The 57,671-nt window shown below is 65.5% G+C and carries 51 protein-coding genes and 3 tRNA genes (2 of these 54 running past the window's edge); 43 read left to right on the top strand and 11 right to left on the bottom strand.

Annotated features, from left to right (window positions below):
• Together ACH82I_RS03095 and ACH82I_RS03090 are read left to right on the top strand one after the other, a co-directional pair.
• A protein-coding gene (locus ACH82I_RS03095; protein WP_230743790.1) for a PDZ domain-containing protein crosses the window boundary here: on the top strand, positions 1-481 show its 3' portion. The gene continues 659 nt to the left of window position 1, outside the view; the window shows 481 of its 1,140 coding nt (coding positions 660-1,140); the start codon falls outside the window, past its left edge; its stop codon occupies positions 479-481.
• Complete coding sequence (locus tag ACH82I_RS03090; RefSeq protein ID WP_230743791.1) at positions 481-3,495, top strand: UPF0182 family protein; 3,015 nt, start codon at positions 481-483, stop codon at positions 3,493-3,495. Before ACH82I_RS03095 ends, ACH82I_RS03090 begins: the two co-directional genes overlap by 1 nt.
• A 443-nt stretch (positions 3,496-3,938) precedes the next feature.
• On the opposite strand, the gene ACH82I_RS03085 is transcribed toward ACH82I_RS03090, so the two are convergent.
• Positions 3,939-4,015, bottom strand: a tRNA-Met gene (locus ACH82I_RS03085).
• A gap of 231 nt (positions 4,016-4,246) precedes the next feature.
• Here ACH82I_RS03085 and ACH82I_RS03080 point away from each other — a divergent pair.
• Complete coding sequence (locus tag ACH82I_RS03080; protein ID WP_230743792.1) at positions 4,247-4,795, top strand: YceI family protein; 549 nt, start codon at positions 4,247-4,249, stop codon at positions 4,793-4,795.
• A gap of 335 nt (positions 4,796-5,130) precedes the next feature.
• Here the strand turns inward: ACH82I_RS03080 and ACH82I_RS03075 are convergent, their stop codons facing one another.
• The 5 genes from ACH82I_RS03075 to ACH82I_RS03055 all read right to left on the bottom strand — a co-directional run bounded on the left by ACH82I_RS03075 (position 5,131) and on the right by ACH82I_RS03055 (position 10,147).
• A complete protein-coding gene (locus tag ACH82I_RS03075; RefSeq protein WP_413335414.1) occupies positions 5,131-6,399 on the bottom strand; it encodes an aminotransferase class I/II-fold pyridoxal phosphate-dependent enzyme in 1,269 nt (422 codons plus the stop codon).
• A gap of 65 nt (positions 6,400-6,464) precedes the next feature.
• Positions 6,465-7,259 (bottom strand): histidinol-phosphatase, encoded by a 795-nt coding sequence (gene hisN, locus ACH82I_RS03070; protein WP_413335412.1) that lies wholly within the window; start codon positions 7,257-7,259, stop codon positions 6,465-6,467.
• 9 nt (positions 7,260-7,268) lie between these two features.
• Positions 7,269-8,318 (bottom strand): ribosome small subunit-dependent GTPase A, encoded by a 1,050-nt coding sequence (gene rsgA, locus ACH82I_RS03065; RefSeq protein WP_413335410.1) that lies wholly within the window; start codon positions 8,316-8,318, stop codon positions 7,269-7,271.
• A gap of 1 nt (position 8,319) precedes the next feature.
• A complete protein-coding gene (gene aroA / locus ACH82I_RS03060; RefSeq protein ID WP_413335408.1) occupies positions 8,320-9,663 on the bottom strand; it encodes a 3-phosphoshikimate 1-carboxyvinyltransferase in 1,344 nt (447 codons plus the stop codon).
• Positions 9,650-10,147 (bottom strand): DoxX family protein, encoded by a 498-nt coding sequence (locus ACH82I_RS03055; RefSeq protein ID WP_230743797.1) that lies wholly within the window; start codon positions 10,145-10,147, stop codon positions 9,650-9,652. The genes aroA and ACH82I_RS03055 overlap by 14 nt, the downstream gene beginning before the upstream one ends.
• A gap of 193 nt (positions 10,148-10,340) precedes the next feature.
• On the opposite strand from ACH82I_RS03055, the gene ACH82I_RS03050 reads away from it, so the two are divergent.
• Together ACH82I_RS03050 and rsrA are read left to right on the top strand one after the other, a co-directional pair.
• Positions 10,341-10,949, top strand: a complete 609-nt coding sequence (locus ACH82I_RS03050; RefSeq protein ID WP_230743798.1) for a sigma-70 family RNA polymerase sigma factor — start codon at positions 10,341-10,343, stop codon at positions 10,947-10,949.
• Positions 10,946-11,221 (top strand): mycothiol system anti-sigma-R factor, encoded by a 276-nt coding sequence (rsrA, locus tag ACH82I_RS03045; RefSeq protein ID WP_413335405.1) that lies wholly within the window; start codon positions 10,946-10,948, stop codon positions 11,219-11,221. Before ACH82I_RS03050 ends, rsrA begins: the two co-directional genes overlap by 4 nt.
• Positions 11,222-11,455: 234 nt before the next feature.
• Here rsrA and ACH82I_RS03040 read toward each other — a convergent pair whose 3' ends face one another.
• The 3 genes from ACH82I_RS03040 to ACH82I_RS03030 all read right to left on the bottom strand — a co-directional run bounded on the left by ACH82I_RS03040 (position 11,456) and on the right by ACH82I_RS03030 (position 15,972).
• Positions 11,456-11,530, bottom strand: a complete 75-nt coding sequence (locus tag ACH82I_RS03040) for a 50S ribosomal protein bL37 (protein WP_369299098.1) — start codon at positions 11,528-11,530, stop codon at positions 11,456-11,458.
• 81 nt (positions 11,531-11,611) lie between these two features.
• Entirely contained in the window at positions 11,612-12,223 is a 612-nt protein-coding gene (locus ACH82I_RS03035) for a GDSL-type esterase/lipase family protein (protein ID WP_413335403.1), read from the bottom strand.
• On the bottom strand, positions 12,220-15,972 hold the full coding sequence (locus ACH82I_RS03030) for a multifunctional oxoglutarate decarboxylase/oxoglutarate dehydrogenase thiamine pyrophosphate-binding subunit/dihydrolipoyllysine-residue succinyltransferase subunit (RefSeq protein WP_413335401.1): 3,753 nt from the start codon (positions 15,970-15,972) through the stop codon (positions 12,220-12,222). The genes ACH82I_RS03035 and ACH82I_RS03030 overlap by 4 nt, the downstream gene beginning before the upstream one ends.
• A gap of 101 nt (positions 15,973-16,073) precedes the next feature.
• Between ACH82I_RS03030 and ACH82I_RS03025 the strand changes: the two genes are divergently transcribed.
• From ACH82I_RS03025 to murA, 29 genes are all read left to right on the top strand, one after another.
• On the top strand, positions 16,074-17,531 hold the full coding sequence (locus ACH82I_RS03025) for a GuaB1 family IMP dehydrogenase-related protein (RefSeq protein ID WP_413335399.1): 1,458 nt from the start codon (positions 16,074-16,076) through the stop codon (positions 17,529-17,531).
• Positions 17,532-17,665: 134 nt separating this feature from the next.
• Positions 17,666-18,997, top strand: a complete 1,332-nt coding sequence (locus tag ACH82I_RS03020) for a hemolysin family protein (protein ID WP_413335397.1) — start codon at positions 17,666-17,668, stop codon at positions 18,995-18,997.
• Positions 18,994-20,049, top strand: coding sequence for a hemolysin family protein (locus tag ACH82I_RS03015; RefSeq protein ID WP_230743804.1), 1,056 nt, complete (start codon positions 18,994-18,996; stop codon positions 20,047-20,049). The genes ACH82I_RS03020 and ACH82I_RS03015 overlap by 4 nt, the downstream gene beginning before the upstream one ends.
• A 343-nt stretch (positions 20,050-20,392) precedes the next feature.
• Positions 20,393-21,448 carry a D-alanyl-D-alanine carboxypeptidase family protein gene (locus ACH82I_RS03010; RefSeq protein ID WP_413335395.1) on the top strand — a complete coding sequence of 352 codons (1,056 nt, stop codon included), beginning with the start codon at positions 20,393-20,395 and terminating at the stop codon, positions 21,446-21,448.
• Positions 21,449-21,548: 100 nt separating this feature from the next.
• A tRNA-Arg gene (locus ACH82I_RS03005) sits at positions 21,549-21,624 on the top strand.
• 176 nt (positions 21,625-21,800) lie between these two features.
• Positions 21,801-22,622, top strand: coding sequence for an ABC transporter ATP-binding protein (locus ACH82I_RS03000; RefSeq protein WP_413335393.1), 822 nt, complete (start codon positions 21,801-21,803; stop codon positions 22,620-22,622).
• The gene (locus ACH82I_RS02995) at positions 22,619-25,168 is read left to right on the top strand and encodes an FtsX-like permease family protein (protein WP_413335391.1); all 2,550 of its coding nucleotides are present in this window, start codon (positions 22,619-22,621) and stop codon (positions 25,166-25,168) included. The genes ACH82I_RS03000 and ACH82I_RS02995 overlap by 4 nt, the downstream gene beginning before the upstream one ends.
• A 50-nt stretch (positions 25,169-25,218) precedes the next feature.
• Positions 25,219-26,394 carry an MFS transporter gene (locus ACH82I_RS02990; RefSeq protein ID WP_230743808.1) on the top strand — a complete coding sequence of 392 codons (1,176 nt, stop codon included), beginning with the start codon at positions 25,219-25,221 and terminating at the stop codon, positions 26,392-26,394.
• A 156-nt stretch (positions 26,395-26,550) separates the two neighbouring features.
• On the top strand, positions 26,551-27,288 hold the full coding sequence (locus ACH82I_RS02985) for a DALR anticodon-binding domain-containing protein (RefSeq protein ID WP_413335389.1): 738 nt from the start codon (positions 26,551-26,553) through the stop codon (positions 27,286-27,288).
• Positions 27,288-28,724: a diaminopimelate decarboxylase gene (lysA, locus tag ACH82I_RS02980; RefSeq protein WP_413335387.1), complete on the top strand. Its 1,437-nt coding sequence runs from the start codon at positions 27,288-27,290 to the stop codon at positions 28,722-28,724. Before ACH82I_RS02985 ends, lysA begins: the two co-directional genes overlap by 1 nt.
• Positions 28,725-28,764: 40 nt before the next feature.
• Positions 28,765-30,072: a homoserine dehydrogenase gene (locus tag ACH82I_RS02975; RefSeq protein WP_413335385.1), complete on the top strand. Its 1,308-nt coding sequence runs from the start codon at positions 28,765-28,767 to the stop codon at positions 30,070-30,072.
• A 2-nt stretch (positions 30,073-30,074) separates the two neighbouring features.
• Positions 30,075-31,160, top strand: a complete 1,086-nt coding sequence (gene thrC, locus ACH82I_RS02970) for a threonine synthase (protein ID WP_413335383.1) — start codon at positions 30,075-30,077, stop codon at positions 31,158-31,160.
• On the top strand, positions 31,157-32,065 hold the full coding sequence (gene thrB / locus ACH82I_RS02965; protein WP_413335381.1) for a homoserine kinase: 909 nt from the start codon (positions 31,157-31,159) through the stop codon (positions 32,063-32,065). The genes thrC and thrB overlap by 4 nt, the downstream gene beginning before the upstream one ends.
• Before the next feature lie 224 nt (positions 32,066-32,289).
• Positions 32,290-34,344, top strand: a complete 2,055-nt coding sequence (gene rho / locus ACH82I_RS02960; protein WP_230743814.1) for a transcription termination factor Rho — start codon at positions 32,290-32,292, stop codon at positions 34,342-34,344.
• Between the two features lies 1 nt (position 34,345).
• Positions 34,346-35,422, top strand: a complete 1,077-nt coding sequence (gene prfA, locus ACH82I_RS02955; protein WP_230743815.1) for a peptide chain release factor 1 — start codon at positions 34,346-34,348, stop codon at positions 35,420-35,422.
• Complete coding sequence (prmC, locus tag ACH82I_RS02950; RefSeq protein WP_413335379.1) at positions 35,382-36,335, top strand: peptide chain release factor N(5)-glutamine methyltransferase; 954 nt, start codon at positions 35,382-35,384, stop codon at positions 36,333-36,335. Before prfA ends, prmC begins: the two co-directional genes overlap by 41 nt.
• A 53-nt stretch (positions 36,336-36,388) precedes the next feature.
• Positions 36,389-37,039 (top strand): L-threonylcarbamoyladenylate synthase, encoded by a 651-nt coding sequence (locus tag ACH82I_RS02945; protein ID WP_230743817.1) that lies wholly within the window; start codon positions 36,389-36,391, stop codon positions 37,037-37,039.
• On the top strand, positions 37,040-38,149 hold the full coding sequence (locus ACH82I_RS02940) for an MraY family glycosyltransferase (protein WP_230743818.1): 1,110 nt from the start codon (positions 37,040-37,042) through the stop codon (positions 38,147-38,149). It abuts the gene before it with no gap.
• The gene (locus tag ACH82I_RS02935) at positions 38,146-38,601 is read left to right on the top strand and encodes a hypothetical protein (RefSeq protein ID WP_230743819.1); all 456 of its coding nucleotides are present in this window, start codon (positions 38,146-38,148) and stop codon (positions 38,599-38,601) included. The genes ACH82I_RS02940 and ACH82I_RS02935 overlap by 4 nt, the downstream gene beginning before the upstream one ends.
• Positions 38,602-38,820: 219 nt before the next feature.
• Entirely contained in the window at positions 38,821-39,633 is an 813-nt protein-coding gene (gene atpB, locus ACH82I_RS02930) for a F0F1 ATP synthase subunit A (protein ID WP_230743820.1), read from the top strand.
• Positions 39,634-39,716: 83 nt separating this feature from the next.
• Complete coding sequence (gene atpE / locus ACH82I_RS02925; RefSeq protein WP_166971395.1) at positions 39,717-39,941, top strand: F0F1 ATP synthase subunit C; 225 nt, start codon at positions 39,717-39,719, stop codon at positions 39,939-39,941.
• Between the two features lie 19 nt (positions 39,942-39,960).
• Positions 39,961-40,521, top strand: coding sequence for a F0F1 ATP synthase subunit B (locus tag ACH82I_RS02920; protein WP_413335376.1), 561 nt, complete (start codon positions 39,961-39,963; stop codon positions 40,519-40,521).
• Entirely contained in the window at positions 40,521-41,327 is an 807-nt protein-coding gene (locus ACH82I_RS02915; RefSeq protein WP_413335374.1) for a F0F1 ATP synthase subunit delta, read from the top strand. The genes ACH82I_RS02920 and ACH82I_RS02915 overlap by 1 nt, the downstream gene beginning before the upstream one ends.
• 86 nt (positions 41,328-41,413) lie before the next feature.
• The gene (gene atpA, locus ACH82I_RS02910) at positions 41,414-43,048 is read left to right on the top strand and encodes a F0F1 ATP synthase subunit alpha (protein ID WP_230743823.1); all 1,635 of its coding nucleotides are present in this window, start codon (positions 41,414-41,416) and stop codon (positions 43,046-43,048) included.
• A gap of 31 nt (positions 43,049-43,079) precedes the next feature.
• Entirely contained in the window at positions 43,080-44,012 is a 933-nt protein-coding gene (locus ACH82I_RS02905) for a F0F1 ATP synthase subunit gamma (protein ID WP_413335372.1), read from the top strand.
• 27 nt (positions 44,013-44,039) lie between these two features.
• Positions 44,040-45,488 carry a F0F1 ATP synthase subunit beta gene (gene atpD, locus ACH82I_RS02900; protein WP_230743825.1) on the top strand — a complete coding sequence of 483 codons (1,449 nt, stop codon included), beginning with the start codon at positions 44,040-44,042 and terminating at the stop codon, positions 45,486-45,488.
• Positions 45,489-45,491: 3 nt separating this feature from the next.
• Positions 45,492-45,752, top strand: coding sequence for a F0F1 ATP synthase subunit epsilon (locus tag ACH82I_RS02895; RefSeq protein ID WP_230743826.1), 261 nt, complete (start codon positions 45,492-45,494; stop codon positions 45,750-45,752).
• A 22-nt stretch (positions 45,753-45,774) separates the two neighbouring features.
• Positions 45,775-46,242: a DUF2550 domain-containing protein gene (locus tag ACH82I_RS02890; protein WP_230743827.1), complete on the top strand. Its 468-nt coding sequence runs from the start codon at positions 45,775-45,777 to the stop codon at positions 46,240-46,242.
• Positions 46,242-47,555 (top strand): UDP-N-acetylglucosamine 1-carboxyvinyltransferase, encoded by a 1,314-nt coding sequence (gene murA, locus ACH82I_RS02885; protein ID WP_413335370.1) that lies wholly within the window; start codon positions 46,242-46,244, stop codon positions 47,553-47,555. The genes ACH82I_RS02890 and murA overlap by 1 nt, the downstream gene beginning before the upstream one ends.
• 15 nt (positions 47,556-47,570) lie before the next feature.
• On the opposite strand, the gene nucS is transcribed toward murA, so the two are convergent.
• Positions 47,571-48,266: an endonuclease NucS gene (nucS, locus tag ACH82I_RS02880; protein WP_230743829.1), complete on the bottom strand. Its 696-nt coding sequence runs from the start codon at positions 48,264-48,266 to the stop codon at positions 47,571-47,573.
• A 30-nt stretch (positions 48,267-48,296) separates the two neighbouring features.
• Between nucS and ACH82I_RS02875 the strand changes: the two genes are divergently transcribed.
• Positions 48,297-48,593: a hypothetical protein gene (locus ACH82I_RS02875; protein ID WP_230743830.1), complete on the top strand. Its 297-nt coding sequence runs from the start codon at positions 48,297-48,299 to the stop codon at positions 48,591-48,593.
• Positions 48,594-48,720: 127 nt separating this feature from the next.
• Here the strand turns inward: ACH82I_RS02875 and ACH82I_RS02870 are convergent, their stop codons facing one another.
• Positions 48,721-50,418: a cell division protein gene (locus ACH82I_RS02870; RefSeq protein WP_413335367.1), complete on the bottom strand. Its 1,698-nt coding sequence runs from the start codon at positions 50,416-50,418 to the stop codon at positions 48,721-48,723.
• A gap of 228 nt (positions 50,419-50,646) precedes the next feature.
• Here ACH82I_RS02870 and ACH82I_RS02865 point away from each other — a divergent pair, with 228 nt between their 5' ends.
• From ACH82I_RS02865 to ACH82I_RS02830, 8 genes are all read left to right on the top strand, one after another.
• Positions 50,647-51,837 carry an acetyl-CoA C-acetyltransferase gene (locus tag ACH82I_RS02865; RefSeq protein ID WP_413335365.1) on the top strand — a complete coding sequence of 397 codons (1,191 nt, stop codon included), beginning with the start codon at positions 50,647-50,649 and terminating at the stop codon, positions 51,835-51,837.
• Positions 51,838-51,945: 108 nt separating this feature from the next.
• Positions 51,946-52,260, top strand: a complete 315-nt coding sequence (locus ACH82I_RS02860) for an MTH1187 family thiamine-binding protein (protein ID WP_413335363.1) — start codon at positions 51,946-51,948, stop codon at positions 52,258-52,260.
• Positions 52,261-52,349: 89 nt separating this feature from the next.
• Complete coding sequence (locus ACH82I_RS02855; RefSeq protein WP_413335361.1) at positions 52,350-52,556, top strand: hypothetical protein; 207 nt, start codon at positions 52,350-52,352, stop codon at positions 52,554-52,556.
• A 106-nt stretch (positions 52,557-52,662) separates the two neighbouring features.
• A tRNA-Arg gene (locus ACH82I_RS02850) sits at positions 52,663-52,736 on the top strand.
• Positions 52,737-52,822: 86 nt separating this feature from the next.
• Positions 52,823-54,523 (top strand): dynamin family protein, encoded by a 1,701-nt coding sequence (locus ACH82I_RS02845; protein WP_413335360.1) that lies wholly within the window; start codon positions 52,823-52,825, stop codon positions 54,521-54,523.
• A complete protein-coding gene (locus ACH82I_RS02840) occupies positions 54,520-56,100 on the top strand; it encodes a GTPase (RefSeq protein ID WP_413335358.1) in 1,581 nt (526 codons plus the stop codon). The genes ACH82I_RS02845 and ACH82I_RS02840 overlap by 4 nt, the downstream gene beginning before the upstream one ends.
• Positions 56,101-56,268: 168 nt before the next feature.
• Positions 56,269-56,919, top strand: a complete 651-nt coding sequence (locus tag ACH82I_RS02835; RefSeq protein WP_413335356.1) for a single-stranded DNA-binding protein — start codon at positions 56,269-56,271, stop codon at positions 56,917-56,919.
• A gap of 63 nt (positions 56,920-56,982) precedes the next feature.
• Positions 56,983-57,671, top strand: the 5' portion of a protein-coding gene (locus tag ACH82I_RS02830; RefSeq protein WP_413335354.1) for a DUF6993 domain-containing protein. Its footprint extends 19 nt past the window's final position; only the first 689 of its 708 coding nucleotides appear in the window; it begins with the start codon at positions 56,983-56,985; its stop codon lies off the right edge, out of view.

Here is a 57,671-nt window from a genome sequence, read left to right as displayed (position 1 = left end):
AGACACCGACGTCTCCCTGACACCTGCGAACATCGAGGGCAGGCAGGCGATCGGGATCAACATGAAACAGGGCTTCGACTTTCCCGTCGACGTGAAGTTCAACGTCGAGGGCATCGGCGGTCCCTCCGCCGGCACCATGTTCGCCCTCGCGATCGTCGACGAACTCACGCCGGGCGCCATGACCGGCGGCAAACACGTGGCCGGAACGGGAGAGATCGATCCTTCCGGCAAAGTCAGCCCCATCGGCGGGGCACGACAGAAGGTGGCGGCCTCGACCGAGCAGGGAGCGACGCTGTTCATGTCGCCCGCAGAGAACTGCGAAGAGGTCATGGCCGCCGCAGACCAGTCCAAAATCACGGTGACGCGCATCGACACCCTCGATGACGCGCAGAACGCCGTGGAGCAGTACGCCGCCGGTCACACTTCGGAGCTTCCGAAGTGCCCGACCGGTGGTGCCGACACCAATGAGAAAGGGCAGTAGTGAGCACTTCGTCCTCACCCACCTCCGCACGCATGCCGGCGAATCGGCCCAGACGTTCGCCGCTGCTGCTCACGCTGGTATCCGTCGCGATCCTGCTGGTCGCATTCATCGCGTTCACCCAGGTCTATACCGAGATCCTGTGGTTCGAGCAGATCGGTGCCTCCCAGGTGTTCCGCACCATGTGGGTCACTCGCGGTCTGACCTTCCTGGCCGGCTTCATTATCATGGCCGTCCCGGTCTGGCTGAGCCTGCACCTGGCGTTCCGCAACCGACCGGTCTACGCGCCGACGACACCGCGGCAGGAGAACCTCGACCGCTACCGTGAGGCGATCGAGCCGCTGCGCAGGGTTGCGACCCTGGCCATCCCGGCCGTGGTCGGCGTGCTCGCCGGCATCACCGCCTCGGCGCACTGGAACACGGTCCTCGAATGGATCAACTCCTCGTCCTTCGGGTCGAAGGATCCGGAATTCGGGATGGATAAGTCGTTCTTCGTCTTCATCCTTCCCGGACTGCGCCTGATCGGCGACCAGCTGGGCATGGCGCTCCTGCTCTCGCTCATCGCCGCGGTCGTCGGTCACTACCTCTTCGGGGGCATCCGTCCCGGAGAGCAGAAGGGCGTGACGCTGACGAAGACCGCCCAGTGGCAGCTGGGCATCACCGTGGCCGTGCTCATCCTCGTCCAGGCCGGCCGTCTCTGGCTCTCCCGCTACGAGCGCCTGACCGCGACCGGCGGCATCGTCCCCGGCGTCACCTACACCGACGACCATGCGGCACTGCCGGCCATGGCGATCGTCGCGATCGCCTCGGTGCTGGTCGCCCTGCTCTTCGTCTACACGGCGTGGAAGGGCAACTGGCGGATCTCGATCATCGCGACCCTCACCCTCATCGTGATGGGCGGAATCTCGATCATCGCCTATCCCGCGCTGATCCAGCAGTTCCAAGTCGGTCCCTCGCAGCAGAGTCTCGAGTCCGAGTACATTCAGCACAACATCGATGCCACGCGTGAGGCTTTCGGCTTCGACGATATCGAGGTCACTCCCTATGAGCCGAGCACGAGCGGTGAGAAGGGAGCCCTGCGTGAGGACGCGGAGACCGCGGCCTCGATCCGACTGCTCGATCCGAACCTCGTCTCGGACACGTTCCGACAGCTGCAGCAGGTGCGGCCCTACTACTCCTTCCCGCAGCAGCTCGACGTCGATCGCTACGACATCGACGGGCAGATGCGCGATACCGTCATCGCCGTGCGTGAGCTTGCTCCGAGTTCGGTGAACAGCCAGAGCTGGTACAACCGGGCGATCGTCTACACCCACGGATTCGGTGTGGTCGCCGCCAACGGCAACCAGCGCAACCCTGACGGCGAGCCGACGTTCATGGAATCGGACATTCCGCCCAAGGGAGACTTCCCGGACTACGAACCGCGGGTGTACTTCGGTGAGAGTTCACCGGACTATTCGATCGTCGGTGCCGAGGACGGTGCGACCCCGCGCGAGCTCGACTACCCCTCTGACGAGGACAGCGGCTCCGGCCAGGTCAACAACACCTTCACCGGCGACGGCGGTCCGTCCATCGGTGGCCTGTTCAACCGACTTGCCTTCGCCCTGAAATACCAGGACGAGCAGATCCTGCTCTCGGACGCGGTCAACGACAATTCGCAGATCCTCTTCGATCGCCACCCGCGTGAGCGCATCGAGAAGCTGGCTCCGTTCCTCAAGATCGACGGCGACCCCTACCCGGCGGTCGTCGACGGCAAGATCAAATGGATCCTCGACGGTTACACCACGGCCGAGGACTACCCGTACTCGACTCCGCAGCCGCTGCAGGAGGCGACGGAGGACTCGACGACCGCCACGGCGCCGAACTCGGTCGCCACACTGCCGGATGACGAGGTCAACTACATCCGGAACTCGGTCAAGATCACCGTCGACGCCTACGATGGCAGTGTCGACATGTACCAGTGGGACAAGGACGATCCGGTTCTCAAGACCTGGATGAAGATCTTCCCCGACCTGATCAAGCCGGCTTCCGAGATGTCCAGTGAACTGATGAGCCACGTGCGCTATCCCGAGGATCTGTTCAAGGTTCAGCGCGATCTGCTCACCCAGTATCACGTGAGCTCCGCCAGTGAGTTCTACACCGGTCAGGACTTCTGGACCCTGCCGACGGATCCGACGAAGAGCGCGAACAGCGGACTGACTCAGCCGCCGTTCTACATGACTCTGCAGATGCCGGGACAGCAGTCGCCGTCGTTCTCACTGACGAGCTCCTATATTCCGGCTCGCTCCTCCGAGGGACAGTCGCGGAACAACCTCACCGGCTTCCTCTCGGCCGATGCGGATGCGGGCGGCACGAAGGGTGAGGTCGCCGAGAACTACGGCAAGCTCAGGCTGCTGCAGCTGCCGCGCAACACGACTGTGCCCGGTCCCGGGCAGGCGCAGAACAACTTCAACACCGCTCCTGACGTCCAGCGCAGCCTCAACCTGCTGCGACAGGGTGAGTCCGAGGTGCAGAACGGCAACCTGCTGACTCTGCCCGTCGGTGGGGGACTGCTCTACGTGCAGCCGGTGTATGTGCGCTCTGCCGGTGAGACCTCCTACCCGCTGCTCCAGCACGTGCTGGTCGCCTTCGGTGAGGACATCGGATTCGCTCCGACCCTCGATGAGGCTCTTGACCAGGTCTTCGGCGGTGACTCCGGTGCCCAGGCCGGTGACGCCGGCACCGAGGACAGCGGAAACGGCGAATCGGGCTCCTCGAGCAGCGGAGACGAGTCCGGTGACTCGGGCGGCGCCTCTGACAACAAGGGCCTCAACGACGCCCTGCAGGAGGCGAAGAAGGCCATGGAGGACTCCGACGCCGCGCTGAAGGACGGTGACTTCGAGGAGTACGGAAAGGCTCAGGAGCGCCTGAAGAACGCGATCGACGATGCGGTGGAAGCCGATCCCTCGATCGCCGAGGATGGGGCTTCGGCTCCGGCCTCCGCGCCTGCCGATGAGGCAGGAGACGGCGGAGGCAACTGAGGCCACGCGACGGCGCGGTCGGCTGAGTCGTTGAGACTACGCCGCCCGTGCCGGTGAGCCATCACCGCAGAACGGCTGACGCTCCCGGGAGATTGTTCCCGGGAGCGTCAGCCGTTTCTCGTGCAGTGTGGGGGAGGGAAGGCGATCACGTGGGCTATCACGTTTGGCGGAGGCTGCTCACCTGCAGGGGCGGCTGCTGACGTGCAGGCGAGGCTTCCGGCGTGCGGTGAGGTTTCTGACGGGCATGGGGCGTAGGAAGCGATGTCCTGGCGATTGTTCGGCTGCTTCCGAGCAGAATCAGAGCGGATTCTGCTCGGAAGCAGCCGAACAATCCCGGGCCAAGGGGTCTTCGCGGGCGGGTCTGCGCGGGTGGGACCGGAATGTAGGCGATGTGAATGAGATGAACCCCCAGCCAGATCAACTGACTGGGGGTTCTGCCACTTTGGTGGCGGGGGGAGGATTTGAACCTCCGACCTCCGGGTTATGAGCCCGGCGAGCTACCGAACTGCTCCACCCCGCGGCGTGTTCTTAACTTTACACGAGCGTAATCAGACATTCCAAACCGGTGACCAGTGACCTTTGCCACACGGTCACCTCGGGTTCACCTGCCGGTTGCAGAGAGGGGAGCAGGATAGGTGCTGAAGGCCAGGGTTCCCGCTCAATCAAGAAAGATCGTCCCGACACTTGCGTGTGGTTGAAAACTAAACTATAGTCGCTTCTGTACTTCAAAGTTCAACCAAAAGGAGAAATCATGTCTGCTCTGCCCAAGGGACTCACCGCCGGAACCTGGAACATCGACCCGGTGCACTCCGAGTTCACCTTCACCGCTCGTCACGCCGGCGTCTCGAAGGTCCGCGGCCAGTTCGAAGAGATCGGCGGAGTGGTCACCGTCGCTGAGAACCTCGAGGACAGCTCGGTCTCCGCCGAGGCTGTGGTCGACTCGATCACGACCCGCAACGAACAGCGCGACGGCCACCTCAAGAGCGGTGACTTCTTCCAGGCAGATCAGCACCCCAAGCTGACCTTCTCCTCGACCACCGTCAAGGCCGAGTCGGCCGATGAGTTCGAGATCGTCGGCGAGCTCACCATGCGCGGTGTGACCAAGGAAGTCGCCTTCGCCACCGAATTCGGCGGAGTCGCCACCGATCCCAACGGAAACCAGGTCGCCGGCATGTCCGCATCGACCACCGTCAACCGCAAGGACTTCGGCATGGAGTTCGAGGCCGTGCTCGGCGGCGGCGAACTGCTCGTCTCGGACAAGGTCAAGATCGACCTCGAACTCGAGCTCGTCAAGGCCTGAATGTCCCAGCCTCATCGAGGCCTCACCTGATCGTTCCGCCGAACTTAGCTCCGGAGCCCTGATCGCTGCGGCGAACTGAACACTCGCCGCGATGCTGGTCGATCCGCACAGGCGCGAACGGCACAGGTGCGATCGGCACAGGCTCGATCGTCAGAAGGGGTGAAACGCTGATCCAGCGTTTCACCCCTTCTGTCTATTCATCGCCAGCTGCCGTCGTGCCCCCAGCTGCCGTCCTCCGCCGCTGGGCCGCCAGCAACTCCTGTCGGCTCCTGCCGGCCCCCGACAGCCGCCGGAAGCCCCCGACAACCGCCGATGGCTGCTGTCACCCACTCAAGTCACCGAGCGGCCCCGCGCAAGGCGTCGGGCCGCTCGCGCAGCCGTGCTGCCAGTGCCAGGAACAGCTGCGCCCCCTGATCCACGTCGGCCACGGATTTGCAGAAGGAATAGCGGATCGAGGTGCGATAGACCTCGTAGGCCGGACTGCCCTCGCGGCACAGGGCCGGCACGGGGATGCCCACGAGGGAGAACTCACGGGCCAAGAGATCATTGAGGGCGAAGGCGTCGAGATCGCTCAGAGCCGAGAAGTCGACGACGGTGAAGTATCCCGCTCCCGGCGTCGAGACATGAGCACCCGGGACCGCTCGGCAGGCCGGTACCAGCACCTCGGCGCGGGCCCGCAGGGAGGCGCGATTCTCCCCGACGAAGCCCGGTGCTTCGGCAAGCATCCGTGCCATACCGATCTGCATCGGTCCACCGGCGGTGAAGGTGAGGAACTGCTTGACTGCCTGGATCGCCTCGCGGACCTCCGTTTCGGCGATCACCCAGCCGATCTTCCATCCCGTGGTGTTCCAGGACTTTCCCGCCGAGGAGACGGTGACCACCCGCGAGGGGTCGGCCACAGCCACTGCCGGCGGCACATGTGAGCGGTCGTCGAGGATGAGCTGCTCGTAGACCTCATCGGTGAGCACCCAGGCATCGACACTTCCAGCCGCTTCGCCGATATGAGCCAGATCGGAGGCGCTGAAGACGAATCCGGTGGGATTGTGCGGGGTGTTGACGAGGATGACCGCAGGTGTGTGATCAGCGACAGTTCTGTCGAAGAGATCCCAGTCAGGTGCGAAGCCTCCGCCGGCAGTGGGCAGGATCGGCACGGTCACCAGTGAGCCGCCGGCTGCGGTGATCGCGGCCGGATACGAGTCGTAGAAGGGTTCGAAGGCCAGCACCGTCCCGCCCCTGGGCAGCAGCGCGAGGATCGCCGCAGTCAGGCCTTCGGTGGCCCCGGCGGTGTAGAGGACCTGTTCGGCCGACACCGACTGTCCGAAGTCACGACGGCGCTGGTCGGCGATGGCGTCGAGCAGCTGCGGAAATCCCTGACCGGGGGCGTACTGGTTGTATCCCTCCCGCATGGCCGCGGTGGTGGCATCGATGAGCGCGGCCGGTGGTTCTGTGCCTGGGGCACCCTGCCCGAGGTTGACGGCACCGACTTCGCTGGCGAACTTGGTCATCTGCCCGTAGATCGTCTCACCGATCGACCCGTCCGGGTTGGTCAGTCCAGCTGCTTCCGCCATGTCGTGCCACAGTGTGGCCTTCCGGACATCAGGCATGTCATCCCTTTCTGCGGTGGGTGGCAGGCGGTCGTGCGGACTCGACTGCGCACGAACCCGCCGAATCAGTCGGCCGTCCCTGCCGGTTCGATGTGTCCTAAGATGTCGAGGGCCGCCTCGTGAAGTCTGGAGTTGCTGGCCACGGCGTTGCCCCCGAACGGTCCGGGCGCTCCGGCCGTGTTCGTGAAGGTTCCGCCGGCCTCGAGCACGATGGGCACCAAGGCGCCCATATCGTAGAGAGCCAGCTCGGGCTCGCAGGCCAGATCGACGGCTCCTTCGGCCAGCAGCATGTAGGAGTAGAAGTCACCATAGCCGCGGGTTCGCCACATCGAGGCGCACAGCGTGAGGAAATCCTCGATGATCCCCAGTTCCTTCCACCCGTCCAATGAGGCATAGGACAGGGAGGCATCGCCGAGATCGTCGACCTCGGAGACGTGAATCCGCCTGGCCGGCTGTCCGAGAGCCTGAGCGAACGCTCCTTGGCCGGTCTGCGCCCACCACCGGCGCCCGAGGGCCGGGGCTGAGACGAGGCCGAGGACCGGCGTCTCACCGTCGTAGAGGGAGATGAGGGTCGCCCAGATCGGGACGCCGCGGACGAAGTTCTTCGTCCCGTCGATGGGGTCGACGATCCACCGCCTCGGCGAGGTTCCGTGCGAGCCGAATTCCTCACCGAGGACGCTGTCGTCGGGACGGGCCTCGCCGAGGCGGTCCATGATGGCCTGCTCCACGGCTCGGTCGCATTCGGTGACGGGGGTGAGATCGGGTTTGGTCTCGACGGTGAAGTCCTGGGCGATGAAGTGCCGGTGGCTGATGGAATCGGCGAGGTCGGCGAGTTCGGTTGCCAGCTCGAGGTCGTTCATGACATCACCTTATCCAGATGCCGGCAGCAACCTGCGCAGCGAATCCAATCGTGAGACACCGCCGGGGCCGCCGTGCCCGTCGGCCACCCAGTCGTCGAGTCGGCAGCCGGGCGAATCCGCCAGATGCGAACATCCACGTGGACAGTCGGCGGTGGCTTCGACGAGTTCGGGGAACGCCGAGAGCAGGGTCTCCCGGTCGACGTGGGCGAGTCCGAAGCTGCGCACACCGGGAGTGTCGACGAGCCAGCCGCCTCCGGTCAGAGACAGACAGACCGCCGAGGATGAGGTGTGGCGGCCGCGCCCGGTGACATCGTTGACGTCTCCGGTGGCGCGTTCTGCGGCTGGGACGAGGGCGTTCATCAGGGTTGACTTGCCGACCCCGGAGTGGCCGACGAGGACGCTGAGGTGGCCGTTGAGCCGCTCGAAGACGGTGGGGTCGGCGACTCCTCCGTCCTCCGTCAGCCCGGAGGCGACAATGTCGACCCCGGTGGCGGCGAAGCGCTCCGTGATCTCAGCGGCCGATTTCAGGTCGGTCTTCGTGACGATGAGCAGGGGAGTGATGTCGGCGTCGTAGGCCGCCACGAGGGCACGGTCGATGAGCCCGTAGGAGGGCTCGGGGTCGGCGGTCGCGGTGACGATGCCCATGCGGTCGACATTGGCGACGATGACGCGTTCGCTGGGGTCGATGTCATCGGCGCTGCGCCGCAGCAGGGTGCGCCTCTCAGTGATCTCGACGAGGCGGGCCAGCGTGCCGTCGGCCCCCGAGGTGTCGCCGACGAGGCGGACGATGTCCCCGGGGACGATGGCCTGCTTGCGCAGATTCGAGGCCCGGACCGCGGTCACCTGGTTCACGTGAGCCGGGTCGGAGCTCTCTGCCGCCCCGGCCGTCGGGAAGCCATCGGCCGAATCGGTGAGGACGACTCGATAGCGACCCCGATCGACGGCGGTGACCAGACCGGTCACCGCCGAGCTGTGCTCAGGGCGGTTCTTCGTCCGCGGTCGTGAACCGCGACGATTCGGGCGCGGGCGATAGTCCTCTTCGCGGTAGATCCGGGTCATCTCAGGCGCCGAGGTCGAGCATGGCTTCCCACAGCTGCGTGAACTCGGGCAGCGTCTTGGCCACGGTGGCGGCATTCTCGATCGTCAGTCCGCGATCGCGCAGGCCGAGGACCGCGCCGGCCATGACCATGCGATGGTCATGATAGGTGTGCCAGATGCCGGGACGCAGATCGTTCGAACCGGTGATCGTCAGCGCGTCAGGATGCTCCTCGACGGCGACTCCGATGGCGCCGAGCTCACGTCGCAGCGCTGCGAGGCGGTCGGTCTCGTGACCGCGCAGGTGTCCGATTCCGCGCAGGTGCGAGGTGCCCCTGGCCAGTGCGGCAAGCGCGGCGACCACGGGAGTGAGCTCCCCGACGGCCGAGAGATCGAGATCGACGGCACGCAGGGTCTGCGGCCCACGTACGCGCAGGCCTTCGCGATCGAGCACCGCGGATCCGCCGAATGCCTCGGCGATGGCGCGGAACCCGTCTCCGGCCTGAGTGGTGTGGGCCGGCCAATCACGGATGGTGACTTCGCCGCCGGTGGCCAGTGCCGCGGCTGCGAAGGCGGCGGCATTCGACAGGTCAGGTTCCACGCGCACATCGAGTCCCCGCGGCAGGCCCGGCTCGACGGTCCAATGCTCGGGCGCGGGTTCGGAGACATCGACGCCGGCATCGGCGAGGACCTCGAGGGTCATGTCGACGTGGGTGCGGCTGGGCACGGCGGAGCCGATATTGGCCAGTTCGATGCCCAGCGGCATGACGGGAGCGGCCAGCAGCAGTCCGGAGACGAACTGACTGGAGGCGCTGGCGTCGATTTCGAGGTGACCGCCGCGCAGCTGCGAGCCGGGGTGGATCCGCAGCGGCAGCCGGTCATCGTCCGAGCAGATCGAAGCGCCGAGGCTGCGAAGGGCCTGGATCGTCACCGACATGGGACGCACGCGAGCCTGCTCGTCGCCGTCGAGGATGACCTCACGGCCTGTGGCTGCGGCCAAGGGCGGAACGAAGCGCATCACAGTTCCGGCCAGACCGCAGTCGATGGTGATCGGGGTGCCGTCGTGATCCGCGCCGGGGGCGGTGTGGGCACCGAAATCGATGGGGTCGATGCGCAGCGTATCGCCGTCCTCCACAATGACAGCACCGAGGGACCGCAGCGCCTCGATCATCAGCAGAGTGTCGCGGCTGCGCAGCCAGCCGCGCAGATCAGAGGCGGATTCGGCCAAGGCAGCCAGAACGAGATAGCGGTTGGTCAGAGATTTGGAACCGGGGACCGTAACTGCTGCAGTGACACCGGAACCGGCGACCGGTGCCAACCAGTCACCGGTTGCCGGTGGTGTGTGCGGGGGAGTGTCAGTCGACGCCAAGAGCGCTCATTGCCTGTTTGGACGTATCCTCGACCGTCGACCACAGATCTTCTGCGGCATGCTGGGTGCGCCACCACAGTCCGGGGCGACCGGCGGTGTCGACGCTGGCCAGGAGTGCGCCGCCGAGCATGGAGGTGCGCAGCAACGTCCGCTCGTTGCGGGCCTTCTTGTCGTCCTTCGAAGTCGCCTTCTCGGCAGAGAGGCGCTCACCGACGGTGTCGAGCAAGTAGGTGCCGACGAGGATCGTGGCACTGATGCGGGGGAACCGGCCGATGGCCAGAAGGGAACCCGCGGCGACCTGAGCGGCCCCGGTGGCACGGGCGATGGTCGGCGCATCGAGGGGGATGTCGACCTGCTTGCGAGCCTGAGTCAGCAGGGGACCGATCGAGGCGGCAGCCGCTTCGGGGCGGCGCAGTCGTTCGACGCCGTTGATGATGTAACCGGCGGCCAGCATGGGCCGAGCGATGAATCTGATGGGAGACACTAGGGTCCTTCCTCCGTGGCGGGCATCTCATTGGCAAGCATAACGGTTGTCACGGGAATAGTGGGACCGCGAGGTGGTGTTGACCGGATGAACATATGCAGCGGGCGATCCCCGCCGCCACGTCGTCAGGCAGAAGGAGATGTCTATGAGCGTCACTGCCGTCTTGGAGAGAACGGGCGTACCATTGAGGACGATGACCGAATCAGTCAAAGAAGTCCCCGAAACCGAGGCCGAGCGTTCGGCCCGGTTCGAGCGCGACGCTCTGGAATACCTCAACCAGCTCTACGCCGCGGCCCTCAGGATGACCCGCAATCCTGCCGATGCCGAGGATCTCGTGCAGGAGGCGTATGCGAAGGCCTATGCTGCCTTCCATCAGTACACTCCGGGCACCAATCTCAAGGCGTGGCTCTATCGGATCCTGACGAACACCTTCATCAACAACTATCGGAAGAAGCAGCGCCAGCCGCAGGAGCACGGCAGCGAGGACATCGAGGACTGGCAGATCGCCCAGGCCGCGAGCCACACCTCGTCCGGAGGACGCTCGGCTGAGCTCGAGGCACTCGACCACCTGCCCGACACCGATGTCAAGGAAGCACTGTCGTCGCTGCCGGAGGATTTCCGGATGGTCGTCTACTATGCGGATGTCGAAGGTCTGCCGTACAAGCAGATCGCCGAGATCATGGACACGCCGATCGGCACCGTGATGTCGCGCCTGCACCGTGGACGTCGTCAGTTGCGCGAGATGCTGGCCGACTATGCCGCCGATCGCGGCTTCGGGAAGCATGAAGGAGGTGCGAAATGAGCGGAGACGAATGCTGCGAGAGCGTCCGAGCCGAATCGCTGACTCGCATCTACCATTATCTCGACGGTGAGCTGACGACGACCGAGATCCGCGAGATCTCGATTCACCTCGATCATTGCCCCTCGTGCCATGACGAGTACGAGATCGAAGCACTCCTCAAGGAACTCGTGCGCAGGTCCTGTTCTCGTGAGCAGGCTCCGATGGGACTCCGGGAGAAGATCCGACAGCGGATCGCCGCGGAGCAGTCCCAGTCCATCTGGCCGAGCAACTGAGCCAGCCGGGCAACTCAACTGCGCCAGTCGAGCAACTGACCCGAGCAGGTGCCTAGCAACTGAGCCAGATGGGCAGCTGAGCCAGCCGGGCAACTGGGCCGCCAGCCGTTGCGAGCCGGCAGCAGACCAGGCGCAGCAGCCTCTGCAGGGCGGCATAGCAGATCAACGAAGACGAGGGCGGGAAGAGTGTGATCACTCTTCCCGCCCTCGTCATGCGCGTGATGATTCAGCGCATCAGCTGTTCGGACGGTTGCCGTGGTTCGCTTTGGAACGGCGGCGGTCGCGACGCTTACGGCCACGCTTGCTCATAGCAGCACTCCTTCAATAGACGGTTAATTCTCTCATGATCACCCGGTGAGGGCAAAGCCTGTCCCGGAGGGTCGCTCCAGGTCAGTCGCCGAGGACGTCCTGGACACCGAGCCACTGGAACCAGCCGCGGTGAAGCACCAGCCACGCCAGGAGTCCATAGCCTTCCTGAGCCGGCAGATGATCACGCGACGAAGCGAGCTCCCGCTGCCAGACCGGGTGGCCCAGCAGGGGAGTGAAGGTGTCGACATAGGCGATGCCGCGCCGTTTGGCGACATCGGAGAAGCTCGCATTGAGTTCGGCGATTCCCCGATTGCGGTCCGAATCGTGTTCGGGAGGCGGTCCGATGACGAAGGCGGAGACCTTTCGGGCCAATGCCTCGTCGAGGACATTTGCCACATCGAGACGGGCCCGAGCCACGGACCGACCCGTGTCGAGGTCTCCCGATCCCAGGGCCAGCACCAGACGATTGTCGCTGTCGGAGCTGAACCGCAGGCTCGCCTCGGCGATAGTGCGGGCATGCAGCCCCGAGGAATCCTCATGGGGGACAGCCAGGGGATAGACCTTGAGCTCGGGCAGGCTGGGCAGGGTTCGCGCGGTGACGCGACCGACCCAGCCGAGCCCGCGGCCGTCGCCGTGACCGGCGACCAAGGGGCCGCCGATCACCGCAACGGTCGTCGAGGTTTCGCTGCTCACCAGCGGAAGGCCCGGTCGACGACCTCTTGCTGCTGCAGCTCATGGAGGTGCTTGAGTCCGGTGGCGGTCGCGGCCGAAGCGGCACGGGCGACCACGGTCAGCTCACGGTCGCCGAGGATCTCGGGCAGGTTGAGCGCCATGAACGGCCATGCTCCCTGGTTCTCCGGCTCCTCCTGAGCCCAGATGAGCTCGGCCGAGGCCGGGTAGCGATCGAGGATGGCGGTGATGGCCTCCGCATCGAGCGGGTAGAGCTGCTCGACCCGGACGAGTGCGGTCTTCGTGTCCTCGGACTTCTCGCGCTGGGCCTTGAGGTCCCAGTAGAGCTTGCCGGAGACGAGGACCACGCGATCGACCTGCTCGGCATCGACGGTGGAATCGTCGATGACCGGCTCGAAGGTGCCCGAGGTGAACTCGTCGGGGGAGTTCGCCGCTGCCTTGAGTCGCAGCATCGACTTCGGCGTGAAGACGATGAGCGGGCGCTTGTTCGTCGTCATCGCATGGCGACGGAGCAGATGGAAGTAGGAGGCTCCGTTCGAGGGCAGCGCGACCGTCATGTTCGACTCCGCGCACAGCTGCAGGTAACGCTCGATGCGGGCCGAGGAGTGATCGGGACCCTGCCCTTCATAGCCATGGGGCAGGAGCATGACCACACCGGAGTTCTGCTGCCACTTCTGTTCGGAAGAGGTGATGAACTCGTCGATGACGGACTGGGCACCCTGGGCGAAGTCGCCGAACTGGGCTTCCCACGCCACCAGGGCATCCTTGCGCTCGACCGAATAGCCGTACTCGAAGCCGACCGCGGCGTACTCGCTCAGCAGCGAGTCGTAGACCCAGAAGCGGGCCTGATCGTCGCTGAGGTTCTGCAGCGGTGTCCACTCGTTGCCGTTGACGGAGTCGATGAGCACCGAATGGCGCTGAACGAAGGTTCCGCGACGCGAATCCTGACCGGCCAGTCGCACCGGGACCCCGTCGATGAGGAGCGACCCGAAGGCGATGAGCTCGGCGAAGCCCCAGTCGATGCCGCCGGAGAGCGACATCTCCTTGCGCTTCTCGAGCAGCGCCCGCAGCTTCTTGTGGATCGTGAAGCCCTCGGGAATCTCAGCGAAGGCCTCACCGATGCGGGTGAGCGTCTCGGGGCTGATCGCCGTCTCGGCGTCGTTGAACGCTTCGATGTCGCTGGGCACATGCGGGTTGTTGAACGCATTGCCGTCGTAGGGACCGGTCTCGGCCTCCTTGGTCTCGGCGAAGGCCGATTCCAGCTTCGACTGGTAGTCCTTGAGCGCCTCGGCGGCCTCGTCGTCGGTGATGCACTTCCTGCCGACCAGCGACTCGGTGTAGACCTTGCGCACCGAGCCCTTCTTCTCGATCAGCGAGTACATCAGCGGCTGGGTCATCGAGGGATCGTCTCCCTCGTTGTGTCCGCGGCGGCGGTAGCACACGAGGTCGATGACGACATCGCGGTTGAATTCCTGCCGGTATTCGAAGGCCAGGCGGGAGGCGTGGACGACAGCCTCGGGATCATCGCCGTTGACGTGGAAGATCGGGGCGTTGATCGACTTGGCCACGTCCGTGCAGTAGAACGAGGACCGCGCCGAGGCGGGCGGCGTTGTGAACCCGACCTGGTTGTTGATGATGACGTGGATGGTGCCGCCGGTGCGGTAGCCGCGCAGCTCCGAGAGGTTGAGCGTCTCGGTCACCACACCCTGTCCGGCGAAGGCGGCATCGCCGTGGACGAGGACCGGCAGGACAGTGAATCCTGCCTCACCCTGGTCGACGACGTCCTGCTTGGCGCGGACGATTCCCTCGAGAATCGGGTCTACCGTCTCGAGGTGGCTGGGGTTCGCCGCGACGTAGACATCGGTCGAGTTGCCGGCGGGGGAGGTGAAGGAGCCCTGAGTGCCGAGGTGGTACTTGACATCTCCGGAGCCCTGCACGCTGTCGGGGGACATGGTGCCGTCGAACTCGCGGAAGATCTGCGCATAGCTCTTTCCGGCGATGTTCGTGAGCACATTGAGCCGACCGCGGTGGGCCATGCCGATGGCGACCTCGTCGAGACCGGAATCGGCCGACTGGTTGAGGATCTCATCGAGGAGGACGATCGCGGACTCGCCACCTTCGAGGCTGAAGCGCTTCTGCCCGATGTACTTCGTCTGCAGGAATGTCTCGAAGGCCTCGGCGGCATTGAGGCGACCGAGGATGTGTCCCTGCTCCGAGCGGGTGAGCTCCTGATGGGGAACCTCGATCTTGGCCTGGAACCAGCGCCGCTGCAGAGGATCGGCGATGTGCATGTACTCGAAGCCGATGGTCCGGCAGTAGCTGTCGCGCAGCAGTCCGAGGATGCTGCGGAAGGGCATCATCGCCTTGGCGCCGAAACCGCCGGTGGGGAACTCGCGTTCGAGGTCCCACAGCGTCAGTCCGTGCTGGTTGATGTCGAGATCCGGGTGGGACCGCTGACGGTAGACCAGGGGGTCGATGTTGGCCATCAGGTGACCGCGGGTGCGGTAGGCGTCGATGAGCTCGATGACGCGCGCGGTCTTGTTGACGTCGTCCTGGTCCTCCGCCGAGACGTCGGGCACCCAGCGCACCGGCTCATAGGGCAGTCGCAGGGACTCGAAGACGTCGTCGTAGAAGCCGTCTTCGCCGAGCAGGTAGCCGTGGACGAGCTTGAGGAACTCACCCGAACCGGCGCCCTGGATCACGCGGTGATCGTAGGTCGAGGTCAGTGTTAGCACCTTCGAGACAGCGAGCTTGTTGATCGTCTGCTGGCTCGCACCCTGGAATTCGGCCGGGTAGTCGAGTGCGCCGACGCCGATGATGCAGCCCTGGCCCTTGGTCAGGCGCGGCACCGAATGCACGGTGCCGATGCCGCCGGGGTTCGTCAGCGACACGGTGGTCCCGGCGAAGTCATCGGCGGTGAGCTTGCCCTGGCGGGCCTTGTCGACGAGGCCGTCGTAGGCATCGACGAACTGGCGGAAGGTCAGGGTCTCGGCCTTCTTCACATTGGGCACCAGAAGGCTGCGCGTGCCGTCCTTCTTCGGGACGTCGATCGCGAGACCGAAGTTGATGTGCGCCGGTGAGACCATCACGGGCTTGCCGTCGCGGACGTCGTAGGAGACGTTCTGCGAGGGGAAGTTCTTCAGCGCGCGGATGACGGCGAAGCCGATCAGGTGGGTGAAGGAGACCTTCCCGCCGCGCGTGCGCTTGAGGTGGGAGTTGATGACGATGCGGTTGTCGATGAGCGCCTTGGCAGGCAGCGCCCGCACCGAGGTGGCCGTGGGCACCTCGATCGAGTCATCCATGTTCTTGGCGATGAGCTTGGCCGGTCCGCGCAGCGGGGTGACGGTCTCCTCGGGCGCCGGCTTGGGCTCGGCATCCTTGACGACGACCTTCGGCACGGACTTCGTCTCGGCCTTCAGCGTCTCGGTCTCGGCAGTCGAGGGAGACACGCCTCGCGACGTCTCCTTCGCTGCGGGCTCAGCGGCCGAGGACTCGGTCGGGCCCTTCGCCGCGGACTTCGCCGCAGGCTTCGTGGGGGCAGCGGACTTCGCCTGTGCACCCGATCCGCCGGTGGGCTTGGTGCCAGCAGAGGCTTTGTCGCCTCCGCTGTTCTTCTCGTACTTGTCGAAGAACGGCCACCAGGACTTGTCGACCGAGTTCTTATCTGACTTGTACTGCTCATACAATTCCTCGACCAACCATTCATTCGACCCGAAGTCGTCGACGGTGCGGTTCGGAGTATTGACGGACACGGCGTTGATCGCCTACTTCCTGATTCAAGAATTGCTGCTTAACGACATGACCAGCCTAACGCGATGTGCCCTCTTATGTGCACATAAGGGACAATAGTGTTATGCGTTTCATCTCAAATGACCCGAACACCGATCTGACCTACTCCGATGTGTTCCTCGTCCCCAACTCGTCCACGTTGACCTCGCGTTTCGACGTCGACCTCACCACGGTCGATCCGACGGCGTCGACGACCCCGATCGTGGCCGCGAACATGACCGCCGTGTCGGGCCGGAGAATGGCCGAGACGATGGCGCGCCGAGGCGGTCTCGCCGTGCTTCCCCAGGACATTCCCCTGACCGCCGCCGTGGACACGATCAAGTGGGTCAAGAGCCGCGATCGGATCTTCGAATCGGCGCTGCGATTCTCCCCGGACGACACCGTGCTCAGCGCCCTGCACGTCCTGGCCAAACGCCCCCACGGCTTCGGCGTCGTCGTCGATGATGCCGGCCGCCTCGAAGGCGTCATCGATGCCGCGAGCCTGGGAGACGTCGATCGCTTCACCTCGGTGTCGGATCTCCTCGAATCCTCGCCCCACGTGCTGCGCGCCTCCGAGATCGACTGGAACGACGAGGCGCAGCTCGAATCGCTCTACGAATCGATGAATGAGTCGCGGGCGGCCTTCGCCGCGGTCGTCGATGAGGAGAACATGGTGCTCGGCTGCCTGACTCCGAAGTCGCTGCTGCGCTCATCGATCTACGGACCCAACGTCGATGACCGGGGCAGACTCAAGATCGCGGTGGCCATCGGCGTCAACGGCAGGGCCGTGGAACGCGCACAGGCCCTTGTCGAGGCAGGGGCAGACGTGCTCGTCGTCGACACCGCCCACGGCCATCAGGTGAAGATGCTCGATGCACTCAGTGCGATCGCCGGTGCCGATCTCGGTGTGCCGATCGTCGCAGGCAACGTCGTCACCGGTGACGGCGTCCGGGACCTCGTCTCCGCGGGCGCGCAGATCATCAAGGTCGGAGTCGGACCGGGCGCCATGTGCACGACCCGGATGATGACGGCCGTGGGACGGCCGCAGTTCTCTGCGCTGCGCGAATGCGCCGAGGCGGCCCGTGAGCTGGGAGCCCATGTCTGGGCCGACGGGGGAGTCCGCTATCCCCGGGACGTGGCCTTGGCACTGGCGGCCGGAGCCTCTCAGGTGATGATCGGCTCATGGTTCGCCGGCACCCACGAATCCCCGGGCGACCTCCTGCTCGACGGAGAGGGACGGAAGTACAAGGAGAGCTTCGGAATGGCCTCGGCGCGTGCGGTGGCGAATCGGACCCGGACGGAATCGGCATTCTCGCGGGCCCGCAAAGGCCTGTTCGAAGAGGGCATTTCTGCGTCCACGATGTACATCGACCCACAATCTCCTGGGGTCGAAGACCTCCTCGACGGCATCACCTCGGGAGTGCGCAGCTCCTTCACCTATGCCGGGGCCCGCAATCTCGAGGAATTCGCCGAACGCGCCACCGTGGGTGTGCAGAGCACGGCCGGTTATGAGGAGGGCCGACCACTCGCCCGGAGTTGGTAGGATTCTTCCATGCACAGTGACAGTCCCGGCCGGCGGGAAGCCGGCGCCCCAGACGATGACCCCTATCCCCTCAAGCGGGTCGATCGATACACACACAGAGATCTCCTGACCGCGAACGGCAGGGATCGTCACTGATGGAATGGCTGTTCCTCGCCCTCGCTCTGATCCTCATTCTCGGCACGGGCGTCTTCGTGGCCGCAGAATTCTCCCTCCTCACCCTCGATCGTCACACCGCCGACAAGGCGGTCGAAGACGGTGTCGTCGGCGCGAAGACCCTGCGCCAGTCGATGACCCACCTGTCCACCCAGCTCTCTGCGGCACAGGTGGGCATCACGATCACGACGCTGCTCACCGGTTATCTCATGGAGCCCTCGCTCGGGAAGCTGCTGGCACCCGTGTTCGAGTCCTGGGGCGTCGGCCCCGGCCTGGCGGCACCGCTGGCGCTGACGATCGCGCTCATCGCCTCGACCATCCTGTCGATGATCTTCGGCGAACTCGTGCCCAAGAACCTCGCGATCGCCGTGCCTCTGGCCACCGGTCGCATCGCGGCACCGATGCAGTACGTCTTCTCGATCGTGTTCAAGCCGATCATCGCCATGCTCAACGGGACCGCGAACAAGATCCTGCTGTCGATGGGCATCGAGCCGCAGGAGGAGGGCTCCGTGGGGCGCTCTCCCGAAGAGCTGACCTCGCTGGTGCGCCACTCTGCGGAGGAGGGCATGCTCGATGAGCAGACCGCGGATCTGCTCGAGCGGACGCTGAGCTTCTCCGAGCGCAGCGCCGAGGACGTGATGACCCCGCGGACGAGAATGTCCTCGGTGGTCAAAGACACCACCGCCCGACAGATCATCGAACAGGCCCGCGAGACCGGCTACTCGCGATTCCCCGTCGCGGGGGAGGACAAAGACCACATCGTCGGCGTCGTCCACGTCAAACAGGCCTTCGCCGTGCCCCTGTCCAATCGCGACGATGCCTACGCCGGAGGGTTGATGACCGAGGTCACCGAGATCCCGGAGACCCTCCGACTCGACCCGCTGCTCATGGAGCTGCGCGCCCAGGGACTGCAGATGGCGGTCGTCGTCGACGAATTCGGCGGCACCGCCGGAGTCGTCACGCTCGAGGACGTCGTCGAGGAGCTCGTGGGCGAGGTCGCCGACGAGCACGATCGGATGCGAGTGGCCGCACGCCCGGCTCGTGACGGCACCTGGATCGTGCCCGGGCAGCTGCGACCCGACGAGATCTCGTCGACGATCGGGATCGACATCCCCGAGGACTCGGACTACGAGACCCTCGCCGGATTCGTCCTCAAGGAACTCGGCCACATTCCCGAACCCGGGGACAGTGTGCGCACCGATGACGCACTGATCCGCGTCGAGCGGATGCACGGACGCCGGATCGAACGACTGCGGGTGGTGCTGCGCGCCACGGATGCCGCGGCCTACGAACAGGGAGGTGAGAGCCGATGAGCGCCGATTGGTTCGGACTCGTCTGGTTGGTCGTCCTGCTGCTGGGCAACTCCTTCTTCGTCGCCGCGGAGTTCGCCGTGGTCGCTGCCAAGCGCTCACAGATCGAACCGCGTGCGGCGGAGGGCTCAGGGGCCGCCAAGACCGCCCTCTATGCCATGGAGCATGTCTCGCTGATGCTGGCGATCTGCCAGCTGGGCATCACCGTCTGCTCTCTGCTGTTGGGAAATGTGGCAGAACCGGCGATCCACCATCTGCTCGCCGGGCCGCTCGAAGGCCTCGGCATTCCCGCGGGCCTGTCCTCGACGATCTCCTTCGTCCTCGCCCTCGGCGTGGTCACCTATCTGCACGTGGTCATCGGTGAGATGGTGCCCAAGAACATCGCCCTGGCGACATCGGCGCAGGCCGTGATGATCCTTGCGACCCCGCTCGTCTTCCTTGCCCGCGTGTTCGGGTTCGTCATCAGGCCGCTCAACGGTCTGGCGAACTGGGTCCTCCACCTGATGAAGGTCGAGGCTCGCGACGAGGTCAACGAGGCCTACACGATCGAACAGGTCGAATCGATCGTGGCCGAATCCAAGCGCGAAGGTCTGCTCTCCGATGACACCGGACTGCTCAAGGGCGCCCTTGAGTTCAGCGACAAGACCGCCGCGGACATCATGGTGCCGATGTCCGAGCTCATCACGATCTCGGACAAGGTGACACCCGACGAGCTCGTTACCCTGGTCGGCAAGACAGGATTCTCCCGCTACTTCGTAGTCTCCGCGGACGGCTACCCGCAGGACTATCTGCACATCAAAGACGTCCTCTACGCCGACAGCGACGTCGAATACGACGCACCGGTGCCGGCCAAGCGCTTCCGGCCGCTGTTCACCGTCACCGCCGGTGATGAGGTGGAGGAGGCGCTGGCGCAGATGCAGAAGGCCGGCATCCACGTCGCCCGTGTCATCGATGCCGAGGCGACGGTGCTGGGACTGCTGTTCCTCGAAGATGTGCTCGAAGAGCTTGTCGGCGAGGTGCAGGACGCGATGCAGCGCGGCCGCTTCGACGGCTGACTGGATACGGCGGCAGGGCTCCGAGGCCCTGGACTCGGCGGCCGTGCTCGGTCCGGCGGGGCCGTGATCTCGCACACGATGCGGGCCTCAGCTGTGATGGGGCCCGCATCGTCGCCCCGGATGTGTAACGATATGTAACGAAAACAGCACTCCGGAGCACCGTCTTTCCCGCATCTGCGTGGTCTGCGACACACCGAAACCGGAATATTCGCTGGTCACGCGCCTAGTATGAACGAAAGGTGACATTTGGTAACGGGGTCGTTATAGTGTTGTGACATAAGCTTTTCGGGCGCCGCCGTTCTTGGGCCCGAGGTACATCCGACAGTCAACAGTATGGAGCACTATGTCGAGTCAGTCCTCGACCGTCGAGGCGCCGCCGGTTCGCCGACGCGATCTGCGCAAGCAGGAAGCCTCCTCCAAGGGTTCAGCGCTCTTCACCCGGAAGCCCGCGACGCAGGAGTCGCGGCCTTCGCACACAGACATCTCCGCTCTCTCGCCTCGCCGTGCCGCCATGGCCGCCGAGGCGCGGGCCCTCCAGGGATCTCCTCGCCGTGCAGCGATGGCTAAGGAGACCGAGCGCTCGCACTACACGTTCGCCGCGGCAGGCCACGGCAGTCCCGCCTCCGTCGCCACCCGATTGGGCAGCCGCGGTTCGGACGGTTCGCTGCTGCGCTCGGTTCGTCGCCGTCGCATCACCACGGCCTCAGCCCTGGCGACCGTGTCGGTGACCGGAACGGCCATCGCCGCGGTCATGATCGCAGGCAACATGAGCGGACAGCAGGAAGTCAGGGTCGACGAGACAGCTGCCCAGTCACAGCCGCAGGCCATCAACGCAGAGTCGGTCTCTGCCGATGTCCAGCTCGATAAGGACGACAAGACCTCGATGGCGATCGGCGCTCCGAGCGCCAAGCAGACGAAGGCCGAGGCGGCCTCGCGCGCCATCACCAAGACCGTGCTTCCCGGTTGCGACGGCAAAGCTCCCACCGGGGACGTCTCCAACGGCGAACTGCCCGACGAATGGCTGTGCAAGATCGGCATCGGCGATCACAAACTGCGCACCGACGCGGCAGTCTCCTTCGCCAAGATGAATGCGGCCTTCAAGAAGGACACCGGCAAGGATCTCGCCGTGACCGATTCCTATCGCTCCCTGGAATCCCAGATCTCCGTGGCCGCCCGCAAACCGGGATTCGCTGCTCGTCCCGGAACCTCGAATCACGGATTGGGCCTCGCCGTCGACCTCGGTGCCGGCACCTCGAGTGGAACCGGCGAACAGTACGACTGGCTCGTTGCCAATGCGAAGAAGTACGGCTGGGAGAATCCCGACTGGGCCCAGCGCAATTCCTACGAACTCTGGCACTGGGAATACGTTCCCGGCCGCAAGGACATGAAGGGCGCCTGAAGCCCCTTCTTGTAAGTTGAGAGCCGCGTGCAGTCGAATTCGACTGCACGCGGTTTCGTTTTGGGAGCGTCCCCGGATCGGTGATAGCATTGCATCCGTTGCCCGCGTAGCTCAGTGGATAGAGCGTCTGCCTCCGGAGCAGAAGGTCGTAGGTTCGAATCCTGTCGCGGGCACCATCCGAACCGCCCACCTCAGTTATCGAGGTGGGCGGTTCTGCTTGTCCTGTCGACCTTGTCCCGGCGGCCTCACCCACTGCCTCGCAGCCTCGGGTGCCGAGTCGGCAGATGAGCGGCCGGGCCGGGCACCGACTAAGGTAGACGGTGACGATGCCGGTCCGCGTGCGAAGGTGAAGATGTCGAATCCTGCAGGAGTGTCCGAAGCCGAAGCGGCCAGCCCCCGGGGCGCCGTGCGCAGTCACGATTCAGGCGCGGATGGACCCGCCGCAGGCGATATCGTGCTGCGGGCCGAGCACCTGCGCAAGGGCTTCGGCCGGGGCGATACCGCGGTCAACGCTCTCGATGACATCAGCGTCGACTTCGAATCGGGTCGGTTCACCGCGATCATGGGTCCCTCGGGTTCCGGGAAATCGACTTTCATGCACGTCCTTGCGGGACTCGACCGTGTCGACGCGGGATCGATCACCATGCGCGGCCAGGAGATCACCTCCCTCGATGACAAGGAGCTCACCCAACTCCGCCGCGACCGGGTCGGGTTCATCTTCCAAGCCTTCAACCTCGTGCCCACACTCAGCGCAGAACAGAACATCGAGCTGCCCGTCGCACTGGCCCGAAAGAGAATCGACCGGGACTGGAAGGCCGAAGTCATCGACCGCCTCGAACTCGGCGACCGCCTCGGCCATCGTCCGCATGAACTCTCCGGAGGACAGCAGCAGCGGGTCGCCGTCGCCCGTGCGCTGCTGACCAGGCCGGACGTCATCTTCGCCGATGAGCCGACCGGCAATCTCGATTCTCACGCGGGCGCGGAGGTGCTCGATCTCCTCGGCAGCGCCACCACTGTCTACGGGCAGACGATCATCATGGTCACCCACGACCCGGTCGCCGCCTCACACGCCGATCGGGTCGTCTTACTCAAGGACGGACGCGCCGGTGGAGAGGTCAGACGGCCGACCCGCGAAACGGTGGTGACGGCGCTGAGCGAACTGAGCGATCTGTGATCGCTGTCGCTCTGGCCCAGATCCGCATCCACTGGGCCAGATTCCTCGCAATCGGACTCGGGATCGCACTTGCGGCCGGCTTCGTGGCCACCACGATCATCATCAGCTCCTCGCTGCAGGCGAGCCTGCGCGAGTCGGTCGGCAACGCCTTCTCGAACGCGGATCTCGTCGTCATCCCCGGACAGGACGTCTTCGTCGACGGACGCGAGATCGCCCCTCTGGTCGAGCCGCTGTCGGCAACGGACGGGGTGGACTCTGTGGCGGTGTCGTCGCGGACCACGACCAGCGGACGCGGCAGCACATTCTCCGAGAGCACCTTCGCCCTCTCGCCGTCCCCGGCTCATCCTGGTCTCGACACCTTCAGCATCGTCGAAGGCAGCCGACCGCTGGCAATCACCGATCTCGTCCTCGATGAGAAGACCGCGCAGGATCTCGGTGTCGGAATCGGCGACGAGGTCCGGTTCTCCGTCGACGTGGTTCCCGTCGAGAACGGCGAGGACGATGTTCCGATCTACCGCGGACCGAGTCAGAGCACGACCACGTTCACGGTGGTCGGCATCGCCGACATGGGCGTCGACCCCAGCGCCCCGGGGGTGAACCGGGCACTGACCACCTCGGCGAGCTATCAGGAGCATTTCGCCTCCCAGGGCGATGTCATCGCCGTCCAGGTCGCCCTGGACGACTCCGCGGACCCGGCCGAGGTGCGTCGCGGTCTGCAGGCCGCGATCGACTCCTCTCAGCTGGACGAGAGACTCGAGGTGATGGACGTCGCGGAAGCCACCGAGGCCAAGGCCGAACGGCTCTCGGGCGGCAATGACGTCATCGCCGCCATGCTGCTCGTCTTCGCAGGGATCTCCGTGATCGTCGCGATCCTCGTGGTCTCGAACACCTTCTCCGTCATCGTCGCCGGTCGCCGTCGTGAATTCGCGCTCCTGCGCTGTCTCGGCGCCTCCAGGACGCAGATCTACGCCTCCGTGGTCGCAGAGGGCGGCGCGGTCGGCCTGATCGGTTCGGTCCTCGGGGTGCTTGGGGGCACGGGGTTCAGCTACGCCCTCTCCGCATTCGCGAAGCGCCTGTGGCCGGAGAACTTCGCCCACAGCATCGTGGAGGTGCCCGTGACCGCGCCGGCCGCGGGCATCGCCGTCGGCGTGCTGTTGACGATCCTCGCCACGATCCGACCGGCCCGCAGCGCCATCGCCGTCACTCCGCTCGAGGCGCTGCAGCCCTTCGACGCCTCGTTCGCCCCGGCCTCGCGGAGCCGGCCCCGGCAGATTTCCGGGTGGTCGGCCATCATCCTCGGGATCGGTCTGCTCACCGTCTCGCTCGCTCTGGCCGCCTCCTCCCAGGGCTGGGTCCTCGGGGGAGCTCTGGGCGGTGCCCTCATCGTCACCGGCCTCGTGATCAGCTCCGCCCAGATCATTCCTCCGATCGTCGCCGGGATCGGGGAGCTCGTACTCAGCCCCTGGGGAGTCCCGGGCCGTCTGGCGACATTGAACACCCTGCGCAATCGCCGGCGCACCGCCACCACCGCCAGCGCACTGATCATCGGCGTGACTCTCGTCTCGACCATCCTCGTCGGAGGACTGTCGACGAAGGCCACACTCGGGCACGGACTCGACGAGCGCTTTCCCGTCGACGTCGCCGTCCCTCTCGACACGGCGGTCGACGAGGACGCCCTCGACAAGCTGCGCTCTCTCGAGCCGGTGTCCGCCGTCGCCGTCGCGCATCGTGCGCAGGCCCTCGACGACATCGACGGCGCCGTCCCCGAACTCTATGTGATCGATCCGGAAGCGACCGCAAGCGTCCTCGGCGAGGGTGCTCCGGAACTCAGCCCCGGTCGCGTCATCGTTCCCGAGGACTACCCCGCTTCGACGGTTCGGGCCAAAGGCCTCAACGAGATGAACGTGCCCGTGGAGAAGCAGGGAAACTCGAATCTTGCCCTCTTCACCACCACCGACGTCGGCAACGATCTCGGAGTCTCCGCGACGACCACCTCGGTGCTGGTCAAGCTCAGCCCCGATGTCGATGTGGCGGGCATCTTCGCAGTCCAGAGTCAGATCGCCGAGATCCTCGACGTCTCCAGCGACGAGGTGACCGGCTCGGCCATCGCTCGCGGGGTCTACTCCGAGTTCATCGACGTCCTGCTCGTGTGCGCAGTGGTCCTCCTCCTCGTCGCCGTCCTCATCGCCCTCCTCGGGGTCTCGAACACCGTGAGCCTCTCGGTGATCGAACGCCGCCGGGAGAACGCTCTGATGCGCGCCCTGGGCCTGAGCATCGCGCAGCTGCGGGCCCTCCTCGCCCTCGAAGCCGTGCTGGTCTCATCGGTGGCCGCACTGATCGGCATCGTCCTCGGCGGGGGACTGGGCATCGTCGGCACGCGCCTGCTCACGATCGACTTCGCAACTGCGCTCATCGTCGACTGGTCGCTGCCGGCATCACTGGGCATCCTCGCGGTGGCGGTGATCGCGGGCCTCCTGTCGGCACTCGCACCGGCCCGGCGGGCGGCCAGACTCTCGCCCGTGGAGGGACTCAAACACGGGCACTGAGCCCACCCCGCCATGCCCGGCCGGGGAGGGGCGATGGTACAAAGAAGACCATGAGATCTGCGTGGACAGGAATTCTGGTCATCCTCGGAATCATCGTCGCCGCATTCAACCTTCGGCCCGGTGTGACAGGTCTGTCCCCTCTGCTCGATCTGATGGGACAGGACATCCGCCTCGGCGCGACCTTCCTCGCCGTCATCGGCATGCTACCCCCGCTGCTCTACGGACTCAGCGGCTTCATCACCCCACGCCTGTACAACAGGTTCTCGGGACTGACGATCACCCTGGCCGCGATGGTGATGATCGCGGTCGGACTCGGTGTGCGCGCGCTCATCGACTCCCCGGTGATCTTCCTCGGCCTCAGCGTGCTCGCGCTGCTGGGCATGGGCATCGGCAACGTCGTGATCCCGCCGATCGTCAAGTCGTACTTCCCCGACCGGGTCGCCCTCATGTCGACCGTCCATGTCGGCCTGCTGCAGCTGGGCACCTTCATACCGCCGCTCGTCGCCGTGCCCTTGGCCACAGGCCTCGCGTGGCGCGGATCGCTGCTCGTCTGGGCGGGCTTCGCCGGACTCGCCGTCCTCGTCTGGGTCCTCATCGTCGTGCTGCGCCCGGCTCCCCGCGCCGAGGTGGCCGCGACCGTCGTCGGCGGCAGCGAGCTCTCCCGCCTGGTCAGGAGCCCTCGCGCCTGGGCACTGATGACGATGACGGGCCTGACCTCATTCAACAACTTCATCCTCTTCACCTGGCTGCCCTCGCTGCTCACCCGGGCCGGATTCGATGCGACCTTCGCCGGGGCCATGCTCGCTCTCGTCACCGCGATTCCCCTCGTCCTCGGGTTCGTGCTGCCCGCACTGGCCCAGAAGATGCGGTCGGCCTATGTCATCGTCGCGGCCTTCTGCCTGAGTCTGGCCCTGGGATACATCGGACTGTGGCTGATTCCGAGCGCGGCCCCCGTGCTGTGGACGGTTCTGCTGGGCGTCGGGATCTCCACGTTCCCCCTGGCACTGACGCTGATCACCCTGCGCTCGGGCAGCGCGGAGTCCTCGGCGGCACTGTCCGGCTTCGTCCAAGGAGGCGGCTATCTCATGGCGGCCGTCGGCCCGCTCGCCTTCGCCTTCCTGCTCCAGAGCTTCGACGCCTCCTGGCCCGCCTATCTGCTCGTCCTCGCCTCGGTCGGGGTCAAGTTCGCGGTCAGCCACGCGGCGTGTAGACCCGGGACGATCTGAGACCTGGAACGATCTGAGACCCGGGACGCGCTGAGACCCTTCCGCTGCGCCGCCGCGACCGCAGCCCCACCGCAGGCCGATGACGGCGGTCTCGCAATGAGAGCGAAGACGACTTCGGATTCGTCCTCGCCAGATGCCGAATAGTACTCTGTCCGAGTGACCCCGGAACTTCTGCATGCCGCACTGGAGCGCGCCTCGGCGACCGCTCGTGCGGCGCAGGGATCCGCTCCGGCTCCACATCCCGACTTCTTCGTCCGCCGACCCGATTCGCACGAACACGGGGACTGGACGACGAACCTCGCCCTGTGCGACGCCACCGGCAACCCCCGACGATACGCCGCGGAGATCGCGGCCCGCATCCGCACCGAGCCGCGCGTGGCCGCCGCCGAGGTCGCCGGGCCGGGCTTCATCAACATCACCCTGACCACGGCCGGCCGGTCCCGGGCAGCCCTCGAGATCGTGGACCTGGGGGAGGGCTTCCTGCCCGGCCAGGCGGTGTCGGATGCAGCCGAGGGAGTGCGGCGCATCCAGCTGGCCCATGCGGCCGCCCACCGCGCGCACCGTCGTGCGACAGCGGCCGGGATCGATCCGACCGACTTCGACGCGGATACGCTCGTCCATGTCACCGAGGTGGTCCTGCTGAATGCGCTCGCGCAGGCTCGCAACGGTCTGCCTCGGGCTCTCGACTCCGGCGATGGGAGTTCTTTCCTCGCCACACTGTCGGCCGTGGTCGAGGCATTCGAGGACTGGATCGCCGTCTGCGTCGTGACTCCGACGATCGACGTGGAGATCGCGAGGGTCCACGCCTCCCGGCTGCTGCTGGTCCGCGCCGCCATCACCGTCCTCGCCGCAGGACTTCGACAACTGGGAGCTTCGGCCCCGGAGAGGATGTAATGCCCGCACATATCGCAGGACCTCTGCACGCGACCCCGGCTCCCGTCTGGCTGCCCTACCCCGAGGATGTCAACGCTCTGCTGCCGAGTCTGTGGTCGGACAATGTCACGAAGACCGCCGAGGGAGTGCTCAGCATCGCCGGACACGAAGTCACGGAGCTCGCGGAGCGGTTCGGAACGCCGACTCTGGTGATGGACGTCGCCGACTTCAAGGCCCGGGCCCAGACCTACCTGTCGACCTACTCCGCCGCCTTCTCCGAGGAGAAGGGGCTGGCCGGCGTCGATGTCTTCTATGCGGGCAAGGCCTTCCTGTGCACCGCAGTCGCCCGCTGGGTGCACGAGGCCGGACTCGGACTCGACACCTGCACTCTCGGCGAGATGATGATCGCTCGGGCCGCCGGCGTGCCCGGTGAGCGGGTCGGCCTGCACGGCAACAACAAGTCCGCGGCCGAACTCGAATACGCCCTCGACTACGGCGTCGGCAGAATCTTCGTCGACAGCCTCGACGAGGTCGCCCTGCTCGAATCGATCGCCGCCGCCAAGGGCGTGCTCGCGCCGGTGATGCTGCGGGTGACCGTCGGCGTCGAAGCTCACACCCACGATTTCATCGCCACCGCGCACGAGGATCAGAAGTTCGGCCTGTCCGTCTCCGATGGGACCGCCGCAGCCGCCGCGGAGGTCGTCGCGAACTCGCAGCATCTGCGCTTCGACGGCCTGCACTCCCACATCGGCTCCCAGATCTTCGACATCTCCGGGTTCCGCGTCGCGGCCGCCCGAGTGCTCGAACTCCGTGCGCAGATCATGGCCGAACACGGCGTCGACCTGCCCGATATCGATCTCGGCGGCGGATTCGGCATCCGCTACACCTCCCAGGACACTCCGATTCCCGTGGCGGAGATGGCGGGAGAACTCGCCGAGGTGGTCGCGAAGGAATGCCGCGGCCTGGGCACGAACGTGCCCCGGATCTCGATCGAACCCGGCCGGGCGATCGTCTCGCCCACGATGTTCACGCTCTATCGGGTCGGCACCGTGAAGCGAGTGGCCACGGACAGTGGCGAACGCACCTACGTCGCGGTCGACGGAGGAATGAGCGACAACATCCGGACCGCGCTCTACGACGCGGACTACTCGTGTACCTTGGCCAACCGGGCCTCTCAGGCAGAGCCCGCCATCGTTCGGGTCGTCGGCAGACACTGCGAATCCGGAGACATCATCGTCCGCGACGAGTACATCGGCGCCGACGTCACCGCCGGCGACCTCGTCGCGGTTCCCAGCACCGGCGCATACTGCCGTTCTCTGGCCAACAACTACAATCATCAGCCCCGCCCCGGAGTCCTGGCGGTGAGTCCGGATACAGTTGAGTGGATCGTGACTCCCGAGGACCACACCCAGATGTTCTCCACGGACCCGGGAATGGCCCAGGTGAGGAACGGATGATTTGCACGAACAGCTTCGATCACAGCGGAAAGGTGAGGATATGCAGTCGCTGAAAGTGGCCATGCTCGGATGCGGCGTCGTCGGCACGGAGGTCGCCTCCCGCATTCAGAACCGGGGAGACGGTCTGGCGGAGCGCATCGGCGCGCCCCTGGAGCTGAGTGCGGTCGTCGTCCGCGATATCGAGAAGGACCGTCCCGGCATCGACCGCTCGCTGCTGACGACAGATGCCGAAGCGGCGATCGCCGGGGCAGACATCGTCATCGAACTCATGGGCGGCATCGAGCCGGCGAAGTCCCTCATCACCGCCGCCCTCGCCCAGGGCTCATCGGTCGTCACCGCGAACAAGGCGCTCCTGGCCGCCCACTACGGCGAACTCATGTCCGCGGCCGATCGCGCCGGGGTCCGCCTCGAGCACGAGGCCGCAGTGGCCGGTGCGATCCCGATCATCCGTCCGGTCGGCGATTCGCTGGCCGGCGACCGGATCGAACGGATCATGGGCATCGTCAACGGCACCACCAACTACATCCTCGACCAGATGGACACCGAGGACTGGGACTTCGACCATGCGCTGGCCACCGCACAGGAGCTGGGCTTCGCCGAGGCGGACCCCACGGCCGATGTCGGCGGACACGATGCCGCGGCCAAGGCCGCGATTCTGTCCTCACTGGCCTTCCACGCCCCCGTCTCGATCGACGACGTCCACGTGGAGGGCATCGAGTCGATCACCGCGGAGATGGTCGAGACCGCCCGGGACCAGGGGTTCGTCATCAAACTCCTCGCCGTCTGCGAACGAGTCGCGGACTCACCGGCCGGAGCCGGTCTCTCGGCGCGCGTCTATCCCGCGCTGCTCGGCCGCAGCCACCCCCTGGCGACCGTGCGCGGAGCCTTCAACGCCGTCTTCATCGAGGCGGAGGCGGCCGGTTCGCTGATGTTCTACGGCCAGGGTGCCGGCGGTGCCCCGACCGCCTCGGCAGTGCTCGGCGACGTGGTCTCCGTGGCCCGCCGGAAGGTGCTCGGCGGGCGCGGACAGTATGAGCGCCCGTTCCACTCCGACTCGCGGATCCTGCCGATCTCGGCCATCACCACCAGGTACCACATCACGCTCGACGTGGTCGATCGTCCCGGTGTCCTGGCCGCCGTGTCGGAGGTCTTCGCCGATGAGGGCGCCTCCATCGAACTCATGCGCCAGACCGTGGGAGAGGTCGACGACCAGGGCATCCAGCATGCCAAACTGGTGCTCGCCACCCACACGAACACCGACGCGACCCTGAGGGGAACGGTCGACCGCCTCGGCGGCCTCCCCGTGGTCCGCGCCGTCAAATCCGTGATCCGTGTAGAAGGACAGTGAGAATGACATTTCCCAGACATCAGTGGCAGGGCGTCGTCGAAGAGTACCGGAGCCTGCTCGACATCTCCGATTCCACCCCCGCGGTCACCCTCGGAGAAGGCGGAACACCACTGATCCGGGCGGAGAAGCTCAGTGAGATTACCGGCGCCGAGGTGTGGGTGAAGTACGAAGGCCTCAACCCGACCGCATCGTTCAAGGACCGCGGCATGACGATGGCGATCACGAAGGCCGTGGCCCACGGTGCCAAGGCCGTGATCTGCGCGTCGACGGGCAACACCTCCGCCTCGGCCGCGGCCTATGCGACCAAGGCCGGACTGACCTGCGCCGTGCTCGTGCCGACGGGCAAGATCGCGCCGGGCAAGATGAGCCAGGCCATCGCCCACGGGGCCACCCTGCTCGAGGTCGACGGCAACTTCGACGACTGCCTGACGCTGTGCCGCAAACTCTCCGAGTCCTATCCGGTCCACCTCGTCAATTCGGTCAATCCCGACCGCATCGAGGGCCAGAAGACCGCTTCCTTCGAGGTCGTCGACGTGCTCGGCGATGCCCCGGACATCCATGTCCTGCCCGTCGGCAACGCCGGCAACATCACCGCGTATTGGAAGGGCTACCGCCAGTACCAGGAGATCGGCGTCTCGACTCGCCTGCCGCAGATGTGGGGATTCCAGGCGGCCGGTGCCGCCCCGATCGTCCTCGGCCACCCCGTGGACGAACCCGACACCATCGCCACGGCGATCCGTATCGGCAATCCCGCCAGCTGGGCGCAGGCCATCGAAGCCCGGGATTCCTCGGGCGGAGTCATCGATTCGGTCAGTGATGAGGAGATCCTCGCCGCTCACAAGATCCTCTCCCGCGACGAGGGCATCTTCGTCGAACCGGGTTCGGCGGCCTCGGTGGCCGGCCTGCTCAAGATGTCCGCGGCCGGAAAGGTTCCGAGCGGGGCGAAGATCGCGGTGACCGTGACGGGACACGGCCTCAAGGATCCCAGTTGGGCGCTGCACACCGCCGACGGCTCGGAGATCGAACCCCTGCGGGTCTCGGTCGACGCGGTCAGCGCCGCACGGGCCCTGGGACTCGAAGACCGGTGAGTGTCCGGATCCGACTCGAGGTCCCGGCCACCTCGGCGAATCTGGGGCCCGGCTACGACGCCTTCGGCCTCGCCCTGGACCTGGTCGACACGCTGACGCTGACCGTCCATGACGAACCGGTCGCCGACGAGTCCTGCGTGAGCGTGACGGGGGAGGGGGCCGAGTCGCTGCCGCGAGATCGCACCCATCTGATCATGCGCATCATCACCGAGGTGCTCGCCGGCGAATTCCCCGAGGCGATCGAGGGACTCGCCGAACGGCTGAGCCTCGACTGCGTCAATCGGATACCGCACTCGCGGGGACTCGGCTCCTCGGCCGCAGCGGTCGTGGCCGGGATCGCACTGGCCGGAGAGGTCGCCGCCGTCTTCGGCGGCGGCGAGCCCGACCGGGCACGCGTGCTCGAACTCGCCACGGAATACGAGGGCCATCCGGACAATGCGGCGCCCGCCGTCTACGGCGGTCTGACGATCTCGCTGTCCCACCCTGCACGGGCCTGGCAGGTCGCGGTCACCACCCTGTCCACGGTCACCGTCCTCGTTCCCGAGCATCGCCTCGACACCGATATCGCCCGCGGCCTCATCCCCGTCTCGATCGAACATGAACGTGCCGGCGAGAATTCGGCGCGGACGGGTCTCCTCGTCCACGGCTTCGCCTCCGACGCCTCGGTGCTCTTCGAAGCGACGCAGGATCAGCTGCATCAGGAATTCCGCCGCGAGGCCTACCCGGAGTCGATGGATCTCGTCGACGCCCTGCGGTCGCGGGGGCTGCCCGCGGTGATCTCAGGGGCCGGTCCGACGGTTCTGGTTCTCGCCGACTCGGTGCCCGCCGATTGTGTGCCGGAGTCGGTGGCGCTGCTGCGCACGCCCATTGACCTCGGGGGATATCGGGTGTTCCGAGAAACTTGAGCAATCGATTCGCAAGATCGTCGATAAGCAAGTAAACTGAGGGTGTTCCTCCAGTGATCGGGTTGTGCGATATACATCGCGAACCCACATTCAATGTCACAGATTCTGGAACGTCTCCTGCTCATCTTCAGCAGGTTTTCTTTCACAATGCACCGTCAACGGTGTTTCCGTCGCCGTGAGTAAACGGCTCTTGCCGCACGGCCGAAAGAGGGAGAAGGACCTTCGTGTCTGAAACCACTACTCAAGATTCCACGCCTCGTACGGGCAGTCTGACCGCCCTGCGTCTGCCCCAGCTCCAGGAAATGGCAGCGGGCCTGGGAATCAAAGGGTACCGTCGACTCCGCAAAAGCGAGCTGATCGACGCCATCAACAACCAGAACGGCTCGGGAGCGGCGAAATCCGCACCGAAGTCCGGCTCCGCCGCACCTGCAGCCTCCGAGAAGTCTGCCGACGACTCCAAGGCCGCCGACTCAGCGAAGAACGACGAAGCGAGGAGCGATGCGCCGAAGGGCCGTAGCTCGCGTCGCTCCGCGGCCTCGGTCACCTCGGATGAGGCACCCGCTCTGATCATCGAGCCGCAGTCCGATTCCGACTCTGCGAACGCACAGGAGTCCGCGCCGGCGCAGTCTTCCGGAGACGAGGATCGTTCACGGTCGCGCCGGGGACGTTCGCGTTCCCGCAGCGGTGACGGGCAGAAGGACGACCGCGCTCAGGACTCCGAGGAGTCGAACGATCGCGGATCACGCGGCGATCGCGGCGGCAACGGACGCAACGATCGGGGCGGCAACGGCGGCAACAACGACCGCAACAACGACCGCAACGGTAGCGACCGCAGCAACGATCGCGATGACCGCAACGACCGCGGCAACGACCGTGACGATCGCGGCAATGATCGTGATGACCGCAGCGACCGGGGCAACGACCGGGGCGGAAATGACCGTCGCAATCGTCAGGGCGGGGACAACGACGACCGTGGAAACCGCAACGACCGCGGCAACAACGATCGTCGGAACAACCGCAACAACAACGACGACGATGACCGCGGCGGACGTCGCGGTCGCGGCCGGGATCGCAAACGTCGCGGACGCGGCAACGACGAGCCCGAGATCCGCAACGACGACGTGCTCATCCCCGTCGGCGGCATCCTCGATGTCCATGACAACTACGCCTTCCTGCGGACATCGGGCTACCTGCCCGGTCCCAATGACGTCTACGTCTCCGCATCGATGGTCCGCAAGAACGGTCTGCGCAAGGGCGATGCCGTCGCCGGTGCCATCCGTCAGCCGCGCGAGAACGAGCAGCGCAACAGCAAGCGCGAGAAGTTCGACGCTCTCGTGCGCCTCGATTCCGTCAACGGTCTGACCGTCGACGATGCGCGCAGCCGGGTCGAATTCTCGAAGCTGACACCGCTCTACCCGCAGGAGCGCATGCGGCTCGAGACCACCTCGAAGCTGCACGCGACGCGCATGATCGATCTCATCACCCCGATCGGCAAGGGCCAGCGCGGCCTCATCGTCGCGCCCCCGAAGGCCGGTAAGACGACGATCATGCAGCAGATCGCCAACGCGATCACCGAGAACAACCCTGAGGTCCACCTCATGGTCGTCCTCGTCGACGAGCGTCCCGAGGAAGTCACGGACATGCAGCGTGCGGTGCAGGGAGAGGTCATCGCCTCGACCTTCGACCGTCCCGCCGACGATCACACGACCATCGCCGAACTCGCCATCGAACGGGCCAAGCGCCTCGTCGAGATGGGATCGGACGTCGTCGTCCTCCTCGACAACATCACCCGACTCGGCCGTGCCTACAACATCGCACAGCCCGCCTCGGGCCGGATCCTCTCCGGCGGTGTCGATGCGAACGCACTGTACCCGCCGAAGAAGTTCTTCGGTGCCGCCCGCAACATCGAGAACGGCGGCTCGCTGACCATTCTCGCCACGGCGCTCGTCGAGACCGGATCCAAGATGGACGAGGTCATCTTCGAGGAGTTCAAGGGCACCGGCAACATGGAGCTGCGCCTGAGCCGTCAGCTCGCCGACAAGCGCATCTTCCCGGCCATCGACGTCAACGCCTCGAGCACACGTCGCGAGGAGATCCTGATGACCGGCGAGGAGACCAAGGTGATGTGGCAGCTGCGCCGTCTGCTCTCGGGTCTCGAGCAGCAGCAGGCCGTCGAACTGCTCATGTCCAAGCTCAAGGAGACCGGCTCGAACGTCGAGTTCCTCATGCAGGTGCAGAAGACCACTCCACTGCCGAAGTCCTCGACCGACAACAGCTGAGATGGCCGATGACACCCTCGCCGCCAACGTCAGCGCACTGCTCGATGAGCATTCGAGACTGCAGGAGGAGCTCTCCGATCCTGCTGTCCACACTGACGCCGGCCGGGCCAAGAAGCTGACGAGGCGCTACGCCGAACTCGAGAAGGTGGCCGTGGCCGCCCGTCGGTTCGCTCGGCTCGAAGAGGATCATGCGGCCGCGGAGGAACTCGCGGACGACGACTCCGAATTCGCCGCCGAGGCGGGGCGCCTGGCCGAGGAGATGAGCGAGGTCGAGACCGCGCTCAAGGATCTCCTCGTGCCCAGCGATCCCGATGACGCCCGAGATGCGATCATCGAGATCAAGGCCGGCGAGGGCGGCGACGAGTCAGCTCTCTTCGCGGGCGACCTGCTGCGGATGTACCAGCGGTGGGTCGACTCGCGGGGCTGGTCAGCACAGATCCTCGACGCCACGCATTCGGACCTCGGCGGCTACAAGGACGTCTCGATGGCCATCAAGGCCAAGGACGAAGGCGCCTACGGGTGGCTCAAGTTCGAAGGCGGTGTCCACCGGGTGCAGAGAGTCCCGGTGACCGAATCGCAGGGGCGCATCCACACCTCGGCCGCAGGCGTGCTCGTCTTCCCCGAGGTCGATGAGCCCGAGGAGATCCACCTCGACGACAACGATCTGCGCATCGATGTCTACCGTTCATCGGGTCCCGGCGGACAGTCGGTGAACACCACGGATTCGGCCGTGCGGATCACGCACCTGCCGACCGGCATCACCGCCAGCTGCCAGAACGAGAAGTCACAGCTGCAGAACAAGGAGGCGGCGATGCGGATGCTGCGTGCCCGCATCCTCGCCAAACAGGCCGATGAGGCCGCGGCCGAGGCCGCCGACATCCGCCGGTCCCAGGTCCGCACCGTCGACCGTTCGGAGCGAATCCGGACCTACAACTTTCCGGAGAATCGGATCACCGATCACCGAACGGGATACAAGGCCTACAACCTCGACCAGGTGCTTGCCGGCGATCTCGATCCGGTGGTCGGCTCCTGCCGTGATGCCGACAAGGCCGCTCGCCTCGACGCCCTGGGAGACTGATCTGGACGCGCACCCCCGGCAGCGCGTGTCGACCCTGCTGCGTGCGGCCGAGGGGCTGCTCGCCGAGGCCGGCATTGCCAATCCCGCGCCGGACGCTTCGTCCCTGCTCGCTCATGCGTGGGGAATCGAGACCCAGACGCTGTCGCGGCGACGCCTCTTCGACGAGGAGGTGCCTGCCGAAGTGGCAGGTGACTTCGCGCGCTTATGCGAACGACGCAGACAGCGTGTCCCACTCCAGCATCTGACCGGCACCGCCCACTTCCGCCATCTCGAACTCAGCGTCGGACCCGGTGTCTTCGTTCCCCGCCCCGAAACCGAACTGCTGGTGACAGAGGTCCTCGAGGAGCTCAAGTCCCGTGCCGAGGGCGCTGCTCCTCTCGTCATCGATCTGTGCTCCGGATCCGGGGCGATCAGCCTGTCCCTGGCCAGTGAACATCCCGGGGTCCGGGTCATCGGCGTCGAACGCGAACGCACCGCCCTCGAATGGTCGCGGATCAACCTCGAGCGGACCCACCTCGGCGAGTCCTCGGTCGACTTCGTCGAGGGCGACGCGACGACCTTCGCCGACGACACGCCTGCACTCCACGGCAGCGCCGATGTCGTGGTGACCAACCCTCCCTATGTCCCCGATGCGGCTGTCCCACGTGATGCCGAAGTGCGCGAGCACGATCCCGCTGCCGCACTCTACGGCGGATCGACCGGTCTCGAGATCCCCGCGCAGATCATCCTGCAGGCCGAATCGCTGCTGCGCCCCGGTGGATTCTTCATCATGGAACACAGTGAGGAACAGGGGGCGGGGGCGCGCGAACTCATCGCCTCCACGGCCAGTCTGAGACAGGCCGCGACCTTCCCGGACTACACTGGACGCGACCGCTACACGGTGGCTCGGCGCATGACAGAGACGAGCCGGTGACCACGGGGATCCCTCCGTCGCCACTGCCACCCGAGATTCGAAACGGAGAACGCGTGTCGAGACGATTCGACGTCAGCCAAGCCGACATTCGCGAGCTGGTCCTCGACGAGTGCGCCCGAGTCAGCGAAGCGGGCAATCTGCTCGTCATCCCCACCGACACGGTCTACGGGGTCGCCGCCGACGCATTCAGCGCCTCGGCCGTCGCCTCGCTGCTCGCCGCGAAGGGGCGCGGACGCAATATGCCGCCGCCGGTGCTCGTGCCCCGTGCGGAGACGATCTTCGGACTCGTCGACGGCGTCGATGACCGCGTGCTGGCACTGACCTCACGGTTCTGGCCTGGTCCGCTGACGATCATCGCCAACGCCCAACCCTCCCTCGACTGGGACCTCGGCGACACCCACGGAACGGTCGCCGTGCGGATGCCCGACGATGAGTACGCCCTCGCCCTCCTCGGCCGCACCGGTCCGCTCGCGGTCTCGAGTGCGAACACCAGCGGCTCTCCCGCAGCCACCTCGGTGGACGAGGCGCAGGAGATGCTCGGCGAAGACATCGACATCTACGTCGACGGCGGTGCGCGCGAATCCGGCCTGGCCTCGACGATCATCGACCTCAGCGGGCAGACCCCGCGCATCGTCCGCGAGGGACCCATCACCGCGGCCGAGCTGCGGGAGGTCATCCCCGAGCTGATCGACCTGGACGGCTGAGTGCGCGCCTACCTCTTCATCCTCATCGTCTCCGCCCTCGTGGCGTACCTGCTGACCCCCATGGTCAAGAGGGTCGCCGAACGCGGGCTGATCTTCTCGCCCCTGCGCGAGCGGGACGTGCATTCCGTCCCCACGCCGAGGCTGGGGGGAGTGGCGATGTTCGGTGCGGTGATCGTCGGGCTGGTCTTCGCCTCACAGACGCCGTTCCTGCAGCGGATCTTCGTCGACACCGGTCCGATCATCGGCATCGCCGGGGCCGCGGCCGTCCTCTGCGTTCTCGGCATCATCGATGACATCTGGGATCTGCACTGGATCACGAAACTCGCCGGCCAGGCGCTGGCGGCCGGGTTCATGGCGATCAACGGCGTCGCACTGCTCTCGATTCCCTTCGGGGGAGTGATCATCGGCTCGCCGCGGATGTCGATCATCATCACCATCCTCGTCGTCCTCGTCACCATCAATGCCGTGAACTTCGTCGACGGCCTCGACGGACTCGCCGCCGGAGTTGTGGCCATCGGCGGCAGCGCCTTCTTCATCTACTCCTACTGGCTGGCCCGGGATGCCTCACCCGATTCCTATGCGAACCTGGCCTCGCTCATCATCGCCATCCTCGTCGGCGCCTGCGTCGGCTTCCTGCCCCACAACTTCAATCCCGCGCGCATCTTCATGGGCGATTCCGGTTCGATGCTCATCGGGCTGCTGCTCGCCGCCTCGACGATCCGGGTCACCGGCCAGGTCGATCCCGCTCTCATCGGGCAGGAACGCGTGTTCGCGACATTCATGCCGATCATCCTGCCGATCGCCGTGATGTTTCTGCCGCTGCTCGACCTGGGCCTCGCCGTGGTGCGCCGGCTGATGGCCGGACAGTCCCCCTTCTCCGCCGATGCGAAGCATCTCCATCACCGAATGCTCCGCCTGGGTCACTCCCATGCCCGCGCAGTCCTCATCCTCTACACGTGGACCGCGCTCATCGCCTTCGGCTCCGTGCTCCTGCTCTTCCGCAGCTGGGTGTTCGTCGCCTGCCTCGTCGGCGGACTCTTCGCCGTCACTCTGATCTTCACCTTCTACCCCCTGCGTATGCGACAGAAAGCCAGAGAGGAACTCTCGTGACTGCTCAGTCCGACCCGTCCCGTCCCCAGGAGACCGCCGTGCAGGCTGCCTGGACCCGCGTGTGGAAGACGATGCTCGTGCGCGGGATCGTCCTCGTCCTCGCCGTCGCGATCCTCGGCATGGGCATCGGCTGGCTGATCTCCGGCACCGAAGGTCTGCTCGGCGGCGCGGTCGGCGGGGGACTGGCCGCCGTGTTCATCATCATCACGCTGGTCATCATGTACCTCGGTCGGAACATGGGGCTGACGACCATCGCTGGGTTCCTGGGCATGGGCTTTCTGTTCAAGGCCTTCATCTTCATGATCGTGATCTGGCGTCTCAAGGACGCCGCATGGCTCGACGGGACGGTCGCCTTCTTCACCATCGTCGTCGCCGTCATCGGCTCGTCACTGGTGGAGGCGCTGACCGTGGTCAAGGGGCGAGTTCCCTATGTCGATCCGGAAGCGAAATGACTCGAAGGTAACCGTGAGCGGGCGCCGGGAGAACCGAGCTGACAGAAATTGCACAGCAAAGGCTGATGGATTTGTCGGCAGCTCTCTACAATTGGTAGAGTAGACCTGGTGCTGGAGCCATCTGTAGCTCCATGTCGCTCCTGAACCAAAAGCCACGCAGCGTTCGCGTGGCCAAGGCCAGGCCATCAAGGCCCTTGACCATGGGAGAGTAAAACAAACGTGGGAACACTCAACGCCGCGAACACGACGCTCAATGCTGCAGAAGGTGGCTTCCACGCCCCTTCGATGGCCGAATTCTTTCCAGCGGCTTTCCTCTTCGAGGGCACTCCGTTTGAGATGAACCGCGTGATGCTCATCCGCATCCTCGCGACCGCCGCCGTCGTGATTCTGCTGGCCGTGTGGGCGAACAGAATGAAGCTCATCCCCAGCCGCTTCCAGTCGGCCATGGAACTCGCCATGGAGTTCGTCACCGTCGGCATCGCCGAAGACACCATGGGCAAGGAGAAGGCGAAGAAGTTCATGCCGCTGATCGTGGCGATCTTCTTCGGCATCCTGTTCTGGAACGTCACGAAGCTCATTCCGTTCCTGAATATGCCCGGCACCGGCGTCATCGGTCTCCCGATCGTCCTCACACTCGTCGTCTACGTGACGTACCACTGGGCAGGCATCGCCGAGAAGGGCATCGGGCGCTACCTCAAGGATTCGCTCATCCTGCCCGGCGTGCCGTGGCCGATGCACATCCTACTCATCCCGATCGAGTTCATCACGAAGTTCATCACCCAGCCGTTCACGCTGGCGATCCGACTCTTCGCGAACATGATGGTCGGCCACCTGCTGCTCGTGCTCTGCTTCTCCGCAACGAGCTTCTTCCTCTTCGACGCCTCCAACGGCTTCCAGTTCTTCTCGATCCTCACTTTCGCCGGCGGATTCTTCGTCTTCCTGCTCGAGATGCTGGTCGTCTGCCTCCAGGCCTACATCTTCGCCCTTCTGTCCTGCGTCTACATCAATGCCGCGATCTCGGACGACCACTGAGTTACGACCCCACAATCTGTAACCCCCTGGTGTTACAAGGCCGGGCCAACCACCCGGCTGCCATATGAAAGGAAAAGCAATCAATGGATATGCTCGCTGAAGTTTCAGGAAGCGTCTCGACGATTGGCTACGGCCTCGCCGCCATCGGCCCCGGTATCGGTGTCGGTATCGTCATCGGCAAGACCATCGAGGGAACCGCTCGTCAGCCCGAGATGGCCGGCGCCCTGCGCGGAAACATGTTCCTCGGTATCGCTCTGATCGAGGCCCTGGCCCTCATCGGTATCGCCACCCCGTTCTTCCTGCCCTGATCGCGAAGAGGACTAAACGATGACTCCGGTACACATTCTCGCGGCAGCGGAAGCGGGCGGAAACCCGCTTCTCCCCGCGCTGTATGACATCGTCTGGAGTGCCGTCTGTCTGCTGATCGTCTTCCTGGTTGTCTGGAAGTACGTCCTCCCGGCCTTCAACAAGACACTCGATGAGCGCGCCGAGCGCATCCAGGGTGGCATTGAGAAGGCTGAGAAGGTGCAGGCCGAAGCCGATCAGGCTCTGGCCGAGTATCAGAAGCAGCTCGCCGACGGTCGTGCAGAGGCTGCACGACTGCGCGCCGAGGCTCAGGAAGAGGGCGCCCAGATCATCGCCGACATGAAGGCACAGGCTCACTCCGAGTCCGAGCGCATCGTCGCTCAGGCTCAGACGCAGATCGAAGCCGAGCGTCAGGCCGCCATGGTGCAGCTGCGCTCGGAGGTCGGCACCCTGGCCACGGATCTCGCTTCACGGATCGTCGGGGAGTCCCTCACCGATGACCAGCGCTCGGCCAATGTGGTCGACCGTTTCATCTCCGATCTCGAGTCCAAGTCGTCCGCACAGCCGGTCAAGGGGGCGTGATGCTCCAGTCGAGCAGATTGTCCCTGCAGGCCGTTCTTGAAGCCGCCAACACCGAGATCTCCGCGGGCGATGCCCGTGAGATCGGTGAGGGCATGCTGGCCGTCGTGTCGGTTCTGGCCGAGAACGTGCAGCTGCGCAAGGCCTTGGCGGACTCGTCTGAGTCGGCCGAGAAGAAGCAGCAGCTGCTGCGGACTCTGTTCTCGACTCGGACCACCGAAGCCGTTCTGCGGATCAGCGACCAGGCCGTCGGCCTGCGTTGGGCGCGGACCCAGGACCTGGTGACAGGTCTTGAGGTTGCGGGTGTGACTGCGATCGCCGCAGCCGCACAGGTGCAGAGCCGACTCGGGCAGGTAGAAGAAGAGGTCTTCCGCTTCGCACGCCTGTCCGAGAGCGATCACGAACTCGGCCGAGCTCTCGATTCCGAGGCATCCGCTGAGGTCAAGAGTCAGCTGATCACCGATCTGCTGGCCGACAAGGCTCAGCCTGACACCATCACACTGATCACCCAGGCGGCACTGCACTCGCGCGGTCTTCGCGTCGCGACCGCCCTCGATCAGTACAGCGATATACTCGCGGCCAGGCAGCAGCGTTCGGTCGCAGACGTCACCGTCGCCAAACCGCTGAGCGAGACTCAGACCCAGAAGCTGGGAGCCGCGCTCTCGGCCAGCTACGGTCGCGAGCTCGTTCTCAACATCCAGGTCGATCCCGATGTCATCGGGGGAGTCCGGGTGCAGGTCGGCGACGAGATGATGAGCTCGACCGTGGCCGACCGATTGGCCGAAGTGCAGCGCAAGCTCGCAGGTTGACACGAGTGGCCGGCTCCTCCGGCAGCACTGGCGGCCCCACCGGTCGCCGGAGACCAAGATTTGAGTAAAGGAAGCAGGGAAACCAGATGGCGGAACTGACAATTCGCCCGGAAGAGATTCGGGACGCTCTGGGGAAGTTCGTTGAATCGTACAACCCCGAGAGCTCGGTAAAGAGCGAGGTCGGCAAGGTCGTCACCGCCGGTGACGGAATCGCCCACGTATCCGGTCTGCCCGGAACCATGGCCAACGAACTCCTCCGGTTCGAAGACGGCACCTTGGGACTGGCACAGAACCTCGACGAGCGCGAGATCGGCGTCGTCGTCCTCGGCGAGTTCTCCGGCATCGCCGAAGAGCAGAACGTCTACCGCACCGGTGAGGTCCTCTCGATCCCCGTCGGCGACGGCTACCTCGGTCGCGTCGTCGACCCGCTGGGTCGTGCCGTCGACGGACTCGGCGAAATCGAGACCGTCGGCCGCCGTGAGCTCGAGCTCCAGGCCGCAGGCGTGATGGATCGCCAGGAAGTCCGCGAGCCGATGCAGACGGGCTACAAGAGCATCGACGCAATGATCCCGGTCGGACGCGGACAGCGTCAGCTGATCATCGGCGACCGCAAGACCGGCAAGACCGCTCTGGCGATCGACACGATCATCAATCAGAAGGCCAACTGGGAGACCGGCGACCCGAAGAAGCAGGTCCGCTGCATCTACGTCGCCGTCGGCCAGAAGGGCTCCACGATCGCCGGTGTCCGCCGCTCCCTCGAAGAGGCCGGCGCGCTCGAATACACGACCATCGTGTCCTCGCCCGCTTCCGACCCCGCCGGCTACAAGTACCTGGCGCCCTATGCCGGTTCGGCCATCGGTCAGCACTGGATGTACGACGGCAAACACGTCCTCATCGTCTTCGACGACCTGTCGAAGCAGGCCGAGGCCTACCGTGCAGTGTCGCTGCTCCTGCGCCGTCCGCCGGGCCGCGAGGCCTACCCGGGTGACGTCTTCTACCTGCACTCGCGTCTGCTCGAGCGCTGCGCCAAGCTCTCCGATGAACTCGGCGGCGGTTCGATGACCGGTCTGCCGATCATCGAGACCAAGGCCAACGACGTCGGCGCGTTCATTCCGACCAACGTCATCTCGATCACCGATGGTCAGATCTTCCTTCAGTCGGACCTCTTCAACGCCGGTCAGCGCCCTGCTGTCGACGTCGGTGTGTCCGTCTCCCGTGTCGGCGGCGCCGCACAGACGAAGGCGCTCAAGGGCGTCTCGGGTACGCTGAAGATCTCGCTGGCTCAGTACCGTTCGCTCGAGGCCTTCGCGATGTTCGCCTCCGACCTCGACGATGCCACCAAGCGCGATCTGGCTCGCGGTGCCCGCCTGACCGAGCTGCTCAAGCAGTCTCAGTACTCGCCGATGCCGTTCGAGAAGCAGACCGTGTCCATCTTCGCCGGCACCAACGGCTACCTGGATGAGATTCCGGTCTCGGACGTGCTCAAGTACGAGACCGAGCTGCACGATCACATCGAGCGGAAGACGGGAATCTTCACGACCATCCGTGAGACCCTCAAGCTCGACGATGACACCAGCGAAGAGCTGAAGAACGTCCTCGGCGAGTTCACGCAGAACTTCGTGAGCTCCGATGGCAGCGGTTCGAAGGCCGGCAGCGAAGACACTTCGGTCGCCTCGTCCGATGACGTCGAGCAGGAGCAGATCGTTCGGCAGAAGCGTTGAACCTGTTCCGTAACGGCGAAAGGAAGAACTGATGGGAGCCCAGCAGAGGGTCTTCAAACAGAAGATCCGCTCGACTCAGTCCTTGAGGAAGATCTTCAAGGCCATGGAGCTCATCGCTGCTTCACGGATCCAGAAGGCCATTGCCCGTTCGCAGGCAGCCAGCCCCTACGCCAACGCCCTGACCCGTGCGGTCTCGGCGGTGGCAAGCGAATCGAACGTCGACCACGTGTTGACCTCGGAACCGGAATCGGTCACCCGCGCAGCCGTGCTGGTGGTCGGTCCCGACCGCGGATTCGCCGGAGCCTACTCCGCGAACCTCCTGCGTGAGGCCGAAGAGCTCATTCGGCTTCTCCGAGAAGAGGGCAAAGACGTTCAGCTGTTCACGGTGGGCGGCAAGGCCAAGAACTACTACACCTTCCGCGATCGTGCGATCGAACGGGCCTGGACCGGCATCTCGGAGAACCCGACTGCCGAGAACGCCCGCGAGATCGGCGAGGCACTGTTGGACAGCTTCGATCCGGAATCGGCCGAACACGGCGTGGACGAGATCTACATCGTGTTCACGAAGTTCGTCTCCAGCGTCAACCACGACCCGGAGTACCGGCGGCTGCTTCCCTTGGAGGTCGTCGATGCCGATGAGGCATCGTCGGGCAACCGGACGGAGACCGCGGCCAGCGCCACGGCCCTCCCGCTCTATGAGTTCGAACCCAGTGCAGAGGCCGTGTTGGACGCGCTGCTGCCCCGCTATATCGATTCGCGGATTCTCTCAGCGCTGCTGAGTGCGTCTGCGTCCGAGCAGGCGTCGAGGCAGGCGGCGATGAAGACAGCCACTGACAATGCGGATGATCTGATCAAGACCTACACCCGGTTGGCCAATACGGCCCGCCAGGCGGAAATCACCCAGGAACTCACCGAGATCGTCGGTGGGGCCGATGCCCTTGCGGCGTCGGCAGCCGGCGACTGACCGGCGAGAGCAGAGAAGAAAGAGACCATGACTGCCACAGTTACGGAAACGTCCCCGGCACAGGGCACCGCCCTCGGTCGGATTTCCCGAGTCATCGGCCCGGTTGTCGACATCGAATTCCCGCTCGACTCCGTGCCCGAGATCTACAACGCGCTGACCACCTCGGTCGAGCTCTCCGAAGGCACTCGCAACCTGACCTTCGAGGTCGGCCTGCACCTCGGCAACGGCATCGTCCGCGCCGTGTCCCTGCAGCCCACCGACGGACTGGTCCGCGGTCAGGAAGTCGTCGACAGCGGTTCTCCGATCACGGTGCCCGTCGGTGACGTGACGAAGAACCACGTCTGGAACACCACCGGCGACTGCCTCAACCTCCAAGAGGGCGAGAAGCTCGAGATCGCTGATCGCTGGCCGATCCACCGTTCGGCACCGGCCTTCGACGAACTCGAGTCGAAGACCGAGATGCTCGAGGTCGGCATCAAGAGCATCGACCTCCTCACCCCGTATGTGCAGGGTGGAAAGATCGGCCTCTTCGGCGGTGCCGGTGTGGGCAAGACGGTGCTCATCCAGGAGATGATCTTCCGTATTGCTCACAACCACAGCGGCACCTCGGTGTTCGCCGGTGTCGGTGAGCGCACCCGTGAGGGCAACGACCTCATCATGGAGATGGACGAGGCCGGCGTGTTCAAGGACACCGCCCTGGTCTTCGGCCAGATGGACGAGCCGCCAGGCACCCGTCTGCGCGTGGCGCTGTCGGCGCTGACCATGGCGGAGTACTTCCGCGATGTGCAGAACCAGGACGTGCTGCTCTTCATCGACAACATCTTCCGCTTCACCCAGGCCGGTTCCGAGGTCTCGACCCTGCTGGGTCGCATGCCCTCGGCCGTGGGCTACCAACCCAACCTGGCTGACGAGATGGGTCTGCTGCAGGAGCGCATCACCTCGACACGTGGTCACTCGATCACCTCGATGCAGGCGATCTACGTCCCGGCCGACGACTACACCGACCCGGCTCCGGCGACGACCTTCGCCCACCTGGACGCGACCACGGAGCTCAGCCGTGACATCGCATCGCGCGGTCTCTACCCCGCGATCGACCCGCTGGCTTCGTCCTCGCGCATCCTCGATCCGCTGATCGTGGGCGAGGAGCACTACCGGGTGGCCAATGAGGTCAAGGCGATCCTGCAGAAGAACAAGGAACTGCAGGACATCATCGCCATCCTCGGCGTCGACGAACTCGGCGAAGAGGACAAACTGGTCGTCCACCGTGCGCGCCGCATCGAGCAGTTCCTCTCGCAGAACACCTACACTGCAGAGAAGTTCACGCAGGTGCCCGGTTCGACCGTGCCGATCGCCGATACGATCGAAGGCTTTGCCAAGATCTGCTCCGGCGACGTCGACCACATCCCAGAGCAGGCCTTCTTCAACGTGGGTGGGCTCGACGATGTCATGCGCAACTACGAAGAGATGCAGAAGTAAGTCATGGCGACACTCGATGTGAATGTCGTCGCGGCCGATCGCGAGGTCTGGGTCGGTGAGGCCAAGCGCGTCATCGCCCGGACCTTGGACGGCGAGATCGGCATCCTGCCAGGCCATGAGCCTGTGCTGGGTGTCGTCGCCGATGGCGAGGCACGGATTCTCACGAACGGCGAGGAGACCATCAGGGTCAAGGCCGATGGCGGCTTCCTCTCCGTTGAGAACAATCGTGTGATCATCGCCGCTGATCAGGCCGAACTTCTCTGATCCGCGCGTTACACTGGCAACCGTGAACCCTTCTGTCCTGCTGATCGTTCTGCTCTCGTTGGTAGGACTCGCGCTTGTGCTCATCGTCGTTGTGACGATTCGACGCAGGTCCATCTCGAAGCTCTCCGGTGCTTTTGACTGCTCCATCAACGTGGGCGAGGAATCTTCTTCTCGCCCACGTTGGCGTTTGGGCGTAGCGGTGTTCTCGGTAGCGTCACTGGACTGGTACCCGGTCTTCGCCCTGACGCGCAGGGCTGCTGTGCGCCTTCCGCGCGCCGATCTCGATATCCTGGTCCGCCGCAAACCGACCTCCGGCGAGCAGTACTCGGTGCTGCCCGACGCGGTGGTCGTCGACTGCTCCTACGGGAAGGCAGACGGACGCCCCCGGTCCGTGTCCCTGGCGATGGACGCCGAGTCCTTGTCCACGATGGCTTCGTGGCTCGAATCCTCGCCTCCCGGCTTCAACCCGACGATGGGAAGGTTCACCTGATGGATGTCTTCCGCCTGACCGGCCCCTCTCAGCTGCGCGGCGTCGTCGACATCAGGGGCGCGAAGAACAGCGTCCTCAAACTCATGGCGGCAAGTCTTCTCGCCGTCGGCCGCACCACCATCAGCAATGTTCCCGCGATCCTCGATGTCAGGATCATGGTCGAGCTGCTGGTGCGCCTGGGCTGCTCCGTCGACTACGACGCCGAGGCGGGTGTCGTCAGCATCGACGTGCCCGAACTGGTCGGCATCCAAGCCGACTACGAACTCGTGCGGGCGATGCGCGCCTCGATCTCTGTGCTCGGGCCGCTGACGGCTCGGATGCGCTCCGCACACGTCGCTCTGCCCGGCGGAGATGCGATCGGCTCACGTGGGCTCGACATGCATCAGGCCGGCCTCGAAGCCCTCGGCGCGACCGTCCATCTCGACCACGGTTACTTCGTCGCCGAGGCACCTGAGGGTCTGCAGGGCACGGAGATCTCTCTCCAGTTCCCCTCCGTGGGCGCCACGGAGAACCTGGTCATGGCGGCCACTCTCGCCCACGGCGTGACAACGATCTCGAATGCCGCGAAGGAACCGGAGATCGTCGACATCTGCTCGATGCTCGTCGAGATGGGTGCCCGGATCGACGGCATCGGCACACCTGATATCACCGTCACCGGAGTCTCCGAGCTCCGCCCGGTCGATCATCGCACTGTCGGCGATCGCATCGTCGCGGGCACCTATGCTTTCGGTGCCGCGCTGAGCGGGGGAGACGTCACTGTCAGGGGAGTGGGGCTCGACCTCATGCCCAATATCGCGATCAAGCTGCGGGACGCCGGAGCCACCGTCGATCCCTTGGACGGGATCGAACTCGGGGACGGCACTCTGGGCGCGGGATTCCGCGTCCGTGGAGCCGACCGACCGAAGGCGATCCGGGTGGCCACGATGCCGTTCCCCGGCTTCCCGACCGACCTGCAGCCCTTCGTCATCGCACTCAACTCCGTCGCCGAGGGAACCGGGCTGCTCTCGGAGAACCTGTTCGAGGCCCGGTGGCGCTTCGTCCAGGAGATCGCCCGCCTCGGAGCGAAGGTGCGCATCGACGGCAACCATGCCCTCATCTCCGGTGTCGAGGGTCTCTCCGGCGCCGAGGTGGAGGCCTCCGACATCCGGGCCGGCGCAGGTCTCGTGATGGCTGGTCTGCGAGCAGTGGGCATCACAGAGGTCTCGGGCATCGATCACATCGAACGCGGCTACGAGAACTTCGTGACGAACCTGCGCAGCCTCGGCGCCGATATCGAGCGCGTCGAGAAGCGCGACATCCTCACCTTCGAGTAGAACCTCAGGAAGTTCTCAGAAGAGGCGGGTGTCGGGATCGTCCATGCCGCGCAGCGCATCGTAGTCGAGCACCACACAGCGAATGCCGCGGTCTTCGGCGAGGGTCCTGGCCTGCGGCTTGATCTCCTGGGCGGCGAAGACGCCGTCGACGGGACTGAGCAGGGGATCCCGATTCATCAGCTCGAGGTAGCGGGTGAGCTGCTCCACGCCGTCGATGTCACCGCGACGTTTGATCTCGACGGCCACCGACCTCTGTCCCTGGTCACGGGCGAGGATGTCGACCGGACCGATCGCGGTCATGTACTCACGGCGGACGAGGCTGTAGCCGGTCCCCAGCGTTTCGATGTGCTCGGCCAGCAGCTCCTGCAGATGGGCTTCGACGCCGTCTTTCACCAGACCGGGATCGATACCGAGGTCATGCTGGTCATCGGCGATCACCTCGGCGATGGAGATGACGAGACGATCTCCGGTCTTGGTCTGGGAGACCTCCCACAGCTGGGTCAGTCCCGCCTCTGCCTGCTCCTCGCTCGGCTCGGTGATCTTCACCGTGGCCGGGGGAGTCATCCAGTTCAGCGGTTTGTAGGAACCGCCGTCGGAATGGATGAGGATCGAACCATCGGCCTTGAGCATGATCAGGCGGGCGGCCATGGGCAGATGGGCGGTCAGACGACCGGCATAATCAACGGAGCACTTAGCAATGACGAGACGCACGGGGTTCACCCTACGTGAGACAATGAGCCAATGCCACGATCTTCATCCTCGCGTCGCAAGAACAAATGGCAGCAGGCACCGCCGGACCTCTCCGATTCGGTCGCGGGCATGCGCACGAGCCGCAATCTGCCCGATGGCACCTGGTCGGTGCAGACGGTGAAGGGCAATGACTCGGGCAAGGTCTACACCTGCCCCGGCTGCGGCCGCGAAGTGGGAGCATCGAGCGCACACATCGTCGCCTGGCGGCAGGAAGCCCGACACGGCATCGAGATCGGCGTGGAGTCACGGCGGCATTGGCATCAGAGGTGCTTCGAACGATTCCGCTGATCGGCAGTCAGCCTCGGAGATATGACGAAAGGGACCCGCGAACGGGTCCCTTTCGTCGTTCCTGAGCCAGCATCGGCATCTGCCACCGGCATAGGCGCTTCAGCTCATGTCACGAAGCTTTCGAAGCTCAGCGCAGGGAATTGCGCGAGCGCGAGGCTTTCTGGTTGGAGTTGTTCGGTCCGGCCTGGCTGCCGTCCTTGGCACCCGACACCTGAGCATCGATCGCGATCGTGTCCTCGTCGGTGGCGCCGTTGGGCAGGTCCTTGCCGTCGGTCTTCGACTCGGCCGATTCACCCTCTGCGTCGGTTGACTTCGCTCCGGCCTGAGCCGCCTTCGCATCTGCCGGAGCCGATTTCGCATCCGTGCCGGTTGTCGCGGACTTCCCGTCCGAATCAGCCGTCTGAGCGTTCGATGTTGCGGCCTTGTGCCCCTGAGAGTTCGAATTCGGTGAATTCGACCCCTGCGGCTTCGCGCCATTCGACGGCTGCGACTGCGTCGACGTGCCCTTGCTGCCGGTCTTCGACGAGCCTGCTGACTGATCCTCGGTCGATGTCGAAGCCGCATCGGAATCGGCACCTTCGGCTTCGTCCTCGGCGAGAAGATCTGCGAGTTCCTGCTCGTCGGCGATCTGCTCCGTCGCGTGGGACGCTGATTCTGCCTTGGCCGGATCGACGGCGTCTTCGCCCATCACACCGGGCATGGCGAAGAGAGAGCGGAGCTGATCGAGCTGCGCAGTGATCGTCTTCCGCTGCTTGGTGAGCAGGTCGACCTGCGACTGTGCGGAGGCGACATTGCGCTTGGCTTCGGCCGCAGACTCTTCGATCGTCGCCTCGGCGGTCGCCCGCGCTTCGGAGATGAGGGTCTGGGCCCGGGTCTTGCCGTCGGCGATGATCTCGTCGGCCTTCTTCACGGCATCGGCGCGAGTCGTCTCCGCGCGCTCTGCCGCTTCCTTGGCCTCCGTGTCGGCCTTCGCCGCACGAGCCTGGGCCTCCTCGATCAGCTTCTTGTTCTCGACCTGGGCGTCGTCATAGCGCTTCTTCCGATCGGCCTCGGCCTCCTGGCGCTTGGTCGCCAGTTCGACGTCGAGTTCGTTGCCGGCCTTCTTCGACGCTTCGTCACGGGCCTTGGCGGCGGCCAGGAGCTCATCGGCCTGGGCCTGGGCGGCGGCGATGGTCTCCTCTGCCTGCGTCTTCGCCTCGGCGCGGAGATCGGCCGCTTCCTTCTCGGCGGTGGCGCGGAGTTCGGAGATCTCGTGCTCGAGAGCTTCGCGGGACTCCTTGGCCGAAGCCGCATTGGCTTCCTTGGCCTGATTGGTCTCCCGATCGGTGGTGGCCTTGAGCTCGGCGGCCCGGTTCTCGGCGGCCTTGACCGTCTCTTCGGCCCGCATCTCGGCGGAGCTGATGATCGCATCGGCCTCGGACCGGGCGTTCGACAGGGTGTCATTGCTTTCGGTGTGCATCCGTGCACGAGCCGAAGCCGCCTCGGCGCGGGCCTTGTTCCGGATGGTCTCCGCATCGGAATTGGCCTGTGCCAGGGTCTCGCGTGCCTGCGATTCTGCGATCTTGAGCAGGTGGTCGATGCGGCTGCCGGGAGGGCCTGCCGCCTCGGCGCTGTCATTGGCGGCCTTCTTCAGCTGAGCCTTCGCCTCGGACAGTTCGCCGGCGATCTGGAGCTTCGCACGGTCGGCGTTGATGACCTGACTACGCGCATCGGAGAGCGCCTTGCGCACCGACTCGACCTCGGTCCGAAGCTGCTGCAGGCGAGAATCGACTTCACTCTTTTCGTACCCGCGCATCGCTGTGCGGAATTCTTCGGTGGGCGTCACTGAAGTGAACTCCTGTCGTGTCAGGGAATGGTGGTTTCTGATGTCCTCGTCCTACTCTAACGGAGACAGTATGAATGTTGGATCCGAATGGCAGCACGTGGACACCTGTTCGCACGGCGGTGATCGGACCCCGTGATTCGCGCCACAGCCGACTGGACTACGCTGGGATGCAAAGACGCGAATCCGGTGCTGTCGCCTCGGCGGATCCGGAGAATCTGAGGAGGAAACATGGCTGATGCAGTGATCGTCGCGGGAGCCCGCACACCGTTCGGACGGCTGCAGGGCGCGTTGTCGAAGCTGAGCGCGGTGGACTTGGGTGGCCGGGCCATCGCCGGCGCACTCGAGCGTGCCGGGATCACAGGCGAGGACGTCGACTACGTCATCATGGGGCAGGTGCTCCAGGCCGGTTTGGGACAGGGCCCGGCCCGCCAGGCGGCCGTCGCAGCCGGCATCCCGATGAACGTTCCCGGCGTGACCGTGAACAAGCTGTGCCTCTCCGGCATCAACGCGATCACTCAGGCGGCGCAGCTCGTGCGCTCCGGAGAATACGACGTCGTCGTCGCCGGCGGCCAGGAGTCGATGAGCCTTGCCCCGCACCTGCTGGAGAAGTCGCGGTCGGGCTACAAGTACGGCGATGTCGTGCTCAAGGACCATACGGACTACGACGGTCTGTGGGACGCCTTCACCGATCAGGCCATGGGCGGCCTGACCGAAGACGCGAATGCCGGTGACGGCGAATTCTCCCGTGCGGACCAGGACGAATTCTCCGCTCGCTCCCACCAGCGGGCGGCGCAGGCCTGGGAGGCCGGAGCGTTCGAGTCCGAGGTGGTGCCTGTGACGATCAGCGGACGCAAGGGCGATGTCACGGTCTCGACCGATGAAGGTGTGAGGGCCGAGACCACGGTCGACTCCCTGTCGAAGCTGCGCCCCTCGTTCCGGAAGGACGGGACCATCACCGCCGGCAACGCCTCCCAGATCTCGGACGGTGCCTGCGCCGTCGTCGTCATGTCCCGTGCGAAGGCCGAGGCCCTCGGTGCCCCGATCCTCGCCGAGATCCGCTCCCACGCCTGGACCGCGGGCCCGGACTCGACCCTGCAGCACCAGCCGTCCCAGGCGATCAAGGCCGCGGCGGAACGCGAGGGCGTCGCCGCAGACTCCTTCGACCTGTACGAGATCAACGAAGCCTTCGCCGCTGTCGGCCTGGCCAGTTCCCGAGACCTCGGGGTCGATCCGGAGAAGGTCAACGTCAACGGGGGAGCGGTGGCCCTGGGCCACCCGATCGGTGCCTCGGGTGCCCGCATCGTCCTCACGCTCGCCCTCGAACTCCAGCGCCGAGGCGGCGGCACAGGTGTCGCGGCACTGTGCGGCGGCGGCGGCCAGGGGGACTCACTGATCATCTCCGTGCCCGCGCAGAGCTGAGTACGGCACGCCGGCTCGGAGCAGTCTCACCGAGCCGGGGCCGGCTCGCCGACCCGTAGAAGTCTCACCGACCCGCAACAAGCGCCTTAACAAGCAGAGGAGATCACAATGCTCGTCGCATTCTCAGTTGCCCCCAGTGGTGGGGAAGGTTCCGATGCCTCCGTCCACGACGCGGTCGCCGCCGCGGTGGAGGTCGTGCGCGACTCGGGGCTCGACCATCGCACCGATTCGATGTTCACCACGATCGAAGGTGAATGGGACGAAGTGTTCGCCGTGGTCAAGGAGGCCACCGAGGCGGTCGGCAGGTTCGGATCCCGCGTGTCCCTGGTGCTCAAGGCCGATATCCGCCCCGGCTACAGCGGTGAGATCTCGGGCAAGCTCGACCGCCTCGAAAAGGCCATCGACGCTCGACGCGAGGACTAGGGCGAGCGGTCGAGGAATTTTCGGCCGATTGTCAGTGATTCACGTCTCATTCGGAGTTACCCTGTGTTTACGACAGAAGGAGATGCACAATGAACGGTTCCCCGTACTTCAGCACTGCCACCGCCCTGACCATGGTTGCTCTGCTCGGCTTCATGCTCGCCGGATTCTTCCCGATCGTGGTCGACTTCGCATTCGCGATCGAAGCGGTCGCGGTCATCCTCGCGCTGACCGGGTTCGTCATCGTCGCCATCGTGACGGTGCGCAAGTCCTTAGAGCGGGTCACCCGCATCTACTGAACCTCCGCACGGGACGCAGCGGCTCTTGGCGGGCCTCGGACTCAACGACCGAAACCCGCCGGGAGCCGCTTTCTGTTCTGTGCCGAGCATCGGATAAGATATTCGAGCCTCCGTAGCTCAGTTGGATAGAGCAACCGCCTTCTAAGCGGTAGGTCGCGGGTTCGAGCCCCGCCGGGGGTACAGGTGAGGCCCATCAGGGCCAATTCCGTTCTGCTACGGCGTGGCAATTGGTGCACAGCTGGGAAAACGTAGAGAGTGGACGCGTGATGACAGACAGCAAGAGTGCCATGACACCACCGGTGGGAGGAGCGCTGAGCGATATCGCCCAGCGAGTCTCCGAAACCCGATTCCCGCTGCAGACCGAGGACTCCGAGCACGGCCGCGCCCTGCATTCGGCGCTGTCCTCCGAATTGGGTGACTATTTGCTGCCGCGCATCAACCGCACGCGCACCCCGTTCCTCATCGCCGTGGGCGGATCCACCGGCGCGGGCAAATCGACCTTGGTCAACTCCCTCGTCGGTCGGACAGTGAGCCCGGCGGGCGTCCGCCGGCCCACGACGGCCAATCCGGTCGTCGTCCACAACCCCGCAGATGCGAAGTACTTCGAGTCCGAACACTTCCTGCCCGACCTTCCGCGCGGTGCCTCCGCCGAGGGCTCCGGGGCTCCGGCGGTGGTGCTCGTCGCCGATGACAGCATCGAACCCGGCACCGCAGTCCTCGACTGCCCCGACATCGACTCGCTCGTCGAATCCAACCGGCATCTGGCCAGGCGGATCCTGATGAGCGCTGACCTATGGATCTTCGTCACCACCGCCAACCGCTACGCCGATGCGGCTCCCTGGTGGGTGCTCAAGGACGCGGCCGCCCGGGAGACCTCGGTGGCCATCGTCCTCGATCGCGTTCCCCCCGAGGCCAACCGCGAGGTCCGGCACCATCTCTCGAGCCTGCTGTCGGAGTCCGGACTGGCGAAGTCGCCGATCTTCTCGGTCGCCGAACTCGACCTCGCCGACGGACTGCTCCCGCACTCGGCGATCTATCCGATCCGGTCCTGGATCAGCCAGGTCGGTTCCGAGGGAAGCTCCCTGAGCCGAATCCGGCAGCGCACCCTGACCGGGTCGATCGCAGCCCTGCCCGCTCAGGTGAAGACCTTGGCCGACTACGCGGAATCCCAGGAGACGGCACACGCGGGACTGGAAACCGCACTCGATGAGCGGCTCCGTGCCGCCCACTCGGGACTGGCCGACGTGTTCTCCGACGGTCGCGTCCTCCACGGCGAGGTCAACGCCAGGTGGCAGGACTTCGTCGGCACCGGACAGCTCTTCCGCGGACTCGAGCCGACCATGGCGCGCATGCGGGACCGCATATCCGCAGCAGTGACCGGCAAGCACGATGCCGCGTCACCGCTGCATGTGGCGATCCTGCGCAGCGCAGCCATCTCCCTGCGCGAACAGGCGATCGGCGTCGTCGATGACGTCAACGCGGCCTGGCAGCGTGATGTCAGCGGAACGGCGCTCATCGACGCCCACCCCGAACTCCGGCGACCGGCCGAGGACCTCGAAGACTCCGTCAAGTCGGCGGTGAGCACGTGGTCCGATGAGGTGAATGCGCTCGTGCGTGACATCGGTCAAGGCAGGAAGTCCAAGGCGAGGATCCTCTCGTTCGGGGTCGGCGGCGTCTGCGCCGTCATCGAATACGCGGCCTTCTGGGATCCCAAGCATGCCCGCGGTGCCGACGCCGGTGTCCGCAACGACGCCAACGTGGCCCTCAGCCTCGCCGGCACGATCTTCGGAGAGCAGGAAGCTGTCAGCCTCATCGCTTCGGTGCGGGATCGGTTCCTGACTTCGGCCTCGGGGATCGTCGGCTCCTGCCGGGTTCCCTTCGACAACGCTCTGAGACTATCCGCGGTGCCGGCGCGGCAGGCGGGCGCGCTGCGCTCCTCCGGTGAACGACTCGAGGTGGCATTGTGAACAGTTCTGCACAGACCGAAATCAGACGATTCGCCGAGGCGATCCGGCATTCGCTGTCCCTGGGCCCCGACAAGCTCAGCTCCGAGGTCCGCGAGGATGCCCTGCATCTGCTCGAACGCGCCGAGGATCGGCTGGGCCTGGGCGAGGATTTCACCGTCGTCGCCTTCGCCGGCTCGACCGGCTCGGGCAAATCTTCGCTGTTCAACGCCGTGGCCGGACTCGAGATCGCCCGCGTCGGCGTCCGTCGTCCCACGACCTCCCGACCGACCGCATGCGTCTGGGGCTCGGGCGGAACCGACCTGCTCAACTGGCTGCACGTTCCCGAGCGCAGTCGCACCTGGCGCGAGTCCGCGCTCGACGGTGACGATCAGCGCAGACTCCACGGTCTGATCCTGCTGGATCTGCCCGACCACGATTCGACGGCCGTGGCACACCGGGTCGAATCGGATCGCCTCGTCGGGCTCGTCGATGTGGTCTTCTGGGTCGTCGACCCGCAGAAGTATGCGGACTTCTCTCTCCACTCGGAGTACCTGGCCAAACTGGCGGAGAACAGTTCGAATATGGTCGTCGTGCTCAACCAGATCGACAAGCTCAGTGCTGAGGAGCAGAAGGCCGCGGCCGATCATCTGCGCCAGCTGCTGGTCGAGGACGGACTCACCGACACCAAGGTGCACGTGTCCTCGGCGGTGACGCGAGACGGCATTCCCGAGATCCGCAGCATCCTTGCCGACACGGTCGATTCGAAGCAGGCGGCGGCCGAGAGGCTGCTCTCCGATATGGAGTCGATGGCCAGGCGGATCCAGGGCGAGCTCGGTTCTCCCGTCGCCTCCCCGGACGAGCTGCCCGAAGCCTCCCTGCTCGTCGAGACCATGTCCGACGCGGCAGGCGTCGAGGCTGTGACCCAGACGGTGCGAGACGACTACCTGCGCCGGGCCTACCGCAAGACCGGCTATCCCGTCTTGGCCTGGCTGCAGCGCAATGCCCCCGATCCGCTGGGAGCCAAGCACGGGCAGGGCCGAGACGAACTCGTGCGCGCCTCGGTGCCGGCGACGAGCAAGGCGCAGAGTTCACAGGTCCGCCTGATGGCCCACGACCTGGTCACAGAATCCGTGTCGACGCTGCCCCGACCCTGGCAGTCGGCCGCGGCCGAAGCCGAGAAGACGAGCACGGCCGAACTGGCCGAAACGCTCGACTCTGCGGTCACGGCTGTGGATATCCAACGACGCAGCCCCGGTTGGTGGTCGCTGGCGAATCTCGCGCAGATCGTGTTCTTCCTCGCCACCATCCTCGGAGCCCTCGGCATCATCGTCTCCGCGATCGTCGCGATCGTCGGCTCGGGGACACTGCCCGGTTGGTGCTGGGTGCTGAGCATCGGCCTCTTCGTCCTCGGCGTCATCGGATCCGTCGTGACCTCGGTGATGGCGAAGTCCGCGCGGTTGAAGGGGGCGAATGAGGCCGCCGGCGAGGTGGACCGCAGTCTGCGAGACGCCGTGGGGCAGGTGGCGCAGAGTTCCTATCTGCAGCCGGTCAAGACCGTCATCGGAGAGCACCGAAAGGCCTACGAGTTGCTCGCCTAGCACTTGCCTGCACAGGAGCGACGACTCGTGGGCTGATGCCCTGTGGATGGATGACCTCCGTCCACAGGGCATTTCTCATGTCTGGACAGCGAATCCGCGGCGGGGCCCAATGGAGGTCAGCGTGCCGGACAATCCGGTCGCGATGTCGACGCACTCAAGGGAGCCGCCATGACCACCATTCCCATCACCCTCACCGGGACCATCGCGATGGATCCGGAGAGCAGGACTCTGCCGACCGGACGCGCCTGCGCCTCATTCCGCATGGCCGTCAATCATTGGCGGGTCGACAAAGACACGGGGGAGTTCGTCAGCGACGACACCTCGTGGTTCGGAGTCGACTGCTACGGGCCTCTGGCGAGCAATGTCGCGATGTCGCTCAAACGCGGCATGGCCGTCGTCGTGCAAGGCGCACTGAAGAACCGCGAGTGGGAGACCGCCGAGAAGAAGGGGGTCTCGCCGACCGTCGTCGCCGACCACATCGGCCCCGACCTGCGCTACGGCACGGCCAACTATCAGCGGGCGAAGGGCTCCGCCCGTGATGCGGCCGCCGAGGACTCCGGCGGGCGTGCGCACGAGACGTCCGGCCCCGACGGCTGGGGAATCATCGAGGGTACCGCTCCCCAGCCCCCGACGATGTCCGATGGCGGTTTCCGGGCGGAGGAGCCTGAAGATACCGATGGTGAGCCTGTGGAGGCCCTCGGTGACGATGCATCGGGCGGTGACGGGGGAGTCCGGGCGGACTCGATGCGCAGCGGAGATGACTCCTCCGCGGGCGATGTCATCGCGCGTGAGACCGCGGCGGCCGCCGCGCCGTTCTGAGCGCAGCGGATGATGATCGGTTACAGTGAGACTGTCAATCATCCCCTCCCGCCGAGGTAGTCGATGCGTCTCGTTCCTGCGCTGGGTTTCTGCGCCCTGACCCTGGCTCTGTCCGGCTGTTCGCTTCTGGGCTTCGGCGGCGATGACACCGAGCCTGCACCGGCCAAGACCCAGGCCAAGCCTGTGGCCGAGGTCGACAAGGTGATCAAGGCCCTGGATCCGCTGACAGGGGACAAGGATTCGGTCCCCTCGACGAAGAAGTTCTTCACCACCATGCTCGACGCCGGGTACGAGGCCGATCAGCTCGAAGCCACGATCGACGAATCGCCGCTGGGCAATGATGTGCCCTCGAAGATGTTCGGCGTGAAGACCGAGAAGGGCTGTGTCGTCGGAGAGATCCGCAGCGGCAAGGCCACCGCCGAGCTGATGCCCCCGACGGAGTCGACCGGCTCGTGCCTGTTCGGCGAGGTGGAGCGTCCCGAAGGCGCGAAGGCGCCCAAGGGGGAGAAGCGCGACGAGGACGGCGATTCGAACGGCGCCGGCCACCTGCCCGGTGAGGACATCAACGGCAAGGACGGCGGCACCGAGAGTCCCGCCGCGTCCGAGGGCTCCGCCTCCGGTGAGGAGTCCTCCTCGACGGGAGGAAGCTCGGAAGGCGAAGGATCGTCATCTTCGAGTTCGTCCGCCGAAGGATCATCGGAGGGCTCCTCGGAAGGCGGATCGTCCGAGTCGGATTCCTCCGGAGAGGCACC

It is taken from the genome of Brevibacterium sp. GP-SGM9 (genome assembly GCF_047300845.1).
Lineage (GTDB): Bacteria > Actinomycetota > Actinomycetes > Actinomycetales > Brevibacteriaceae > Brevibacterium.
This window is presented reverse-complemented; position numbering and strand designations above follow the sequence as displayed.

What these genes read in the sequence shown, in the direction of transcription:
- ACH82I_RS02915 (WP_413335374.1), top strand. Translation starts at nt 40,521, where the DNA reads ATGCTCCAGTCGAGCAGATTGTCCCTGCAGGCCGTTCTTGAAGCCGCC.
- ACH82I_RS02855 (WP_413335361.1), top strand. Translation starts at nt 52,350, where the DNA reads ATGAACGGTTCCCCGTACTTCAGCACTGCCACCGCCCTGACCATGGTT.
- ACH82I_RS03010 (WP_413335395.1), top strand. Translation starts at nt 20,393, where the DNA reads ATGTCGAGTCAGTCCTCGACCGTCGAGGCGCCGCCGGTTCGCCGACGC.
- lysA (WP_413335387.1), top strand. Translation starts at nt 27,288, where the DNA reads ATGCCCGCACATATCGCAGGACCTCTGCACGCGACCCCGGCTCCCGTC.
- hisN (WP_413335412.1), bottom strand. Translation starts at nt 7,259, where the DNA reads ATGAACGACCTCGAGCTGGCAACCGAACTCGCCGACCTCGCCGATTCC.
- ACH82I_RS03025 (WP_413335399.1), top strand. Translation starts at nt 16,074, where the DNA reads ATGCGTTTCATCTCAAATGACCCGAACACCGATCTGACCTACTCCGAT.
- ACH82I_RS03020 (WP_413335397.1), top strand. Translation starts at nt 17,666, where the DNA reads ATGGAATGGCTGTTCCTCGCCCTCGCTCTGATCCTCATTCTCGGCACG.
- ACH82I_RS02875 (WP_230743830.1), top strand. Translation starts at nt 48,297, where the DNA reads ATGCCACGATCTTCATCCTCGCGTCGCAAGAACAAATGGCAGCAGGCA.
- prmC (WP_413335379.1), top strand. Translation starts at nt 35,382, where the DNA reads ATGCCGACAAGGCCGCTCGCCTCGACGCCCTGGGAGACTGATCTGGAC.
- ACH82I_RS02845 (WP_413335360.1), top strand. Translation starts at nt 52,823, where the DNA reads ATGACAGACAGCAAGAGTGCCATGACACCACCGGTGGGAGGAGCGCTG.
- thrC (WP_413335383.1), top strand. Translation starts at nt 30,075, where the DNA reads ATGACATTTCCCAGACATCAGTGGCAGGGCGTCGTCGAAGAGTACCGG.
- atpA (WP_230743823.1), top strand. Translation starts at nt 41,414, where the DNA reads ATGGCGGAACTGACAATTCGCCCGGAAGAGATTCGGGACGCTCTGGGG.
- ACH82I_RS02865 (WP_413335365.1), top strand. Translation starts at nt 50,647, where the DNA reads ATGGCTGATGCAGTGATCGTCGCGGGAGCCCGCACACCGTTCGGACGG.
- ACH82I_RS02860 (WP_413335363.1), top strand. Translation starts at nt 51,946, where the DNA reads ATGCTCGTCGCATTCTCAGTTGCCCCCAGTGGTGGGGAAGGTTCCGAT.
- ACH82I_RS02905 (WP_413335372.1), top strand. Translation starts at nt 43,080, where the DNA reads ATGGGAGCCCAGCAGAGGGTCTTCAAACAGAAGATCCGCTCGACTCAG.
- atpE (WP_166971395.1), top strand. Translation starts at nt 39,717, where the DNA reads ATGGATATGCTCGCTGAAGTTTCAGGAAGCGTCTCGACGATTGGCTAC.
- atpD (WP_230743825.1), top strand. Translation starts at nt 44,040, where the DNA reads ATGACTGCCACAGTTACGGAAACGTCCCCGGCACAGGGCACCGCCCTC.
- ACH82I_RS02990 (WP_230743808.1), top strand. Translation starts at nt 25,219, where the DNA reads ATGAGATCTGCGTGGACAGGAATTCTGGTCATCCTCGGAATCATCGTC.
- rsgA (WP_413335410.1), bottom strand. Translation starts at nt 8,318, where the DNA reads ATGACCCGGATCTACCGCGAAGAGGACTATCGCCCGCGCCCGAATCGT.
- ACH82I_RS03015 (WP_230743804.1), top strand. Translation starts at nt 18,994, where the DNA reads ATGAGCGCCGATTGGTTCGGACTCGTCTGGTTGGTCGTCCTGCTGCTG.
- ACH82I_RS03075 (WP_413335414.1), bottom strand. Translation starts at nt 6,399, where the DNA reads ATGCCTGATGTCCGGAAGGCCACACTGTGGCACGACATGGCGGAAGCA.
- rsrA (WP_413335405.1), top strand. Translation starts at nt 10,946, where the DNA reads ATGAGCGGAGACGAATGCTGCGAGAGCGTCCGAGCCGAATCGCTGACT.
- ACH82I_RS02895 (WP_230743826.1), top strand. Translation starts at nt 45,492, where the DNA reads ATGGCGACACTCGATGTGAATGTCGTCGCGGCCGATCGCGAGGTCTGG.
- ACH82I_RS02835 (WP_413335356.1), top strand. Translation starts at nt 56,269, where the DNA reads ATGACCACCATTCCCATCACCCTCACCGGGACCATCGCGATGGATCCG.
- ACH82I_RS02920 (WP_413335376.1), top strand. Translation starts at nt 39,961, where the DNA reads ATGACTCCGGTACACATTCTCGCGGCAGCGGAAGCGGGCGGAAACCCG.
- ACH82I_RS03000 (WP_413335393.1), top strand. Translation starts at nt 21,801, where the DNA reads ATGTCGAATCCTGCAGGAGTGTCCGAAGCCGAAGCGGCCAGCCCCCGG.
- ACH82I_RS03050 (WP_230743798.1), top strand. Translation starts at nt 10,341, where the DNA reads ATGACCGAATCAGTCAAAGAAGTCCCCGAAACCGAGGCCGAGCGTTCG.
- prfA (WP_230743815.1), top strand. Translation starts at nt 34,346, where the DNA reads ATGGCCGATGACACCCTCGCCGCCAACGTCAGCGCACTGCTCGATGAG.
- murA (WP_413335370.1), top strand. Translation starts at nt 46,242, where the DNA reads ATGGATGTCTTCCGCCTGACCGGCCCCTCTCAGCTGCGCGGCGTCGTC.
- ACH82I_RS02975 (WP_413335385.1), top strand. Translation starts at nt 28,765, where the DNA reads ATGCAGTCGCTGAAAGTGGCCATGCTCGGATGCGGCGTCGTCGGCACG.
- ACH82I_RS03080 (WP_230743792.1), top strand. Translation starts at nt 4,247, where the DNA reads ATGTCTGCTCTGCCCAAGGGACTCACCGCCGGAACCTGGAACATCGAC.